59 protein-coding genes and 1 rRNA gene (1 of these 60 running past the window's edge) are annotated in these 57,671 nt (G+C 42.5%); 38 read left to right on the top strand and 22 right to left on the bottom strand.

The features are described 5' to 3' along the window. The 4 genes from FTU58_RS06670 to FTU58_RS06655 all read left to right on the top strand — a co-directional run. Nucleotides 1-611: the 3' portion of a DUF445 domain-containing protein gene (locus tag FTU58_RS06670; protein WP_180062240.1), read on the top strand. Its footprint begins 718 nt before the window's first position; 611 of the gene's 1,329 nt are visible here — the last part of the coding sequence; its start codon lies beyond the left edge, outside the window; it ends in the stop codon at nucleotides 609-611. Between the two features lie 330 nt (nucleotides 612-941). Further along, nucleotides 942-2,087: a hypothetical protein gene (locus FTU58_RS06665; RefSeq protein ID WP_180052242.1), complete on the top strand. Its 1,146-nt coding sequence runs from the start codon at nucleotides 942-944 to the stop codon at nucleotides 2,085-2,087. Nucleotides 2,088-2,283: 196 nt separating this feature from the next. Next, nucleotides 2,284-3,438 (top strand): methionine aminotransferase, encoded by a 1,155-nt coding sequence (locus FTU58_RS06660; RefSeq protein WP_180062239.1) that lies wholly within the window; start codon nucleotides 2,284-2,286, stop codon nucleotides 3,436-3,438. A 114-nt stretch (nucleotides 3,439-3,552) separates the two neighbouring features. Then, on the top strand, nucleotides 3,553-4,920 hold the full coding sequence (locus FTU58_RS06655; RefSeq protein WP_096901501.1) for an MATE family efflux transporter: 1,368 nt from the start codon (nucleotides 3,553-3,555) through the stop codon (nucleotides 4,918-4,920). Nucleotides 4,921-4,946: 26 nt separating this feature from the next. Here the strand turns inward: FTU58_RS06655 and FTU58_RS06650 are convergent, their stop codons facing one another. Then, nucleotides 4,947-5,786 (bottom strand): SDR family oxidoreductase, encoded by an 840-nt coding sequence (locus tag FTU58_RS06650; RefSeq protein ID WP_096901500.1) that lies wholly within the window; start codon nucleotides 5,784-5,786, stop codon nucleotides 4,947-4,949. A 213-nt stretch (nucleotides 5,787-5,999) separates the two neighbouring features. Here FTU58_RS06650 and FTU58_RS06645 point away from each other — a divergent pair, with 213 nt between their 5' ends. The 3 genes from FTU58_RS06645 (at nucleotide 6,000) to phoR (ending at nucleotide 9,269) form a co-directional block, all read left to right on the top strand. Further along, a complete protein-coding gene (locus tag FTU58_RS06645; RefSeq protein ID WP_180062238.1) occupies nucleotides 6,000-6,719 on the top strand; it encodes a TetR/AcrR family transcriptional regulator in 720 nt (239 codons plus the stop codon). Between the two features lie 471 nt (nucleotides 6,720-7,190). Further along, nucleotides 7,191-7,901 carry a phosphate regulon transcriptional regulator PhoB gene (phoB, locus tag FTU58_RS06640; protein ID WP_004974162.1) on the top strand — a complete coding sequence of 237 codons (711 nt, stop codon included), beginning with the start codon at nucleotides 7,191-7,193 and terminating at the stop codon, nucleotides 7,899-7,901. Between the two features lie 9 nt (nucleotides 7,902-7,910). Next, nucleotides 7,911-9,269 (top strand): phosphate regulon sensor histidine kinase PhoR, encoded by a 1,359-nt coding sequence (phoR, locus tag FTU58_RS06635; RefSeq protein ID WP_180062237.1) that lies wholly within the window; start codon nucleotides 7,911-7,913, stop codon nucleotides 9,267-9,269. 96 nt (nucleotides 9,270-9,365) lie between these two features. Here phoR and asd read toward each other — a convergent pair whose 3' ends face one another. The 3 genes from asd to pncB all read right to left on the bottom strand — a co-directional run bounded on the left by asd (nucleotide 9,366) and on the right by pncB (nucleotide 12,444). Then, a complete protein-coding gene (gene asd / locus FTU58_RS06630; protein ID WP_180062236.1) occupies nucleotides 9,366-10,226 on the bottom strand; it encodes an archaetidylserine decarboxylase in 861 nt (286 codons plus the stop codon). Continuing rightward, on the bottom strand, nucleotides 10,223-11,065 hold the full coding sequence (locus FTU58_RS06625; protein WP_180062235.1) for a sulfurtransferase: 843 nt from the start codon (nucleotides 11,063-11,065) through the stop codon (nucleotides 10,223-10,225). The genes asd and FTU58_RS06625 overlap by 4 nt, the downstream gene beginning before the upstream one ends. A 173-nt stretch (nucleotides 11,066-11,238) precedes the next feature. Further along, on the bottom strand, nucleotides 11,239-12,444 hold the full coding sequence (gene pncB, locus FTU58_RS06620; protein ID WP_026438345.1) for a nicotinate phosphoribosyltransferase: 1,206 nt from the start codon (nucleotides 12,442-12,444) through the stop codon (nucleotides 11,239-11,241). Between the two features lie 234 nt (nucleotides 12,445-12,678). On the opposite strand from pncB, the gene dtd reads away from it, so the two are divergent. Then, the gene (dtd, locus tag FTU58_RS06615) at nucleotides 12,679-13,119 is read left to right on the top strand and encodes a D-aminoacyl-tRNA deacylase (RefSeq protein ID WP_004974142.1); all 441 of its coding nucleotides are present in this window, start codon (nucleotides 12,679-12,681) and stop codon (nucleotides 13,117-13,119) included. Between the two features lie 62 nt (nucleotides 13,120-13,181). On the opposite strand, the gene FTU58_RS06610 is transcribed toward dtd, so the two are convergent. The 3 genes from FTU58_RS06610 to serB form a co-directional block, all read right to left on the bottom strand. Continuing rightward, nucleotides 13,182-13,661: a hypothetical protein gene (locus tag FTU58_RS06610; RefSeq protein ID WP_004974140.1), complete on the bottom strand. Its 480-nt coding sequence runs from the start codon at nucleotides 13,659-13,661 to the stop codon at nucleotides 13,182-13,184. Nucleotides 13,662-13,870: 209 nt separating this feature from the next. After that, the gene (gene aciT, locus FTU58_RS06605; RefSeq protein ID WP_004974137.1) at nucleotides 13,871-14,206 is read right to left on the bottom strand and encodes a ciprofloxacin tolerance protein AciT; all 336 of its coding nucleotides are present in this window, start codon (nucleotides 14,204-14,206) and stop codon (nucleotides 13,871-13,873) included. A gap of 401 nt (nucleotides 14,207-14,607) precedes the next feature. After that, nucleotides 14,608-15,828, bottom strand: coding sequence for a phosphoserine phosphatase SerB (gene serB, locus FTU58_RS06600; protein WP_004974136.1), 1,221 nt, complete (start codon nucleotides 15,826-15,828; stop codon nucleotides 14,608-14,610). 78 nt (nucleotides 15,829-15,906) lie between these two features. Here serB and FTU58_RS06595 point away from each other — a divergent pair, with 78 nt between their 5' ends. Next, nucleotides 15,907-17,166, top strand: a complete 1,260-nt coding sequence (locus FTU58_RS06595; RefSeq protein WP_180062234.1) for a hypothetical protein — start codon at nucleotides 15,907-15,909, stop codon at nucleotides 17,164-17,166. Nucleotides 17,167-17,272: 106 nt separating this feature from the next. On the opposite strand, the gene ppk1 is transcribed toward FTU58_RS06595, so the two are convergent. The 4 genes from ppk1 to mhpT form a co-directional block, all read right to left on the bottom strand. Beyond that, nucleotides 17,273-19,336 (bottom strand): polyphosphate kinase 1, encoded by a 2,064-nt coding sequence (ppk1, locus tag FTU58_RS06590; protein WP_131261229.1) that lies wholly within the window; start codon nucleotides 19,334-19,336, stop codon nucleotides 17,273-17,275. 232 nt (nucleotides 19,337-19,568) lie between these two features. Then, a complete protein-coding gene (gene pncA, locus FTU58_RS06585; RefSeq protein ID WP_104852749.1) occupies nucleotides 19,569-20,195 on the bottom strand; it encodes a bifunctional nicotinamidase/pyrazinamidase in 627 nt (208 codons plus the stop codon). 47 nt (nucleotides 20,196-20,242) lie between these two features. Beyond that, the gene (locus FTU58_RS06580; protein ID WP_131261230.1) at nucleotides 20,243-20,644 is read right to left on the bottom strand and encodes a hypothetical protein; all 402 of its coding nucleotides are present in this window, start codon (nucleotides 20,642-20,644) and stop codon (nucleotides 20,243-20,245) included. Between the two features lie 196 nt (nucleotides 20,645-20,840). Next, entirely contained in the window at nucleotides 20,841-22,067 is a 1,227-nt protein-coding gene (gene mhpT / locus FTU58_RS06575; protein ID WP_131261231.1) for a 3-(3-hydroxy-phenyl)propionate transporter MhpT, read from the bottom strand. 971 nt (nucleotides 22,068-23,038) lie between these two features. On the opposite strand from mhpT, the gene dapA reads away from it, so the two are divergent. The 4 genes from dapA (at nucleotide 23,039) to FTU58_RS06555 (ending at nucleotide 25,880) form a co-directional block, all read left to right on the top strand. Next, entirely contained in the window at nucleotides 23,039-23,938 is a 900-nt protein-coding gene (gene dapA, locus FTU58_RS06570) for a 4-hydroxy-tetrahydrodipicolinate synthase (protein ID WP_131261232.1), read from the top strand. A gap of 14 nt (nucleotides 23,939-23,952) precedes the next feature. Next, on the top strand, nucleotides 23,953-24,552 hold the full coding sequence (locus FTU58_RS06565; protein ID WP_026438344.1) for a hypothetical protein: 600 nt from the start codon (nucleotides 23,953-23,955) through the stop codon (nucleotides 24,550-24,552). A gap of 36 nt (nucleotides 24,553-24,588) precedes the next feature. Further along, the gene (purC, locus tag FTU58_RS06560; RefSeq protein WP_004974116.1) at nucleotides 24,589-25,308 is read left to right on the top strand and encodes a phosphoribosylaminoimidazolesuccinocarboxamide synthase; all 720 of its coding nucleotides are present in this window, start codon (nucleotides 24,589-24,591) and stop codon (nucleotides 25,306-25,308) included. A gap of 359 nt (nucleotides 25,309-25,667) precedes the next feature. Further along, complete coding sequence (locus FTU58_RS06555; protein WP_004974113.1) at nucleotides 25,668-25,880, top strand: cold-shock protein; 213 nt, start codon at nucleotides 25,668-25,670, stop codon at nucleotides 25,878-25,880. Nucleotides 25,881-25,994: 114 nt separating this feature from the next. Here the strand turns inward: FTU58_RS06555 and FTU58_RS06550 are convergent, their stop codons facing one another. Both FTU58_RS06550 and FTU58_RS06545 read right to left on the bottom strand, forming a co-directional pair. After that, nucleotides 25,995-27,263 carry a replication-associated recombination protein A gene (locus tag FTU58_RS06550; RefSeq protein ID WP_179991247.1) on the bottom strand — a complete coding sequence of 423 codons (1,269 nt, stop codon included), beginning with the start codon at nucleotides 27,261-27,263 and terminating at the stop codon, nucleotides 25,995-25,997. Between the two features lie 117 nt (nucleotides 27,264-27,380). Beyond that, complete coding sequence (locus tag FTU58_RS06545) at nucleotides 27,381-27,833, bottom strand: YcgN family cysteine cluster protein (protein WP_136144131.1); 453 nt, start codon at nucleotides 27,831-27,833, stop codon at nucleotides 27,381-27,383. Between the two features lie 191 nt (nucleotides 27,834-28,024). Between FTU58_RS06545 and FTU58_RS06540 the strand changes: the two genes are divergently transcribed. From FTU58_RS06540 to FTU58_RS06495, 10 genes are all read left to right on the top strand, one after another. Next, nucleotides 28,025-28,183, top strand: coding sequence for a DUF1328 domain-containing protein (locus tag FTU58_RS06540; protein ID WP_179994334.1), 159 nt, complete (start codon nucleotides 28,025-28,027; stop codon nucleotides 28,181-28,183). Between the two features lie 207 nt (nucleotides 28,184-28,390). Continuing rightward, nucleotides 28,391-29,131 (top strand): dienelactone hydrolase family protein, encoded by a 741-nt coding sequence (locus FTU58_RS06535; RefSeq protein WP_180062233.1) that lies wholly within the window; start codon nucleotides 28,391-28,393, stop codon nucleotides 29,129-29,131. A gap of 69 nt (nucleotides 29,132-29,200) precedes the next feature. After that, entirely contained in the window at nucleotides 29,201-29,563 is a 363-nt protein-coding gene (locus FTU58_RS06530; RefSeq protein ID WP_070155794.1) for an HIT family protein, read from the top strand. Nucleotides 29,564-29,699: 136 nt separating this feature from the next. Continuing rightward, entirely contained in the window at nucleotides 29,700-30,734 is a 1,035-nt protein-coding gene (mutY, locus tag FTU58_RS06525; protein WP_179997045.1) for an A/G-specific adenine glycosylase, read from the top strand. A gap of 60 nt (nucleotides 30,735-30,794) precedes the next feature. Next, nucleotides 30,795-31,334 carry a M23 family metallopeptidase gene (locus FTU58_RS06520; protein WP_131261236.1) on the top strand — a complete coding sequence of 180 codons (540 nt, stop codon included), beginning with the start codon at nucleotides 30,795-30,797 and terminating at the stop codon, nucleotides 31,332-31,334. Between the two features lie 18 nt (nucleotides 31,335-31,352). After that, complete coding sequence (locus tag FTU58_RS06515; RefSeq protein WP_104852758.1) at nucleotides 31,353-31,598, top strand: hypothetical protein; 246 nt, start codon at nucleotides 31,353-31,355, stop codon at nucleotides 31,596-31,598. Between the two features lie 52 nt (nucleotides 31,599-31,650). Next, entirely contained in the window at nucleotides 31,651-32,220 is a 570-nt protein-coding gene (locus FTU58_RS06510; RefSeq protein WP_179997044.1) for a DNA-3-methyladenine glycosylase I, read from the top strand. Nucleotides 32,221-32,294: 74 nt separating this feature from the next. Beyond that, a complete protein-coding gene (locus FTU58_RS06505) occupies nucleotides 32,295-33,317 on the top strand; it encodes an NAD(P)-dependent alcohol dehydrogenase (protein ID WP_004974093.1) in 1,023 nt (340 codons plus the stop codon). A 238-nt stretch (nucleotides 33,318-33,555) separates the two neighbouring features. Then, a complete protein-coding gene (locus FTU58_RS06500; RefSeq protein ID WP_136144427.1) occupies nucleotides 33,556-34,260 on the top strand; it encodes an FKBP-type peptidyl-prolyl cis-trans isomerase in 705 nt (234 codons plus the stop codon). Nucleotides 34,261-34,316: 56 nt separating this feature from the next. Further along, on the top strand, nucleotides 34,317-35,006 hold the full coding sequence (locus FTU58_RS06495) for an FKBP-type peptidyl-prolyl cis-trans isomerase (RefSeq protein ID WP_004974089.1): 690 nt from the start codon (nucleotides 34,317-34,319) through the stop codon (nucleotides 35,004-35,006). A gap of 77 nt (nucleotides 35,007-35,083) precedes the next feature. On the opposite strand, the gene murJ is transcribed toward FTU58_RS06495, so the two are convergent. Continuing rightward, nucleotides 35,084-36,634, bottom strand: a complete 1,551-nt coding sequence (gene murJ / locus FTU58_RS06490; RefSeq protein ID WP_171287394.1) for a murein biosynthesis integral membrane protein MurJ — start codon at nucleotides 36,632-36,634, stop codon at nucleotides 35,084-35,086. Nucleotides 36,635-36,684: 50 nt separating this feature from the next. Then, nucleotides 36,685-37,284, bottom strand: coding sequence for a 1,6-anhydro-N-acetylmuramyl-L-alanine amidase AmpD (gene ampD / locus FTU58_RS06485; RefSeq protein WP_004974083.1), 600 nt, complete (start codon nucleotides 37,282-37,284; stop codon nucleotides 36,685-36,687). Nucleotides 37,285-37,461: 177 nt separating this feature from the next. On the opposite strand from ampD, the gene nadC reads away from it, so the two are divergent. Continuing rightward, entirely contained in the window at nucleotides 37,462-38,307 is an 846-nt protein-coding gene (nadC, locus tag FTU58_RS06480) for a carboxylating nicotinate-nucleotide diphosphorylase (RefSeq protein ID WP_004974082.1), read from the top strand. Nucleotides 38,308-38,413: 106 nt separating this feature from the next. Here nadC and FTU58_RS06475 read toward each other — a convergent pair whose 3' ends face one another. Continuing rightward, nucleotides 38,414-38,653, bottom strand: coding sequence for a hypothetical protein (locus FTU58_RS06475; protein WP_180062232.1), 240 nt, complete (start codon nucleotides 38,651-38,653; stop codon nucleotides 38,414-38,416). A 176-nt stretch (nucleotides 38,654-38,829) separates the two neighbouring features. Further along, the gene (rph, locus tag FTU58_RS06470; RefSeq protein ID WP_004974074.1) at nucleotides 38,830-39,546 is read right to left on the bottom strand and encodes a ribonuclease PH; all 717 of its coding nucleotides are present in this window, start codon (nucleotides 39,544-39,546) and stop codon (nucleotides 38,830-38,832) included. A gap of 204 nt (nucleotides 39,547-39,750) precedes the next feature. On the opposite strand from rph, the gene FTU58_RS06465 reads away from it, so the two are divergent. After that, on the top strand, nucleotides 39,751-40,407 hold the full coding sequence (locus FTU58_RS06465; protein ID WP_004974072.1) for a TetR family transcriptional regulator: 657 nt from the start codon (nucleotides 39,751-39,753) through the stop codon (nucleotides 40,405-40,407). Nucleotides 40,408-40,521: 114 nt separating this feature from the next. On the opposite strand, the gene FTU58_RS06460 is transcribed toward FTU58_RS06465, so the two are convergent. Continuing rightward, entirely contained in the window at nucleotides 40,522-41,142 is a 621-nt protein-coding gene (locus FTU58_RS06460; protein ID WP_004974070.1) for a thiol:disulfide interchange protein DsbA/DsbL, read from the bottom strand. A gap of 181 nt (nucleotides 41,143-41,323) precedes the next feature. Between FTU58_RS06460 and ubiG the strand changes: the two genes are divergently transcribed. The 9 genes from ubiG (at nucleotide 41,324) to FTU58_RS06415 (ending at nucleotide 48,302) form a co-directional block, all read left to right on the top strand. After that, nucleotides 41,324-42,040, top strand: coding sequence for a bifunctional 2-polyprenyl-6-hydroxyphenol methylase/3-demethylubiquinol 3-O-methyltransferase UbiG (gene ubiG / locus FTU58_RS06455; RefSeq protein WP_180062231.1), 717 nt, complete (start codon nucleotides 41,324-41,326; stop codon nucleotides 42,038-42,040). Further along, nucleotides 42,037-42,738, top strand: coding sequence for an HAD family hydrolase (locus tag FTU58_RS06450; RefSeq protein ID WP_004974060.1), 702 nt, complete (start codon nucleotides 42,037-42,039; stop codon nucleotides 42,736-42,738). Before ubiG ends, FTU58_RS06450 begins: the two co-directional genes overlap by 4 nt. Before the next feature lie 69 nt (nucleotides 42,739-42,807). Then, nucleotides 42,808-43,554 (top strand): YciK family oxidoreductase, encoded by a 747-nt coding sequence (locus tag FTU58_RS06445; RefSeq protein ID WP_004974058.1) that lies wholly within the window; start codon nucleotides 42,808-42,810, stop codon nucleotides 43,552-43,554. Nucleotides 43,555-43,761: 207 nt separating this feature from the next. Then, a complete protein-coding gene (locus FTU58_RS06440; RefSeq protein ID WP_004974057.1) occupies nucleotides 43,762-44,181 on the top strand; it encodes a hypothetical protein in 420 nt (139 codons plus the stop codon). A 129-nt stretch (nucleotides 44,182-44,310) separates the two neighbouring features. After that, nucleotides 44,311-44,466: a hypothetical protein gene (locus tag FTU58_RS06435; RefSeq protein ID WP_179990216.1), complete on the top strand. Its 156-nt coding sequence runs from the start codon at nucleotides 44,311-44,313 to the stop codon at nucleotides 44,464-44,466. 246 nt (nucleotides 44,467-44,712) lie between these two features. After that, on the top strand, nucleotides 44,713-45,102 hold the full coding sequence (locus tag FTU58_RS06430) for an RcnB family protein (protein WP_004974052.1): 390 nt from the start codon (nucleotides 44,713-44,715) through the stop codon (nucleotides 45,100-45,102). 228 nt (nucleotides 45,103-45,330) lie between these two features. Next, a complete protein-coding gene (locus FTU58_RS06425) occupies nucleotides 45,331-45,714 on the top strand; it encodes an RcnB family protein (protein WP_180008555.1) in 384 nt (127 codons plus the stop codon). A gap of 145 nt (nucleotides 45,715-45,859) precedes the next feature. Then, complete coding sequence (argA, locus tag FTU58_RS06420) at nucleotides 45,860-47,206, top strand: amino-acid N-acetyltransferase (protein ID WP_004974049.1); 1,347 nt, start codon at nucleotides 45,860-45,862, stop codon at nucleotides 47,204-47,206. 418 nt (nucleotides 47,207-47,624) lie between these two features. Then, a complete protein-coding gene (locus FTU58_RS06415) occupies nucleotides 47,625-48,302 on the top strand; it encodes a TetR family transcriptional regulator C-terminal domain-containing protein (RefSeq protein ID WP_167846424.1) in 678 nt (225 codons plus the stop codon). Between the two features lie 79 nt (nucleotides 48,303-48,381). Here the strand turns inward: FTU58_RS06415 and FTU58_RS06410 are convergent, their stop codons facing one another. Continuing rightward, nucleotides 48,382-48,948, bottom strand: coding sequence for a 5'-methylthioadenosine/S-adenosylhomocysteine nucleosidase (locus tag FTU58_RS06410; protein WP_167846491.1), 567 nt, complete (start codon nucleotides 48,946-48,948; stop codon nucleotides 48,382-48,384). A 206-nt stretch (nucleotides 48,949-49,154) separates the two neighbouring features. Here FTU58_RS06410 and ribF point away from each other — a divergent pair, with 206 nt between their 5' ends. The 4 genes from ribF (at nucleotide 49,155) to FTU58_RS06390 (ending at nucleotide 54,077) form a co-directional block, all read left to right on the top strand. Further along, nucleotides 49,155-50,156: a riboflavin biosynthesis protein RibF gene (gene ribF, locus FTU58_RS06405; RefSeq protein ID WP_180062230.1), complete on the top strand. Its 1,002-nt coding sequence runs from the start codon at nucleotides 49,155-49,157 to the stop codon at nucleotides 50,154-50,156. 67 nt (nucleotides 50,157-50,223) lie between these two features. Continuing rightward, a complete protein-coding gene (ileS, locus tag FTU58_RS06400) occupies nucleotides 50,224-53,070 on the top strand; it encodes an isoleucine--tRNA ligase (protein WP_180062229.1) in 2,847 nt (948 codons plus the stop codon). Further along, nucleotides 53,063-53,602 carry a signal peptidase II gene (lspA, locus tag FTU58_RS06395; protein WP_004974039.1) on the top strand — a complete coding sequence of 180 codons (540 nt, stop codon included), beginning with the start codon at nucleotides 53,063-53,065 and terminating at the stop codon, nucleotides 53,600-53,602. The genes ileS and lspA overlap by 8 nt, the downstream gene beginning before the upstream one ends. After that, complete coding sequence (locus FTU58_RS06390) at nucleotides 53,595-54,077, top strand: peptidylprolyl isomerase (RefSeq protein ID WP_179990202.1); 483 nt, start codon at nucleotides 53,595-53,597, stop codon at nucleotides 54,075-54,077. Before lspA ends, FTU58_RS06390 begins: the two co-directional genes overlap by 8 nt. Before the next feature lie 424 nt (nucleotides 54,078-54,501). Here the strand turns inward: FTU58_RS06390 and FTU58_RS06385 are convergent, their stop codons facing one another. The 3 genes from FTU58_RS06385 to rrf all read right to left on the bottom strand — a co-directional run bounded on the left by FTU58_RS06385 (nucleotide 54,502) and on the right by rrf (nucleotide 57,670). Further along, nucleotides 54,502-55,671 carry a PQQ-dependent sugar dehydrogenase gene (locus FTU58_RS06385; protein ID WP_179991239.1) on the bottom strand — a complete coding sequence of 390 codons (1,170 nt, stop codon included), beginning with the start codon at nucleotides 55,669-55,671 and terminating at the stop codon, nucleotides 54,502-54,504. 191 nt (nucleotides 55,672-55,862) lie between these two features. Further along, entirely contained in the window at nucleotides 55,863-57,221 is a 1,359-nt protein-coding gene (locus FTU58_RS06380) for an MFS transporter (RefSeq protein ID WP_004974034.1), read from the bottom strand. A 334-nt stretch (nucleotides 57,222-57,555) separates the two neighbouring features. Then, a 5S ribosomal RNA gene (rrf, locus tag FTU58_RS06375) occupies nucleotides 57,556-57,670 on the bottom strand. Nucleotide 57,671 lies beyond the last annotated feature (1 nt).

Genomic DNA, 57,671 nt, shown 5'->3' with positions numbered 1-57,671 from the left:
TGTGGAAACTGGCCAAAGGTGCGAGCTGGATTGGAATTGATGTGCAGCAACGCACTATAGATTCTTTACTGCAACGGGTCGAATCCATGCTGGCAGACCCTGAACATCCTTGGCGACAAAAAATTGAAGAGGCTGGGCAGCAACTCATGTTACAACTGGCAGATAACAACAGCAGTGCCAGTCTGCGCCTAAATGACACTAAAAATGCCCTGTTAGACAGCCCACAAGTCTTGAGTTTTATCAGTGGTGCCGTGGTCATTCTCTGCAATGCGATTAAGGAAGATTTACAAAAACCTGATTCAGGAATTGCGCAAAACCTGCGTGTTGCAATTCAGCAAGTCGGTGAAAATATTATTGCCAATACCGCAGTACGTCAGTTACTGAATGAAAAAATGAGTACGATTGCGGTGAATTTGTCTGATCAATATAGTGAAAAAGTGATTCGTTTTATTAGTGAGCGTATTCATGAATGGGACTCACGCGAAATGATTGGCAAAATTGAAAACGAAGTGGGTGGTGATTTACACATGATTCGAGTCAATGGTGTGGTCGTAGGTGCATTTATTGGTCTAGGATTGGGGGTTATTCGGGCATTGGTGGAGTTGATTTGAGGCGAGTCTTTTATTTCACCCCATTACTTTGGCTTGAGCAAACGATCTGGTTGCTGAGTTAATGGCAGCTAAACTTTGTTATTTTCTATTTTTCGGGTTGTAAATTTAGGCAAAATTTATTATCTTAAAAATAAGGTCGCCTACCATACTTACGCATGAGTAGAAAAGGGATTTAAACTATAAATTTATAGTCATCAAATTATGTCTGAAATTTAATTTTCTTAAGTATCAACTCGTTTGGTTCTTAGCATTTAAACATGCGTTGCTAAAAGTCTTAAGACACCAAAAAATTCTTTGAATAAGAGTTTAGAGTTGAAGATAGAGAAAATTATGTCTATTCAAGAATTCGCATTTCAATTATCTAAAAAAGTTCAAGAACAACATTCTGTTAAGATTGGTCGTTCACATATTTATGAATTAATAGCATTAGATCAAGGCTATAAAACTTACAACGCATTTATTGCTCAAAACCTTTTACTCGGATCTGAATACGATGATTCTGAAGATTATTATCAACATGAATTAATTGATGCTCTAACTTTAGAAATATTGAACAATCCCCCTAAAACAGATTATTCAAATTATAACGAAGATGAACTGCATTGGGACGATTATGAAGGCCGTTCATTACTCGAGCATATTACAGCAATTATCATAAAACTTAAGAATCTCTTGAAAATCGATATTTCAGAAGAACTTTATTTATCAATTTCTAAAACTATCTATCGAGAACTTTTATGGCTAAATTTAGAAGCCATTAACTTTAGAAGCTTAAGAGAAGGGTTAAGCTATATCAATTTTGAAAATGGGCCTGTAACTGATCTAGAATTTGAAGACGAGTATATTGAGTTTTCACAAATAGAAGAACATTTCGAAAAAATACTTTCTTATGCAAAAGAACGAAACAATGTAGATGCCCATGCTTTAATCGGATCTTATTACCGATATTTAGCTAATCAGATTGCACCTTATGGTCGTTCTGGCTCAAATTTTGGAAGCCAATGGGACAACAATAAACAAAAATATATCCATTCTGACGAAACTAAGAAAAATAAAGCTCAGTATGAAGAATATATAAAACAAGCTGAATATTTTGAATCTTATAATCAAAACTCACCACTAAATCTAGATGAAATTAATTGGGATGCCGATACAGAAACAGTCTATAAACAAGTTCTATACTTGTGTAATCGTGGTGATATTGATGCAATTGAATATTTTCTTTACGAAAAAATGTTCAAAACTGATGAAGAAGCATGGCTATACATCTATATAGCACAACATTGTGATGTTGATTTTACTCAAGATGACTTCAGAGCTTACAATGCCTACACTGGAGAAGATTATGACGACTATGGGCCTATAGCAATTTCAGGTCGTGAAGCAATTCAGTATGCTATAAATTTGCCTGAGTTAAATAAAGAAAAAGACGATTTAGCTCGAAAGCTTGCCCAAGAGTTATTTGAAGAAATTTAATTTAGTATCTCAATTTATAATATCTAAAATGGGAGTTATTGCACTCCCATTTTTAGTTCTTGCAGATAGTATCTCTGGGTATTTAACAAACTGGTCTATGAATCTTTAAATCCCTAAAATACCTATCCCCCATTTGCATTCCCCCCTGAAAACGCTACGATGTAAAACAAGCTGCTGCCACAACCAGAACCCCACTATGCTCGATATTCACGCGAAACTGCCTGCTCAAGGTCTGAGTATTTTTAGTACCATGTCTAACTTGGCACAACAACTGAATGCCTTAAATTTATCGCAGGGTTTTCCCGACTTTCCCCCACCTGCAGCATTACTGGATGCTTTAAGCCAAGCCACACACGCAGGCTTCAATCAATATCCTTTGGGCGATGGTTACTTGCCACTACGCGAACAACTGGCACAGCAATTTTTACAGCGTGATCAGCTAATGCTTGACCCGATCAGTGAAATTACCATCACCCCAGGGGCAACACTGGCTATTTTTAGCATCATGCAAACCGTGCTGCAGGCAGGCGATGAAGTCATTATTTTTGATCCAAGTTATGACAGTTATGCACCCTGTGTAAAATTGTTGGGTGCAAAAACCGTTCATATTCCGCTGCAGGCTCCACATTTTCAGGTGGACTGGAATATGGTCAAAGATGCGATTCATGCCAAAACCCGCATGATCATCATCAACACACCACATAACCCCACAGGCACAGTATGGTCAGCGCAAGATTGGCAGCATTTAATTGATGTTATTCAGGAACATAATATTGTGGTGCTGTCCGATGAAGTCTATGAACATTTGGTCTTTGATGCGCATCAACACCGCTCTGCACTGTCTTTTCCTGAGCTTAGGGAACGCAGTTTTGTCGTGGGTTCCTTTGGTAAAACTTTTCATGTCACAGGCTGGAAAACAGGCTACTGTGCGGCTGCACCTGCCTTAATGCAGCTCTTTCGCCAAGCCTATCAATTTATTAATTTCTGCGGAGTTAGCGCTGTGCAAGTGGCTTTGGCAAATTATATGCAGCAGCACCCTGAACATATTGCAGAACTGGCAAAGTTTTATCAGGACAAACGTGATTTGTTTAATCAAGGCATTGCCAATTCACGCTTTCAATTCAGCCCTGCACAAGGCACTTATTTTCAAAATTTAGATTACAGCAATATCCGTCCCGGCTTAAATGCTGTCGATATGTGCCATTTTCTAGCCGAGCAGCACGGCATTGTCGGTATTCCTGTGTCTGCATTTTATCAAACCCCACCCGATGATTTACGTTTAATCCGTTTCTGCTTTGCTAAAAAAACCGAAACCCTGTTGCGTGCAGGTGAAATTTTATCGGCAATTTAAGCGATGAAGCTCCACTGAAATGTCACTGAGTTACTGAAAAGCTAAGGCTTTTTATGACCAAATCATGCTAGGGTGAAATTTCAAACAACCGCATATTGAAGCGCAGGATTTGGCATGGCAAGACCTCAGGCACTGGTCGATCACCCTCAGCTTTGGAAAACCTTTTTGGTATTTCTATTGCCACTGATTGCCACCAATATTTTGCAAAATCTTTCGGGCACCATTAACACGATTTTTGTCGGGCAAATGCTCGGTGTGGAAGCCATTGCTGCGGTGTCGGTATTTTTTCCCATTATTTTTTGCCTGATGGCCTTTGTGATTGGGCTTTCGGCAGGATCGACCGTGTTGGTCGGGCAAGCGTGGGGCGCACAAAATGTCGAAAAAGTGCGTTGTATTGTCGGTTCGACTTTATTTATGACCCTAATTGGCGGCAGTTTCATTGCCTGTTTGGGGGTGATTTTTGCCGAACAAATTTTAATATTATTAGGCACAGACCCTAAAGTGATGCATCTATCCCTGCCGTATGTGCAATGGATGTTGGCAGGCAGCCCACTGCTGTTTGTTTATATTATTTATACCTCTATTTTACGTGGAGTGGGCGATAGCCTTACGCCACTCATTGCCCTGAGTTTGACTAGTTTAATGGGATTGGTGATTACCCCCATCCTGATTGCAGGTTATTTTGGCTTTCCTCGCTTGGGCATTATTGCCCCTGCAATTGCCACCATTCTGGGCTATCTGGCTGTTTTAATTTTTTTGGTGATTTACCTGAATAAAAAGAATCATCCCTTAAAAATGGATGTGCATCTACTACGTCAAATTCGGCATCAACCCAATTTAAGCAAGGTGATTTTACGCTTAGGGATTCCCACAGGCTTACAAATGGTCACTACCTCTATGGCAGGTTTGGTGATTGTCGGTTTGGTCAATCGGCATGGTGCTGAGGCCACTGCCGCCTATGGCGCAGTTAATCAGGTGTTGAACTATATTCAATTTCCTGCGCTATCTATTGCAATTGCCGCTTCAATTTTTGCTGCACAAGCCATTGGTGCAGGCAAAGCCGAATTACTGGCTAAAGTGACCCGTACAGCCTTAGGCATGAATTTGCTGATTACAGGTATTTTAGTCACCTTGGGTTATTTATTTTCTAAATATCTGATGGCGTTGTTTATTACCGATCCTGCGGTGGTGGTACTGGGTCAGCAGCTCTTATTTATTGTGTTATGGGCCATTTTATTTTTTGGTGCCAGTGCAATTTTTGCCTCCATTATGCGCGCCAGTGGCACGGTCAATGTTCCAATGATCATCAATATTTTAGCGATTGTTTTAATTGAAGTACCGTGTGCTTATTTCTTCAGTCAGTGGTGGGGTTTGCAAGGAATTTGGTATGCCTATGCCTTGGCATTTGTGAGTCTGTGCATCGGTCAAGGTGCGTATTATCAATTTGTCTGGAAGAAAAAAACCATTCAGGTTTTGGTCTGAATGGTCTGTTATATTTGTAAGTTAGATTAACCGCGTTTCTTGCCCAACTTAGTCGCCCATGCGGTAACTTTCTGATAACCCGTTGGAACAATACGCTGGATTAAATCCAAAGTTTTGGCATCATTACCAATCAATAAACGGCGCTTGTCTTTTTGTACCGCTTCTAAAATTTGGCGCGCCGCTTCTTCAGGCGGGCAACGCAATAATTTATTAAAAGCACGTGCCGATTTTTCAGGATTCATGCCCAAAGTGCGCATGCTGTCGTTCATTTTAGCATTGTTGGCAATATTGGTACGAATCCCGCCTGGATGCACGCTCAACGCACTCACACCACAATTTTCCAAATCCAATTCCTGACGCAAAGACTCGGTAAAACCGCGCACCGCAAATTTGGTTGCGTTATAAGCCGACTGCGTTGGCTGTGCAGTTAAACCAAATAAACTGGAAATGTTAATGATATGACCATCTCCCGTTTGTTTGATTAAAGGCAAAAATTCTTTGGTGCCATAGACCACACCCCAGAAATTAATACCAACAATCCACTCCAACTCTTCGTAACTTGCACCTTCTACGGTAGAACCCAACGCCACGCCTGCATTATTAAAAATCATATTGACCGAGCCGTGGTCTCGCACAGTTTCAGCTGCCCATTCGCGCATTTGTTCTAATTTAGAAACATCCACCTTTTTAATGGTCACGCGCACATTACTGTCTTTGAGCAAATCCACTGTTTGCGCCAAACCTTGTTCATTCACATCACTGAGCGATAAATGACAGCCTTGCTTCGCCAATAGAACAGCCAATTGCTGCCCAATACCCGAGCCTGCGCCTGTAATTGCGGCAACTTTATTTTTAAAATTTTTCATGTGATTTCCTTGAGTATGTGGCGTGCACAGTTCAGACCTGCTTGTTGTTTTGTAGGGCTGTGCGATGCGCTGTGGTTTAAATATAATTTTGACAATAAGTATTGTCAATATAAGCCAGTACGAATATCGCAAATGAATCTGAAAACATAGGTTTAACAGATAATTATTGCTAGTATAAAGCCTAATTACGGTTCTTATTTGGCTTAACTGAACATGACAGAACAACTGCCCGTGACTGCAGAAACAGAAAAAACCACCCAGAAACAACAAAAAGAACGTCAGTTTAAAGGCTTGTCTTTAACTGAGCGCAAACAGGCGCGTCGTGAAAAACTGATTGAGGCAGGTATTCAAGCCTATGGCACGCATGGTTTTTTTGCCGTGACCGTAAAAGATATTTGTACCGAAGCCAAACTAACCGAGCGCTATTTCTACGAATCCTTTAAAAAAAGCGAAGAACTGTTTCAGACCATTTTTTTAAAATTGATTGATGAATTACAGCAAAATGTCATGCAAGCCATTATGCAAGCCTCGGCTGATCCTAAAAAAATGATTGATGCAGGACTGACTGCTTTACTGACCACGCTAAAAAATAACCCGCAAATGGCACGTATTATTTATATTGATGCCATGCTGGTGCAAGAACTACATAACCAAGCCACCATTCACGAAACTATGTCGCGTTTTGACCGCATGATTCAGGCCTTTGTCATACTGATGATGCCGCATTTAGACCGCCCCAACCGAGAAATTTCACTGGTAGCGACAGGCTTAAATGGTTATGTCACCCAAATTGCGATTCGCTGGGTGATGAGCGATTTCAAACAATCCATGGAAGATGTCTTGTCTTCTTGCCGTATTGTATTTTTATCGTTATTACAGACCTTTTCGGAAAAAGAGCAAGCTTTTGTGAAAGATTCTTCGACATTGTCATAAAATCGAAAAATATTCATAATATTTTTCAAATTCAGAGGGGTCTGCTGACATTTCATAAATGGCTTGCGCTGTAGGCTAAAACTGAGCAGATCAGGCAGGGAATAGTGGGTCTATTGCCAAGTTTCATAACGCAATCTGAGAAAGTTTTAGCTACAGTCCTTCGGAACGAGCATATTTTTTTGCCGCTATTGCGTTATGAGTCAGTCACTTAGAATAACTAAATTTCCTGCCTCATGCCTTATATCAGCTAAAAATATGCGTCATCGCAAACATAGACGAAGTGTCAGCAGACCCTATTTACTTTGACTGAACCTGTTCAGTTTTTTCATCAAATCGACACTATTTTGTCACAAATTATTGCAAAAATAGCCCATTCAACCCTTTCTGCAATGATACTGTCATAATTAATCTTTGTAATAAGCCTGTCATAAATAAAACGGTCCACCGTTAACATCTATAGGATATTGCGTTGTGAAAGATGACTACATTTTAATCGTCGATGACGAACTTCCAATTCGGGAGATGATCCATACCTCTTTAGATATGGCAGGCTTTCAGTGCTTACAAGCAGAAGATGCAAAACAAGCTCATCAGATGATTGTCGATCAACGTCCAGCGCTTATCTTGCTTGATTGGATGATGCCAGGCGGTGTCAGCGGTGTAGACTTGTGCCGTCGCCTAAAACGCGATGACAACCTTGCTGAAATTCCTGTGATTATGCTCACTGCACGTGGCGAAGAAGATCACAAAGTTCAAGGTTTAGATGCTGGCGCGGACGACTACATGACTAAGCCGTTCTCGACCCGTGAACTGGTGTCACGTATTAAAGCGGTCTTACGTCGTGCCAATGCCTTAAGCGGTGAAAAAACTATTGATGCCAACGGTTTAATTTTGGACCCAGTCAGCCAGCGTGTCAGTTTTGGTGACAATATTTTAGAAATGGGCCCAACCGAATATCGTCTATTGGCGTTCTTTATGACGCACCCAGAGCGCGCTTACACCCGAGCGCAATTGCTTGACCAAGTCTGGGGCGGCAATGTATATATTGAAGACCGAACTATTGATGTGCATATTCGTCGTTTACGTAAAGTTTTAGAACCGTATGGCGTAGACCGTTTTGTACAAACGGTACGTGGTACAGGCTATCGCTTCTCGACACGTGCGGATGTTGCTTTAGGCTAAAATTATTTTATGTACGAACCTTACCCAGTCCCTGAACTCGCCCGTGACCTCAAACAAGTTCGTTACAGCAGTTTATGGACTTTTGCCAAACAAGATTTTCGTTTATTGGCCTTTTTCCTAATTATTGCAAGCTTGATTGGTTTTGGGATTGGGTATTTTTGGATTTGTATTAGCCTCGCCTTTTTGCTGTCTTTTCTTCAGCAAATGCGCTCCCTCTATTTAGTTAATGATTGGATTTCCAATCGTCCTTATGATGTGCCGCCAAATCTGCATGGTATTTGGGGTGCATTACTGTTCAATGTTTATCGCTCACAACGTCAGGAACGTATCGTTCAGGCCAAAATGGTCGGGTTGATTGATCGCGCCCAGTCTTCATTGGTGGCGTTGGATGAAGCCGTGATGCTGATTGATGAAAATCATCAAATTGAATGGTGGAACCCTGCTGCTGAAAAGCTATTGGGTATTCAGCCTTTAGACCGTGGACGCAACATCCTCACTATTTTGCGCCAACCTAGTTTTATTGAATATTTTAATCATATTGATCAAGCACCTGACGGTTTAAAAATGAAATCTAGCGTGCATGAAGGGCAATATGTGCAAGTCAAAATGACTCAGTTTGGTGGCGATAGCCGTTTGTTATTTGCTTACGACATGACGCGTATGCATAACCTAGAACAAATGCGTAAAGACTTTGTCGATAATATTTCACACGAATTACGCACTCCGCTAACGGTGCTGAGTGGTTATATCGAAACCTTTACCGATCAGGAAGATATTAACCCGCGTTGGAAACGTGCTTTTGAGCAAATGCAGTCACAAACCCGACGCATGAACGCTTTGGTAAATGACCTGCTGCTGCTGTCGCGTCTGGAAAATGAAAAAACCATTGCCAAAAATCAAATTATTGAAATGCCAAGTTTAATGAATCAATTATTTGACGATGCACATGCCTATAACGTCGATTATGGACATACGCTCAACTTAAATATTGACAGTCATTATGATCTGATTGGTTCAGATGTAGAATTGGCCAGTGCCTTTAGCAACCTGATCACCAATGCGATTAAATATACCCCGAAAGGTGGGACGATTACCATTGGCTGGCATGATGATGGCAATCAAGGTTATTTTACTGTGGAAGATACAGGCATCGGGATTGATCCGAAACACTTACCACGCTTAACCGAACGCTTTTATCGTGTAGACAGCGCACGTAGCCGACAAACAGGCGGTACTGGTTTAGGTTTAGCAATTGTGAAGCACGTTTTGATGCAGCATAATGCACACTTAGAAGTCGAATCTAAAGAAAATCAAGGCTCTATATTTAAAGTCGTGTTCCCAAAAGAGCGTTTGTATTACGAAACTTAAGCGCTGGTTGAGCTAAAATAGACAATAAATTACAGATTTAAAAAACAAAAAAACGCCAAATTACTTTGGCGTTTTTTATTTCTTTATTCACATATTTTATTCAGCAGAAACGATATGTCCCAGGGCTTTCCCCATTTCCACTACAGAATTGGCTTTGAATTCAGCATCCCACTGCATTTTATTTTCTTCAAACAAAACAATCGCGGTTGAACCCAAATAAAAACGTCCTAATTCTGCACCTTTTTCAAGGAATAATTGGTGCTGATTCAGCTCCAAACGCCCTGATGGTTTCACTTTGCCTGTCGCCACGGTTTCAATGCCCGCCACAATCATGGCACCCACCAAAACAACCGCCATACGACCCAATTCGGTATCAAACAAACACACCATGCGCTCATTGCGGGCAAATAAACCCGGAATATTTTCGGCTGTGGTTTGGTTCACCGAAAATAGCTCACCTGGCACATAAAGAGTTTCAGTCAGTGTGCCTGCAAACGGCATATGCACGCGGTGATAATCTCTCGGAGATAAATATACCGTGGCAAACTGACCATTTTTAAATGGTTCTGCCAGTTGCGGGTCGGCAATTAAATTTTCAACAGTAAATTGCTGGCCTTTGGCTTGAAAAATAGCGCCATCTTCAATTTTACCCAATTGCGAAATTGCACCATCTGCAGGCGATACAATGCTGCTCGGATTGCTGTCAATTTCACGTACGCCCTGCTTTAAAGAACGGGTGAAAAATTCATTAAAAGATTTATATTTCAAGGCATTGCTTTGCTCTGCCAATGACATATCAATGCCATACTGGGCTTTAAATGCCGTAATAACCGCATTTTTCAGTACAGGATGCTCGCTAGCTGCAAGTTTACCTACAACACGTGATAATTGATGTTGTGGCACAACGCGCTGTGCCTGAATGAAAATTTGTTTTTTTAAACGTGATGTGAGGCTCAAGACGGCAACTCTCCAGTAATAACAGGACTGTCAGGGCGGTTGCCCCATTCACTCCACGCACCATCGTAGGCCTGAATTTGCCAACCCAGTAATCTTCCTAAAATATAGGCCAGACCTGAACGGTGATGTGACTGACAATACACCACTACAGGTTCGTTGAGATTAAATCCGAGTTGTTCCAGACGCTGTCGTGTGCGTTCTAAGGGATGCAATTTTAAATGATTTTCACGATTAAGGGCAGTACTCCATTCAAAATGCAATGCCCCTGGTATGTGACCACCGCGTCGTGCAGCCAAACGCAGCCCTGTATATTCGTCTACAGTACGGCAATCCCACAGTTGTACCGACTGGTTTTGGTACTTTTCTAATAGCTCATCATATTGAATACGATACTGATTTTGCGCTACAACAGGAGCAAGTGTACTGACAGGTTTCAGTGATTCAACTTCAGAAGTAGTCGGTAAACCTGCGGCCAACCAAGCATGAATACCGCCATTCAGCAAACTGGTATTTTCAAAGCCCAAACAGTGCAAGTTCCAGATCAAACGCCCTGCCCATGCACCGCCTTCATCATCATAAGCCACCACATGATGCTCAGGCGAGATATTCAAATACTGAATCAGCTCCTGCAAGGCTTCAGGTTCTGGCAATAGACCTGAAGTATCTTCATCCTGACGTAACAACATGCTCGGTTTGACCTGTAAGGCATGCGGCAGATGCAATTGCTCATACACCGAATTACGGCTTAAATCGACAATGCGTAATTTGTCATGTCCTAAAACGGGGACTAAATCTTCTGCTTCAATCAGCAGTCCAAAATCGAATGGTGAAGCGTTCATTTTTATGCTGTTCAGTCTGGTTGGCAATCCACTTTAACTTAGTATAGGTCATTTTTGGGCACATGCTGTTTTTTTCATAACTTTCTCAGAATTTTAACAATCACATGCTTTAATCTAGAAAAAAACCGAAGATTTTCTTCGGTCTTTTTTCAGTTTTTTAGGCTTGTTGGTCTTTAAACTGGTGCCTGAATATCAAAAACTTGGCGCAAATATGCCAAGAAGGTGTCATTATCGGTCATGGTTTTACCCGGACTATCGGACAATTTCGCCACCGACTGACCATTACATTCCACCAATTTCAACACAATATTTAGCGCAGTTTGCCCCATATCATTGGTTAAGTTGGTACCAATCCCAAAACTAACCTGAAAACGGTCTTTAAAATACTGATGCAAGGCCCATGCTTTTTCGACATTTAAGCCATCACTGAAGGTCAGCATTTTAGTTTTACTGTCAATTTTTAGCTTTTTATAATGTGCATAAGCTTTATCGCCCCACACATACGGGTCGCCACTGTCATGTCGCAAGCCATCAAATAACTTGGCAAAATACAAATCAAAGTCACGCAGGAAAGCATCCATCCCGACCACATCAGTCAAGGCAATGCCTAAATCACCCCGATATTCTTGCACCCAAGTTTCTAGTGCGGCTTTTTGGAAGTCACGTAAACGTACATCTAGCGCCTGAAATGCCTGTAAAAACTCATGTGCCATTGTCCCAATTGGGGTAATGCCTAATTCTTTAGCCAACAGTACATTACTAGTACCACGAAACACTTCAGGTACAGCTTGATGAAAAGCCGCAATCACGTGCTTTTGCCATGCAAAACTATAACGGCGGCGCGTACCAAAATCTGAAACCAAAAATGGTGGATCTTCAGGCAGTTGCTGCTGTTGGTAACTTTGAATCAGGGCAATTTTTTGCTGTAAACGGCGCTCACCTTCTGCCCAAACCTCATCATTACGGATGCGCTGAAAATACAGTTCATTGACAATTGCCAGGACAAAAATCTCGAACATCATGGCCTGTACCATCGGGCCTTCTACCCGAATATCCAAACGACCTTGCGCATCAATACTGGCGTGAATAAAACGACGCTTGAGCTGAAATAATTCTAAATAATCGACAAAGTCACTTTTAATAAAGCGTAAATTACGCAAATACTGCAATTCATCTTCTTTAAATTTCAACTGACACAAATGATCAAGCTGCGCATTCAACTCAGCTAAAATATCGCTCAGTGGATACGCGGTATCTTCAAGATTACGGCAGCGGAATTGATACACACTGTGCGTTTGCGGAAATTTATGCAGCACCACCTGTAACATGGTGAATTTATATAAATCAGTATCGAGCAGAGATTGAATAATGGGGGTCATAGGGATCATCATTTCGCGGTACTTCTTGCATTAAAGCATACTTTATTCAGCAAAAAAGGGCTTTTATCGACAATCTTGTTACAACTTTGCTGAAGTGTAGCCTTCCCAAGATATTTTACCTCTCTGCGGGCAGCTACCGTTCTGATGCTTTCGTGATTGATGTTAATGCACGCCAAAGTGCCTAAGTTTGCTACAATCTGCAGCCATCCCCCACACTGAGAAAATTAGTCCCCCATGCGCGCATTATTACAACGAGTTCTTGAAGCCAAAGTCGTGGTCGATGGTGAAATCACTGGCGAGATTCAACAGGGTATTTTGGTATTTTTGGGCTTAGGCAAAGACGATAATTTTGAGAAAGGCAAAAAGCTGATTGATAAAATTTTAAAATATCGTTTTTTTGATGATGAACAAGGCAAAATGGGTTGGAATGTCAGTCAGGCCAATGGCAGTGTGTTATTGGTTTCACAATTTACCCTCATGGCACAGACTCAAAAAGGTTTACGTCCTGATTTTGGCCCTGCGATGCCCCCAAACGATGCCAAAGCGCTGTATGAACAATTGGTGGACTATGCCAAAAGTCAGTTTGACAGGGTGGAAACAGGTATTTTCTCTGCCGATATGAAAGTGCATTTGGTAAATGACGGGCCTGTGACTTTTTGTTTGGAAGTCGAGTAAATCACATATAAAAAAACCTCTGTCAAAAATTGATCAGAGGTTTTTGTTTGGGTCTGAGCAGCTTATTTACCCGTTTTTTGTTTAATAAACTGGCGTGCCATTTTAATTTTTTCTTTTACAGGTTTTGGTAGTTTAGGTGGAATCAATTTCGCTGCTTGGTTAAACCACACCAATAAGCCAAAATCACCTTCCATTTTAATGCTGCCATTTTGCATGCCTGTCATAAATGCAGTTGGATCACCTTTCATTAAGGTTTTTACGCCTTGCTCGCTGTCTGCAAACTGCAAAATAAAATCGGCTTTTTCTGCATCGCCCGCCACAGTGTCAATATGTCCATTGTTGACAATAATTTGACGCGCCATACCCAAGTCTGTGCCAATTTGAATACGGAACTGGCGTTCATGCACCAACTCAATAAATTTTGGACTGGTACGTGCCAGTTGTTTCATACGCAATGCCAAACCTGCCACGAGAAGGTCAAGTGGATCGGTGCTGACATCAACCAAAGGAAGTTTGACCACAGGAATTGCAGAAAGTTTCATGACAGTGAAGCCTATTGTAATTGTTGGATAATGAACAGACTCATCCTATCACAACTCCCGCTTTTTGCTGCAAGGCTTTGTATAACAATCTTTAGGAGGGTGTTAAAATTTTGTCGCTGTTTGGATGGCGCAAACTGCCGTACAGATAAAGCAAAAAAGATGCAAACCAGTTGCATCTTTTTAAAGTTTTTGAATTTAGTCTGTACGATTTAGCGGCTTGAGCACTGCTGCTGATCGTCTTCATAGACTGGGGTATGTTCGATATAGCGACGTTTTGCCAAAGCACGCTCTGCCCGACGGTCTTCTCGTAATAATAATAAAGTCACCAAAGTCATCGCCAAGAAAATTGCCGACAAGTAACTGTAGGTAATTGGCAGTTCAAATACGCTTTGCACACTGTAGCGCACCACTTCCAATAAACCCCAAAACACCATACCTGCCAACATAAAGTTTAACCAGCGACGATAAGGCGAAAAGAAAACAGCAATCAACGCAGCTGCGACGAGGCTTAAGCCTACAATGGTCGCTAAATTCGCTGTTAGCATAAAAACCTCCGTCTAAAGATGCAGCCTCTTTTTGAATTGGTCTGCGACTTCAAATACCGTTTAAATAAATAATGGATGTCGATTTAAATTCTATGTCTGCATTATGCTGCGTTTTCTAGATAAAAAAAGACTTGTATTTTTATAAAGCGACACACCTTGTCGCAATATTATATTGTCATTACATTTTTTAAATTTTGTAGTTTTCGGGAAGCTAAGCTAGCTCTTTATTCGCGTGTCATTACAAAAAAACACCTTATTTTTTTGCCTTAAAAAATATTTTTTTCATTCAATGCTGTTGCGGTTTTTATCGACAGTTTTTGTTTACCGTTCATCGTTATCTGCTGATTATACAAACAAAAAACGCAGCATGACTGCTGCGTTTTTTTCATTGAATTGTCATATTAGGCACGGTTCAAGTCTTTGTCATGCACGCCCAATAAGTACAGCACACCATCTAAGCCCACGCTTGAAATGGCTTGATTGGCGTTTTGACGTACCAACGGTTTAGCACGGAACGCCACACCTAAACCTGCAATAGAAAGCATTGGTAAGTCGTTCGCACCATCACCCACCGCAATGGCTTGTTCCAAAGAAATCCCCATTTTGTCTGCCAGTTCACGTAGCAATAATGCCTTACGCGCACCATCCACAATGTGACCTTTTACTTCGCCTGTAACCATGCCATTTTCCACATCTAGAATGTTGGCATGCACTTCATCAATCCCCAATTTTTCCTGCAGATATTCTGCGAAATATTGGAAACCGCCCGACAAAATAGCGGTGCGATAACCCAAAGATTTCAGGGTTGAAATCAGGCGTTCAGCACCTTCGGTCACGGTCAGACGTTCGGCAATTTTAGGCAACACAGCAGCATCTAAACCTTTGAGCAATGCTACGCGCGCGCGGAAACTTTGCTGAAAATCCAGTTCACCCTGCATGGCACGTTCGGTAATGTCCGCCACCTGATCGCCCACACCTGCCTCAATCGCCAACTCATCAATCACTTCTTGTTCAATGAGCGTTGAGTCCATGTCAAAACACACCAAACGGCGGTTACGACGGTAGGCATTGTCTTCTTGTACCGCGACATCCACACTCAGTTCATTCGACAGGCTTAAACACGCAGCACGCATGGCAACTGCATCTAGCATTTGTCCACTTAATCCAAACTGAATGCAAGCACGTTTAGGTTCATCTTCGGCTACATTAAGCTGTGGGCGACCCGACAAACGGGTTACAGTTTCAATGTTAAAACCTTGGCTAGATACAATATGCGTGACCGCCTGTAAATGTGAGGCATTCAGCTCTGGTGCCAGTGCAGTCACGATATAACGGGTACGACCGCCTTCTTTGACCCATTGCTCATATTCAGTTGCAGAGATTGGTTTAAAACGCACAGTTAAGCCAATATCATGTGCTAAAATCAGAATCTCCTTCATGGCTAAAGCAGTTGCAGTCTGGTCTTCTGATGCAACAACAATACCTAAAGTCAGTTGATTATGAATAACAGCTTGGCCAACATCTAAGATTTGTAAGGAATGAGCGGACAATACCTGCATTAATCGAGTAAACTGATTAGGTTGGTCAGGTCCTAAAAATGATATAAGAATGATTTCTCGCATGAATTGACTCGGGTCTGAGCTACAACTATTGTGAGAATCATAATCTAAATTGAATATAAATGCCTTGGAAGTTTTACCTTGAATGCGCCTAGACAAGGGCTATTTGCTAGCCTATTGATTGTAAGTTTTGCTTTTCACACCTTTTTATTGGTGCTTGCAACAACACACCAATTAAATGAAAACCGCGCCAATCAGGGGCAGTTAATGACCAGCCAACTGGTCACAGACAGCCTTTCTGAGCTGGAACCTGCCAATACAGTATCACTGGCATTATTGGTGAATCGTTATGCCACCAATCCAAGCATTGCTTCTATTCGTATTTTAGATGCGCAAAATCAGGTCTTGACGACAGGTGGACAGTCACGTACCCGTGAAGGTGAAGTCTTTGTCCGCGATGCAATCATCAATGAAAAGAAAGTCGGCAGCATTGAAATTACCTTAATTCAGCCAAGTATTGGTGAAATTCTGCGTACCCAATGGTTAGCGACACTTTTATCATTATTGGTTCATGGCTTGTTATGGTTGGCTTATCGCGCGATTGCCCGTCCAAGTCGTAGTGAATATTTAGCACGCATTAATAATGAATCTCGCCTTAAACACGAATTACAATTATTGACGCAAGCCCTTGAACAAGAAAAACATCAAACGGCTTTGGCACTTGCGCAGGCACAGCAACAGCCTAAACCTGTGATGTCGCCTAAAGCAAACAAAGCCATTGAGCAAAGCCAAGAGCAAAACAACATTGCGCTGAATATTCAGTTTTATGACCCGAAACAATTATTAGACACGGTCACGCAAAGTGTGTCTGTGCCTTATTTTAGCTTATGTCAGATTTTCCTGAACAAAAGCATTGAACTGTGCGTACAACACTACAAGTTAAACCGTTCCGACATTCAAACAGTACAACCATTCCATGAAGATGGCGCAACACTCAGTATTGCAGCCAATACACCAAATGCAGCAGCCTGTATGGCCATGATTGGCACGGTGTTCCAGTTATTGTCTGAAGTGCTGTATAAGCGTTATCGTGAAGAAAAGCGTTTTGTGTTGCAAACTCGCAGTGGTTTATCAACCGCAGTCGAAGCCATGCAGTTATCTGCAGTGCAGGCAGCAGAGCGTTTGGTGCATCAATTATCTGCTCGTGAAAATGCAGTGCATTTACCGAATGAATTACTAGATGAACTGTCTACGCATTATGAATTGGTGAGTATGCCAAATCCGACCAATGTGCTGATGCGCCATGCCTTTATGGTTAATGGCATGGACAGCCAATCGGCTGAGTTGGCGCAAAGCCTGCGAACTGAAATTCTAAAAGGCAAACATTCAAGAGCTTCTTAAAATAATCCATGAGATGCCTTAAAAGCATAAAAACCTGAGTATGCACACATACTCAGGTTTTTTATACTCACAGATGCTAGATCACATCCATTTACTGCAGCCCAATTTACACATTCAACTGCTTCTGCTCGACCAAATACATTTGCGCATTGTGTACAGCAGCCTGCCCCACCACAGCAGCTTTCTGCCATTCGCCATTGGCTTGTAGCTCCCACGCATTTTGATTGTCATGCAAATAACTCAGCAAGCCATCTTCTACAATACGCTGTTTAATTTTCTCATCCAAAATAGGGAAGCAAGTTTCCACCCGTGAAAATAAGTTGCGCCCCATCCAGTCTGCGCTGGCGCAGTACAATTTTTTTGCACCACCATGCTCAAAATAATACACGCGGGTATGTTCCAAAAAGCGTCCCACAATCGAACGGACATGAATACGCTCAGACATACCTTTCACTTTTGGAATCAAACAACAAATCGAGCGGATAATTAAATCGACCTGTACCCCTGCCTGCGAAGCACGGTACAAAGCCGTAATTAACTCAGGCTCAGTCAATGCATTGACTTTAATGATAATTCGGGCAGCTTTGCCTGCTTGTGCAAACCCGATTTCTTGTTCAATCAGTTTGAGCAATTCACTGTGCAAGGTAAATGGTGCATGCAGCAAGTTTTTTAATTTTGCCGATCTGCCCATGCCTGTGAGTTCCTGAAACACCCGATGCACATCTTCACAAATATCAGGATGTGTGGTCATCAAACCATAGTCGGTGTACATACGTGCATTGCCCGCATGATAGTTGCCTGTACCCAAATGCACATAGCGCACCAACTGATCTTGCTCACGACGCACAATCAAAATCATTTTGGCATGGGTTTTATAGCCGACAATGCCATACACCACCACTGCGCCTGCCTCTTGCAAGACGTTGGCGACCATAATGTTGGATTCTTCATCAAAACGTGCGCGTAGCTCGATCACGGCAGTGACTTCTTTGCCATTACGTGCGGCTTCTGCAAGTACCTGCACAATTTCAGAATCTGGGCCACTACGATACAGCGTTTGCTTAATCGCCAACACATTTGGGTCTTTCGCCGCTTCTTTGAGTAAATTAATCACCGGCTGAAAAGAGTCAAATGGGTGATGTAGCAACACATCCTGCTTTTTCAGAATCTCAAACATCGGTTTTTGCTTCCGAAATATTTTTGGAATCACAGGTGCAAAAGGTGGATATTTCAATTCAGGTCGGTCAAAACTACTGGTCAGACGCGACAGGTTAATCGGCCCGCTAATCCGATATAATTGCTGCTCATCTAAATCAAACTCTCTGAGCAAATAATCAATAATATCTTGCGGGCAATCATCTTCAATTTCTAAACGTACCGCACGCCCAAAACGACGTGACGATAATTCATCTTTTAAGGCAACTGCCAAATCATCGACATCTTCGGCCAAAATCAGGTCGGCATTGCGGGTCACTCGAAACGCATAGCAACCTGTGGCTTTCATGCCTGGGAACAGATCATTGATATGCTGCTGAATAATCGCAGTCAAGAAAATATGTTCAGTCGCACTACCTGCCACTTCTTTTGGCAAATTGATTAAACGTGGCAAAGAGCGTGGCGCAGGCACAATCGCCATTTCAATTTCACGTCCAAAAGCATCTTTGCCTTGTAAACTGACAATAAAGTTCAGACTTTTATTGACCAAACGCGGAAATGGATGCGATGGGTCTAGGCTAATTGGCGTTAAAACAGGCTGTACCTGACGGGCAAAATAATCGGCAATCCACGCTTTATGTTTATCCACAATGTCATGGTATTGAATAAAGTGAATCCCTAAACTTTGCAGCTGCGGCAAAATGGCATAATTTAAAGTGTCGTATTGCTGCTTCACCGCCTGATGCACTTTATCAGACAGTTCTACCAAGACCTGTTCAGTCGGAATGGCATCTGGGGTACGGGTAATGGCATTCAAATCGAGTTGCTTCATTAAACCTGCAACGCGAATTTCAAAAAACTCATCTAAATTACGTGAAAAAATAATTAAAAAATTGAGTCGCTCTAAAATAGGTAACTCTGGGTCTAAAGCTTGCGCCAAGACCCGACGGTTAAACTCAATTAAAGAGAGTTCACGATTAAAATAAGTATCAGATGAATGCTGAAAGTGTTCCATATCTTCTCTATGCTGTTTTTAAGACAGTCTGCTTATTTCGCCTCTGTGCAAGGCATGGTAGGTAGATATTATGACAATCATGTTACACCCACAATCAATCGCAGAACATTTCGTCAAAATTGGGTATATGTAAAAAATTGATTTTTATTTATTTTATTTTACATTTAATCTATTTTTATAGCAAAAAGGAAGATTTCGCCCTTCCCTTTCGCGGCCAGTTCGTTATCTAGTTTTAGCCAAGTAAGTGCTGACTTTGTACTCGCTGTACTCCTTGTGCCAACATCTGTTGCCATGCTTGTTCTAAAGAGCCATTTAAATCAATCGCTTTGGTGGCATCTTCAATCACATAGGTGCTAAAACCCAACTCACAGGCATCTATTGCCGTCCACGCCACACAAAAGTCGGTGGCAATGCCCACAATATAAACCGTATCAATTTCACGGGCTTTTAAATAGGCCGCCAAGCCTGTGGTGGTTTTGCGGTCTGCTTCCATAAAGGCAGAATAACTGTCTATTTGCTCGTGAAAACCTTTGCGTATAATCAATTGTGCTGTAGGCAAATCTAAATCTGGGTGTAATTCAGCATCAGCTGTGCCTTGCACACAATGCACAGGCCACAACACTTGCTCGCCATAACTGAGCTGAATCTGCTCATAGTCCTGTTTGCCTGCATGGTTGGCAGCAAAGGACACATGCGTTGCAGGATGCCAGTCTTGGGTGATCACAATGTTCTGAAACACACGTCCCAACGCATTAATGCAGGGAATAATTTGATCGGCATTTGCAACCGCCAAATTACCTCCTGGACAAAAACCATTTTGCACATCAACCACAATCAAGGCATTATTCAGCTGCTGCATGCTGTTTCCTTTCCCATCTTAAACGCTACCCTCAGCATAGCTGAAATTTAAGTCTGAGTTGTATCGCTTTGATAAAAATAAAAAGAATCGTTTTCGGCACAATGTTGATAGTTCGGTAGCTGTAACAATAATTGCCGTACAAAACGTGGATAGATTTTGGCTTTGCGTGCAGTCGCGGCATGAAAATAAAAATAAGGCAGTGGATGCCGAGTTAAATAATTGACCAAATGCTGTCGGGTTAAACGCATCACCTGAAAAGCATCAATACCTGCGTTGACATCTTCATAAGTAGCTTGATCGGCAAATGCCAGCCACGCGTTTTGTTTTGGAGAAGTCCGTGTTGCTCGAAAATGGCGTTTCAGTTCTAAAATAAATTCATATTCAATCAGATACAGCGAAAACTGCTGTTGATCCAACTGAAATTCTGCAATCAATTTTTTCTGCTTCAAATGATACTCTTATATTTACTGTTTTTTAGGACTTATTATACCCTGCTTGCGTCATTGCCACCCAGTAGAACAGGCAGCTTTGCGACAGTACTTGTCACACTTCATTCGAGCATTTTCTCTCAAAAATCAGCGATCAACATACAAAAAAATAGCCTGCAGGTGCAGGCTATTTGGTCTTTCAACTGTTCTCATCCTTTTAAACAGTTTGAATACGACGTACCAATAACAACATGAAAATGGCTGAAATAATAATACATGGAATGGCTGCTGAAATAACCCCAGCCGCACCAAAGCCTGCTGCCAACAACTGACCTGCAATAGCAGGGCCAAGCATTGCGCCTACACGACCAACAGCAGAGGCAACACCGACCCCAGTACCACGTACTTCGGTTGGGTAGACAATACTACCAAAAGCATATAACACGCCCTGACAGCCAATCACAAAAGCACCGACCAAAGCTGAAGCCATATACATTTGCATGAGTGAACCCGCTGCATTTAGAGCAAATAAACCTGCCAAAATACCACCATACATCAATAAAATCACGTAGGCTTTTTTCCAACGGTCGGTCAGCATACCCAAAATTACAGTACCGACTGTCGCACTCACCATGAAATAGAACTGTGCAGTACTGCCTTCTTTACGCGAGAAACCTAATTCCATAAATAAAGATGGTAACCAGCTCAACATGATGTAAACCACCATCAAGGTAAAGAAGTAACTCACCCAAATAAATAAGGTACGCAATAAGTTTTGTGAATTAAACAAATCTTTAAAAGATGCTTTTGGCGCAGCATTTTGTGCTGTGACATCTTTACCTGCCGCTTGTGCTTTTAAGAATTCACGTGATTCTGGCAATAACCACATCATCAATGGAATGACAATAAATGGCAGCAAACCACCCAAATAGAAAATGTTTTTCCAGTTTGAGCCAAAATCTGTACTGGCAATTAAAGATAAAATGGCTGCACCCACAGGCATACCACAATACATCAAGCCCACAGCACGACCACGGTTTTGTGGCGAAACAGCTTCAGATGCCAAAGTAATTAAAATTGGCATGGCTGCCCCTAAACCCGCACCTGCCAAGAAGCGCACCGCCAATAGGCTTTCAAAGCTATTCACCCACACCGTACATAAGGTAAATAAAGCAAAGACTGCTGTAGACCAGATTAATACTTTTTTACGACCAATACGGTCTGCAAAACGTCCGCCAACCAAAGCACCTGGCAATAAACCTAAAATACCCGCACTAAAAAATACCCCAAGCTGCGAGCTGTCTAAACCAAAATGCTCACGGATACCTGCCGCAGCAATACCTGCTGCCTGAATATCCAGACCTTCAATCACTGCAATTAAAAAGCAGATCGCGACGGTAATAACCGCATGCCGCTGATCGCTATGTTGTGTTGATCTATCCATTGGGTCCCTCTACTAGAATTAGATAGCCATGTGAAAGCCTGCATCTTGCGCAGTTTTAAACTGCAGCAATAGCTATCAATAAGTGTTAGACCAAAGTGAATTTTTTCAGATCAGCGCAAACGTGTTGCGCAGCATGTAGAAAAAAACATAGCGAAAAAAACAATAAATCTGGCAAATTACACGCTATTTTCCCGCTTAAAGCAGTAAATTCAGCGCAAGATTTCTCACCATTTAAGAAGTCAGCGACAACATAGGTAGACTTAAAAGCTATTATTCTTAAGAATCAAAAATCAAAATATCCCGATTAAAACAGTCAGATATAAGAGCTATAAGGTCTGAATTGAGCGTTTTTTTATATAAATATCTAGGGTCTGTTGACAATTCATCTATGTTTGCGACGTGAGAGATATATCTCGCAAGATTTTTTAGCTGATATAAGGCATGAGACAGGAAATTTAGTCATTCTAAATGACTGGCACATAACGCAATAGCAGCAAAAAATATGCTCGCCCTGAAAGGCTGTGGCTAAAACTTTCTCAGATTGCGTTATGAAACTTAGCAATAGTCTCGCTATTCCCTGCGTTTCATGCCTGATCTGCTCAGTTTTAGCCTACAGCGCAAGCCATTTATGAAATGTCAACAGACCCTATATTCAGCGTTGTATTTCAAACTTGAGGCTAAAAAAGTGCTGATGAGGGTTGCGCCATACCAATGAAAATTTGGGTACAAAGGAGATGGTTATTATTTTTTTATTTTGAACAACAAGCTGCTGATCCTAAAATACTAAATTAAACAAAGTTTATGATTGCTTTGACGAAAGCATATTGTTCTGACACACTGAATCAGTCATAATTTGGCTAAGCATTATTTAATCAATTTGATTGAATTTTGACCCAAATCAAAATACTGCAACCATCCACATCTACCTTTTCTACACCTCTGTGGATGGAAAAATAGGATCTTTTTAAAAAATGACTCAGCAAGCACAGACCATTCAAGGCTCAATTGTCGCAATTGTCACCCCAATGTTAGAAGATGGCAGCGTAGATTGGAAAGGTCTCGAGAAGCTCGTTGAGTGGCACATAGAACAAGGTACCAACAGTATTGTTGCTGTAGGTACAACTGGTGAAGCATCGACCTTAAGTATGGAAGAGCACACCAAAGTGATCGCAGAAATTATTCGCGTCGCAAATAAGCGTATTCCTGTCATTGCTGGTACTGGTGCAAACTCAACGCATGAAGCCATCGAACTGACCAAAGAAGCACAACAATTGGGCGCAGATGCGGCCTTATTGGTAACGCCTTATTATAATAAGCCAACTCAGGAAGGTTTATACCAGCACTATAAAGCAATTGCAGAAGCAGTTGATTTACCTATCATTTTATATAATGTACCGGGTCGTACTGGTGTAGATATGTCAAATGAAACGGTCATCCGTCTTGCAGACATCCCAAATATTGTGGGCGTAAAAGATGCAACGGGCGATGTTCCACGTGGTCAGCAATTATTGGCTGGCTTAACAGGCAAAAACATGGTGGTGTATTCAGGCGATGACGCTACGGCATATCAATTGATGCTGCACGGTGCAAAAGGCAATATTTCTGTAACTGCCAATGTTGCACCAAAAGCCATGAGCCAAGTTTGCGCGGCTGCAATCGCAGGTGATGCTGCAGGTGCAGAGCAACAAAACAGTGCGATTGCAAATTTACACAATATTCTATTTTGTGAATCGAACCCAATTCCTGTGAAATGGGCACTTCATGAAATGGGATTAATTGGTACAGGAATTCGCCTGCCATTAACTCCGCTTGCAGAACAATATCGTGCACCGTTACGCGAAGCCCTTCAGGCTGCGGGTGTCATTCAATAAAAGAGCTTAGTATGATGCAATTACGTTTTGGTTTTATCGCCGCACTTTCAGTATTGAGTTTGGCTGGTTGTAGTTCTCTTGCCATCAATAATGGTTCATTGGACTATAAAGACGCCGCTACTTTAGCACCACTTCAATATCCAGAAGGTTCTGTGGTTCGACCTGCAACACCGTTGTATCCTGCACCAAGCGTTGACCCTTTAGCAACGGCAAATGCACCTAAGCTTGAAAATGCACGTGGCAACCGTTTTGCGATGCCACGTCCTGAAGCCATGCAAGCCAGCAGCAACACAGTTCAAGACAGTACGCAAATTGGACGTCCTCAACCCGTAGTTGACGGAAACCAAAATCCGTTGCTCAAAATTGATGGAAATTCTGCTACAATTTGGCAATACACACTTGCCACCCTCAGCAGTCTGAATTACAGCATTGTTGGTCAAAGTAAGAACCGTTACGAGGCAACCATTAAGGTCGATCAACAGATTTATGTCTTAAGATTGACCTCTGTCGGTTCGAGCAACAACCTAGCTGTATTCAATGCCGATAACAGCTTTGCAGATCAAGAAAAAGCTGCAGATCTGTTGGCCCAGATTTACCAAAATTGGCCAGCCTAGCCGTACTAGGCATTTTTTTTTGAAAAAGGTTCCCTCATGTTAAAACAAACCTTGCTCTATACTGGTAAAGCAAAATCTGTTTATACCACAGACAGTGCAGACCACCTGATTTTAGTCTTTCGTGATGATGCCTCTGCGTTCAATGGCGAAAAAATCGAACAACTAGATCGTAAAGGTAAGGTGAACAACCGTTTTAACGCCTTTATCATGGAAAAATTGGCTGAAGCGGGTATCGAAACTCACTTTGAAAAACTACTTACACCAAACGAAGTATTGGTGAAAAAGTTAGACATGATTCCTGTAGAGTGCGTTATTCGTAACTACGCTGCAGGTTCACTCTGCCGTCGTTTAGGTGTAGAAGAAGGTAAAGAACTGACCCCACCTACATTTGAATTGTTCTTTAAAGATGACGCTCTTGGCGACCCAATGGTAAACGAATCTCAAGCGATTGCTTTAGGTTGGGCCAATGCTGAACAATTGGCAAAAATGAAAGAATTAACTTACCAAGTCAACGATGTATTAAAAGCATTGTTTGATGCAGGTAACATGATTTTGGTCGACTTCAAACTTGAGTTTGGTGTATTCCACGACCGTATTGTGTTGGGTGATGAGTTCTCTCCAGACGGTTGCCGTTTATGGGACAAAGACACCAAGAAGAAACTCGACAAAGACCGTTTCCGTCAAGGTTTAGGCGGTGTGGTTGAAGCTTATGAAGAAGTTGCTGCACGTTTAGGCATCGACTTAGACAATATCTAATTCAAGCTTTTCAATTTTAAAAGCTGAATTCCCAAAACCGAGCAACATTGCTCGGTTTTTTGTATTTTGCTGTAGACCAAACAGGGTTTACAAACCAAATCTTTGAAAAAATCGCCCCATCCACAATGCCCAGTCTGTCTGCCTATTTTTAAATTTATCTGAATTTAAATTGTGTATTCTGCAATTCCGTGTATGCTTGTTGTCATACTAGAAAAATATGAAGTTCGTTTTAATCGTCTAAGTCCGTAGTTTTATTTTGTAATCCTTCGTTTGTTCAGATTTTAAGTCGCATCTTTTTCCCAGTTATTCCAAATCTTTTTTAGATTGCAACATATTAAAATTCAGCAGGATATTTCCCTATGTCAAATCCGACAATGAAAGGCACGGTAAAGTGGTTTAACGAAACTAAAGGTTTTGGTTTTATTCAACCAGAATCTGGTCCAGATGTGTTTGCGCATTTCAGCGAAATCGCACACTCAGGCTTCAAGACTTTACACGAAGGTCAGCAAGTTGAATTCAGCATTGCGCAAGGTCAAAAAGGCCCGAATGCTGTAAACATCAAACCGCTTTAAACCTTTGAATGCAGCACTCAAGGCTGCAAACAAATCTAAAAAAGCTCAAGTTGATTCTTGAGCTTTTTTTATGCCAATACTTTTACAAATATCTTTTCAGCTATACCAAATCGCTTAGGATTGAGTCTGCTGCCAACGACGTTGTTGTAAACGCTCACCTTCCACTTCACGTTTATTACGTGCCGACTCATACAACTTTGTGCCTTTCAGTTCAGGCGGCAAATAGTCCTGTAGCACAAAATGCTCTGGGTAATTGTGCGGATACAAATAATCTACGCCATAGCGTTGTTCTTTCATCAGTTTGGTCGGTGCATTACGCAAATGCAGTGGCACAGGTAAGTTGGCGGTTTTTTCAGCCAAATCCATGGCTTTATTAATTGCCAAATAAGTACTGTTACTTTTGGCACTGGTTGCCAAATATACTGCACATTGTCCTAAAATAATCCGCGCTTCGGGCATACCCAGCACTTGTACCGAGCGGAAACACTCGCCTGCCAATAACAAGGCATTCGGATTTGAATTGCCAATATCTTCCGAAGCAGCAATCAACATGCGACGCGCAATAAAGCTCGGGTCTTCACCGCCTTTGAGCATGCGCGCCATCCAATACAATGCAGCATCGGGGTCACTGCCACGAATTGACTTAATAAAAGCCGATACCAAATCATAATGTTGCTCGCCTGACTTGTCATAACGGGCAATGTTTTGTTGCGCAACCTTGACCACAATCGCGTTGGTGATGATATTTTCCACCTCGGGTTCAAAGGTGCTTGCCACCAAGTCCAGTAGGTTTAAAGCCTTGCGTGCATCACCTGCAGCAAACTGAATCAGAGCATCAAATTCTTCAATCTGAATATAACGGTCTTTTAAGAATTGATCTTGCTGAATGGCTTGAGTAAGCAAAGTCTGAATCGAATCGGCATCTAAAGCCTTTAAGGTATAGACCTGACAACGTGAAAGCAGCGCACTATTGACTTCAAAAGATGGATTTTCAGTGGTCGCACCAATTAAGGTGATTTTGCCCTTTTCCACCGCATTTAATAAGGCATCTTGCTGCGACTTATTAAAGCGATGAATTTCATCAATAAACACCACTGGTGTGAGCAAATCGCCGCCTTCGGCAATAATTTCACGCAGCTCTTTGACCCCAGTATTCAAGGCAGAAAGGCTGATAAAAGGACGATCTACCGCCTGCGCCAACAGCAAAGCGATGGTGGTTTTCCCCACCCCTGGTGGCCCCCAGAAAATAATTGAAGGCAAATGCCCCTGATCAATCATTTGGCGTAACGGCGCTTGCTCACCTAAAAGATGATCTTGACCAATAATTTGCGATAAATCGCGTGGACGCAAACGCTCAGGCAGTGGAATATGACTCTCTGACATCTTGTTATTTCTATACTTGACTTCAACCTAGTCTACTATGATCTCAAGCTTTGGAGTATTTCTAATCGTACCGATTTATCGCTAAAACACGATTCAAAGTTTATTCTGCAGTATGAATTAACGCACCCAACGCACCACATAATCTTCTATATCTTCTTCTGCAACATCCAGTTCTGAAATACAACGCCCTGCCGCAGATTTTTTGGCTTTAATCACACTTTGGCGTGAGCCCGTATTTAAGTAATGCCAAGATGGCAAATTTTTGCCCTGTTTTAAACGACGATAGGCACAACTTGGCGGCAACCAGTGAATTTTTTCTAGTTTTTCGGGGGTAAGTTGAATGCAATCGGGCACAAAGTCAAAGCGATTGGCATAATCTGAACAACGTGCTGTGTTACAGTCCAGTAACTTGCACGCCACTTTGGTATAGGCCACTTCTTGCGTGTCTTCATCTTCTAGTTTGACCAAACAGCATAAACCGCAACCATCGCACAAGGCTTCCCATTCCGCAGTATTTAAGGCATTCAGCGGATAGTTTTTCCAAAATTCAGGTCGTAATTGATCAGACATAGCGCACAGAAAATAACAAAACTGCGTCATTATAACAGCCTTGTTTCAACTTGTTGCTTTTGTTTAGTCTTTAAATGAATCAAACACTTAACTCAAACAACTGAACATTTAATACACAAAAACAAAACAGTGTGCTGCGTTCAGCTCCCTATACTAAATTCAGAAGCTATAAAAACACATGGAGAACAATTATGTTTCGTTGGGCTATAATCTTCGCAGTGATTGCGTTAATCGCGAGTTTACTTGGTTTTGGTGGTGTCGCAGGTTTATCCAAAGACTTTGCCATTATTTTATTGGTGATTGCTGTGATTTTGGCAGTTGTTGGTTTCCTCTCTCGCGGAAAAATCTAGTGACCTCGTCTATAAATTCCTAAAAATCAGATAAAAAAGAAGGATTTTTCCTTCTTTTTTTATGTCCGCTTTTTACGCAACAAATGCCAATTTGGCTATTTTAAAAATATTTTCTCACATTTATAGGCAGTATTTACCCTGTTTTTAAAAATGCGTGCCATATTATTATGCTTTAATCATGGCATTGAAAACGATAAGGAATAAGGCATGGCTTTAGCAATCAAAACTCGCGAAATTGAATATACGGCTGCAGATGGCAGCAAACTGATCGGTTATTTTGCTGCACCAGAAACAGCACAAGCTGTCGCGGGGGTGATTGTCGCACCTGAATGGTGGGGACGTAACGAATACACCGAACAACGCGCGCGTGAATTGGCTGAACATGGTTTTGCAGCCTTAGCGATTGATATGTATGGCGATAAAAAAGTCACCACCACCGCAGTCCAAGCCAATGAATGGATGATGCAAACTTTTGCAGATGCTGACACAATTGTGACTCGTGCGTCTGCAGCTTTGGACACTTTAGCTGCCCAACCTGAAGTAAATCGCGATAAACTCGCTGCAATTGGTTTCTGTTATGGCGGCAAAGTCGTTCTGGATTTGGCTCGTTCTGGCGCAGCATTAAAAGCAGTGGTGACCTTCCACGCCAACCTCAGCCCGAAAGCCCCTGCACAACAAGGTCAGGTACAAGCCGAGATTTTGGTGTTGCATGGTGAACTGGACAGCATGGTGACTTTAGACGACGTCGCAAGTTTCCGTGAAGAAATGCACGCGGCTCAAGTAGAGCATGAAGTGATTATTTTTGAAGATGCCAAACACGGCTTTAGTAACCCTCAAGCCGATGAACGTGCCAAAGCCAATGGGGTCGATTTAGGCTATAACGCATCGGCAGAGCAACAAGGTTTAGCTGCCATGTATGAAGTGTTGGATCGTCGTTTAGCAGATTAATCTGCTGTTCACATTACGCAGCATATACTCAACGCAAGCCAAGAAAATTTTAAAGAAGAGGATATAACAATGACTGAGCAATGCCCTTATTGCAATTTTGATGATTATGATGTTTTGGCAAAAAATGAATTTGGGGTAATTTTGCCTGAACCCAATGCCCTGTCTAAAGGACATTGCGTGATCATTCCGCTACGTCACGTCGGCTCTTTTTTTGACATTACAGACAAAGAACGTAAAAGTTTATTGTCTTTATTAGAATTGGCGCGCAATGAGTTGCAATTGCGTCATCAACCTGCAGGTTTCCATGTGGGTTTTAATGATGGCGATGTGTTTGATGCTAAATCTGAGCATTTACACATCCACATTATTCCACGCTATGAAGGTCAGACCTTAAAATTGGATAACCGTTGGGGTATGAGCGGTCAAATTTAAACCACGACTCGTTTTATCCCAAACCAAGTGAAACCAAACCTAAAGAAGAAGATGCACGCTCATCTTCTTTTTTTATGCACGTAATTCCCACGCCAGTTTGGCTATACTAAGCCGCTACTTTACAAACTGGGTTCGCATGACTGCTTTTTCATTTTCCGATGCTCTCCTCACGTGGTTCGATCAACACGGACGCCATGACCTGCCGTGGCAAGTCGCCGATGATCCCTATGCGGTGTGGGTGTCTGAAATCATGCTGCAACAAACTCAGGTCAAAACCGTATTGCAATATTTTGAGCGTTTTTTGCAGCGCTTTCCGACAGTGCAAGATTTAGGACGTGCAACTTGGGATGAAGTTGCACCGTATTGGGCAGGTTTAGGCTATTACGCCCGCGCCCGCAACTTGCATAAAGCCGCAGCCATTGTGGCACAGCAAGGACATTTTCCAAGTACGCTCGAACAGTGGATGGCTTTGCCGGGCATTGGTCGCTCTACGGGTGGTGCCATGATGTCGCTGGGTTTACGCCAATACGGCGTCATTATGGATGGCAACGTCAAACGGGTTTTAGCACGTTTTTTTGCTATTGAAGATGATTTATCCAAACCTGTACATGAACGTGCCATGTGGCAACTGGCAGAACAGCTCTGCCCCGAAGTGCGTAATCACGACTATACGCAGGCTATTATGGATTTGGGCGCCACCATTTGTACCCCCAAAAAACCACTGTGCTTATATTGCCCAATGCAACAACACTGCAAAGCACATCAACAAGGTTTAGAGCAGGAATTGCCCTTTAAAAAACCGAAAAAAGCCGTACCCGTTAAATCTGCACAGGTCTTAGTACTGCAATGCGCAGATCAGTGGTTATGGCAACAACGTCCCAATACAGGACTTTGGGGTGGACTATGGTGTTTGCCTGTTATTGAAGATGCACAGGCTTTTGAGCAACTGTGTCAAAGCTTGAGCCTTAAACAGGTACAGCAACGCGCACAGATTTCACATAGCTTTACCCATTTCACTTGGCAGCTTGAAGCACTGTGTTTTCAGGTCGATGCTGATCTACAAGAACACTTGGCAATAGAACTGAATGCAGATTGGTATAGTCCGCAAAAAGCCAGCGATTTGGGCATTCCGACGGCCATGAAAAAATTGATCTCGGCAATCAATCTGTGACATAGTCAAGCATCGTGATGAATGAAATCTTTGCTTTCACTGCCATTACAAGGATGTCTTATGTTTCGATGGATTGCTGTTTTAAGCCTGTCACTCTTTACCTTATTGATTGCGGCCTGTAGTTCTGCACCGAAACGTCCCAGTACCCCACTCCCGCCTGCCTTGGTGCAAAAACTCAATCAAATGAGTTTAAAAACTCGCTTGCCCATTCCTGTGCAGGGCATTAAAGCGCATCAGTTGAATGACACTTGGGGTGCATCTCGTAGTAGCGGACGTTTGCATGAAGGCATTGATATTCTTGCCGCCAAAGGCAGCAAAGTGTATAGCGCTACAGAAGGTTTAATTGCAGACTTACGCGATAATCGCTTAGGTGGTAAAGTAATTTGGATATTAGGGCCTGCAGGCACTTGGCATTACTATGCACACTTGGATGGACATAAACGCGGTTTAAACGTGGGCGATTATGTCAAGGCAGGAACGCATATTGGCTATGTCGGCAATACAGGCAACGCCCGACACACTGCCGCACATTTGCATTACGGACTTTATTTAAATGGTAAAGGACGCGGTGCGGTCAATCCTTATCCTTATTTACGTTAATTTTGTTAGGAACATTTCATGTCTGAAGCCTTGATAAATCGATTGGTGGAATTTGCAGAATCTGGCAATCAACAAAAAATTGTATTGGCAGGACAAGTCCATCAAGGCTGGGTCATGGAAATTACTGAAGATGCCCTGCTCATCAGCACAGGTTATTCAGATAAAGTTGGTAAAGACAACTGGATTTCCTTTCACGATCTGCAACAGGCAGAACTATATTATTGGGATAACCAACATGACCAATGGGCAGCATTTCAGCTTTAAGTCCGTCCCATTCACATCTATTCAGCTATCTATTCAACAAGGAGCATGACCCATGACGATACAACGCTGTGGCTGGTGTTCCGATGATCCGCTCTATATTGCCTATCATGATTTAGAGTGGGGACAAGCTGTATTTGCCGAAGTGCATTTATTTGAAATGCTGTGTTTAGAGGGACAGCAAGCAGGCTTGTCTTGGATTACTGTATTAAAAAAACGTGAGGCGTATCGTCAACATTTTTTCCAATACAGCATTGCTGAAATTGCCGCATTTAGTGATGATGATCTTACGCTCAAATTACAAGATGCTGGATTAATTCGCCATCGAGGCAAATTACAAGCAATTCGTGACAACGCACGTGCATGGCAAAAACTAAAAGATGCCGATATAGACGTCGTGACATGGCTTTGGGATTTTGTCGCACAGCGACCTATTAGGAATGATGTACCTGACTATCGTCTTGCACCTGCACAAACCAACGCCAGTGTTACCATGTCGAAAGCCTTAAAGAAAAATGGTTTTAAATTTGTAGGCCCGACCACCTGCTATGCCTTTATGCAGGCTGTGGGCATGGTCGATGACCATGAAAATCACTGTCACTTTAAAACAACATCCAAGCTTTAGTATTCAAAACTGCTCACCCCATAACAGCAAGATCACCAATCAATACAGTCAGTCGATGACAAGGACGGTGCAATATGAGTAATACCATTCGAGCCTATGCCGCAATGCAGGCAGGTGAAGCCCTGCAAGCCTATCAATTTGATGCGGGTGAATTGCAGGCGCATCAGGTAGAAGTCAAAGTCGAATATTGTGGCTTATGCCATTCCGATCTTTCAGTCATTCAAAATGACTGGCATTCCTCGGTATATCCTGTGGTGGCAGGACATGAAATTATTGGCACGATTACCCAATTAGGCAGTGAGGCCAAAGGCTTAACCGTGGGGCAACGTGTAGGCATTGGCTGGACTGCAGACAGTTGCCAACACTGCGATGCCTGTATTGCAGGCGAACAAGTGCTGTGCAGCAATGGCACTACCGCAACCATTGTGGGACATGCAGGTGGTTTTGCCGATAAAGTCCGTGCAGGTTGGCAATGGGTAATTCCATTACCCGATGAGGTCGATCCTGTCAGTGCAGGGCCTTTGCTCTGTGGTGGAATTACCGTATTTGATCCGATCTTGAAACATCAAATTCAGGCAGTACATCATGTTGCGGTGATTGGTATTGGTGGCTTGGGGCATATCGCCATCAAATTATTAAAAGCATGGGGCTGTGAAATTACGGCGTTCAGTTCCAATCCAGACAAAACCGCAGAATTACTGGCTATGGGTGCAGACCATGTAGTGAACAGCCGTGATGCTGCTGCCCTTAAAACCCAGCGTGGCAAGTTTGACCTGATTTTAAGTACGGTAAACGTAAGCTTGGACTGGAATGCTTATTTAAGTACGCTTGCACCACATGGCACTATTCACATGCTAGGTGTAGCGCTAGAACCCATGCAAATTAAGGCGGGCAGCTTAATTGGCGGTGCAAAATCGGTTACTGGTTCATCGACAGGTTCGCCTGCAGCGCTGCGTCAATTACTACAATTTGCCGCACGCAAACAGATTGCCCCACAGGTGGAAGTTTTTCCGATGTCACAAATCAATCAGGCAATTGAACATTTGCATCAGGGCAAGGCACGCTATCGGGTGGTGTTAAAGGCCGACTTTGACTGATTTTTAAGTTAAATCTTGCCCAATTTAACGGTCTTGCTCATCTCAGATGGGCAAGATTTATGTATAAAAAATGTTTTAGATATTCAGTCTGTTATAGAATAAACTGCGTAAGCAGCATATATTAAAAAGTTGAATCGACACAGGCTGCAAAGCCACGTGCCAAACTAGAAAAGTCTGTGAAAAAGTCTGCTAAGATGAATGCTGCTTTTTTAACTATAAAATGAATTTGAGAAAACCTATGAGTAAAGCCTTACCCATCGCTATTGCTGTAATTTTAGGCGGTGCTGCACTTGTTCCTGTTTATTATGCCTCTCAAAACCCAGCAGTGGCGACCTCTAAAGCGTCGGCAAATGCTTCTGCGGTTGAAAAAATCAGCTACGCTTTGGGTTATGAAGTGGCACATCAAACCCCACCAGAGCTAGACATCAACAGCTTTGTAACAGGTGTGCGTGAAGGTCATGCGCGTAAACAACCTGCCTACACCGAAGAAGAATTACAAAAAGCCTATGAGCAATTCCAGCAAGAGTTGCAACAAAAACAAGCCACTCAAGCGCAAGCTGCACAAACAGCCAGTGATTCATTCTTAACTGAAAATGGCAAAAAAGCAGGCGTACAAACCACAGCTTCTGGCTTGCAATATCAAGTGATTAAAGAAGGCACAGGCAAACAGCCAACGGCAAGCTCTGTGGTCAAAGTGCACTACACGGGTAAACTGGTCGATGGCAAAGTATTTGACAGCTCGGTACAACGTGGTGAGCCAATTGAATTCCCACTGAATCAAGTCATTCCGGGCTGGACTGAAGGTTTACAGCTCATGAAGGAAGGCGGTAAAGCTACGCTGTATATTCCATCGAAACTGGGCTACGGCGAACAAGGTGTACCAGGCATGATTCCTGCCAACAGCACCTTAATTTTTGATGTTGAACTGATTGAAGTGAAATAACAACATCACCCTTTCAGGAGAGCTTGGCTCTCTTGTATGGTCTTAGGACGAAAAGAATGAAAAAACACCTTGCCCTTGTGTGTATCGCACTGCTCAGCAGTGGCAGTTTTGCCAAAACCGTGACCAATAAAAGTCCTGTTGCAGATCAGGTCGGTTATAGCTTTGGTTATTTAATGGGGCGCAGCAATGCGGAAACCTTAAAAGATATTGATCTCGAAGCCTTCATTGCTGGCTTAAAAATGGCAACACAAGACCAAGCCGCCAGTTTAAGCGATGAAGAAATGGCACGAGTGCTGACTCAATTCAAAAAGCAAGCCGAAGCCAAACAACTGATTGAGCTTAAAAAAGTAGCCGATAGCAATGCTAAAATTGGGCAAGCCTTTTTAAACAATAATGCCAAAAAGGCAGGGGTCAAAGTCACCAAGTCTGGCTTGCAATATCAAGTCTTACAGGCAGGTACGGGCAAATCACCCAAAGCCACCTCTACCGTTAAAGTCCATTATGAAGGTCGTTTAATTGATGGTACGGTATTTGACAGTTCTATCGCCCGCGATCAAGCTGCAGAATTTCAGGTCAGCCAAGTCATTCAAGGTTGGACTGAAGGCTTACAACTCATGAAAGTTGGTGCCAAATATCGCTTCTTTATTCCTGCTGCTCTAGCCTACGGTCAAATTGGCTCAGGCGATGCAATTGAGCCAAACAGCACGCTTATTTTTGATGTGGAACTTTTAGAAATTGTAAAATAATCCAAAGCCGCATCATCTTTAAACAAAAAAATACCGCAATTTAAATTGCGGTATTTTTTCAGATCAACTTCGCTTCATTAAGGTTTTAAATGACGTGGTCTAAAACCCGTTGCCAACAATCCAACCCCATAGGCCACTACGCCCACCACACACAGCGCAGTGACTTCTGCCACACGCATCCATTGTGATACATCACCGTTATACCAAGTTAAGGCATACCACAACGCAGCAATCATCACGGCATTTGCCACTGCAAACTGCACCATGAGTTTTTTCCAGTGCGCACCAAAACGGAAAATCTTGCGTTGATGCAAATAGAAATACAACATGCCTGCATTCACCAAAGCCGAACCTGATGATGCCAGTGCCAATGCCATGTGTTCAGCTTGCCAGTCAATCAGTTTAAAGAAGCCAATAAACACCACGTTTAAAATCGCATTGGCAGCCACAGCCATTAAACCCACACGTACTGGTGTTTTGGTGTCTTGCTGTGCATAAAAACCCGGTGCAAAGACTTTAATCAGCATGAATGAAATCACCCCTGCACTCATACATTGCAAGGCCAAAGCGGTCATTTGCGTATCTTTAAAACTAAACTGACCACGCTCAAACAAGGCTTGGATAATAGGCGTTGATAACATAAACAGTGCAATACTGGCAGGGACACCTACCAAAATAATCACCCGTGCAGCCCAGTCCATCATGCCGCGGAATTTATCCATATTTTGTTCTGCATGACGCGCAGACAGTGACGGTAAAATGACCGTCCCAATCGCTACACCAATTAAGCCCAAAGGTAGCTCTGTCATACGTTCCGCACTATACAACCACGACACCGAACCATCCTGCATAAAAGATGCCCAAATGGTGTTGAGTAGCAGGTTAATTTGCGTGACCGATACCCCAAATAAAGCAGGCAGCATCAGCTTCATAATCCGATCCACCCCTTCATGCTTGAAATCAACTTTAGGGGGAATCAGCAGCTTTTTACGCCATAGTTCTGGAATTTGAATCGCAAGTTGTAAAGCACCCGCGATAATCACCGCCCAACCCAGTGCCATAATCGGCTCTGCCATGTACGGTGTGAGCCATAATGCACCTGCAATCATCGCCACATTCAGCAATACAGGCGCAAAGGCAGGCGTGGTAAATGAGCCATAGCTGTTCAAAATACTGCTGGCAAATGCCGTCAGCGACATAAACAACAAATAAGGAATGGTCAGGCGGAACATATCGGTGGCTAGCGCAAACTTTTCAGGGTCGCTATGGAAACCCGGTGCGTAGATATACATCACCGCAGGCGCAGCCACCATGGCGGTAAAGGTTAGCCCTGTCATTACCGTCATTAAACAGCCAAAAACCCGACTAATTAAAATTTGTACTTCGGCATGAGTGCGGCTGGTTTTATATTCGGTCAATACAGGAATAAATGCCTGCGAAAACGCCCCTTCGGCAAACAGTCGCCTGAAAAAGTTGGGGATACGAAACGCCACCACAAAGGTATCGAAATCTTTACCTGCACCAAACACATTCAGCAATACCACATCACGGACTAATCCTAGCACCCGTGACAGCATGGTCATTGCACTGACAATAAAGGTCGATCGCCAAAGCGCCATCGTTACCACCCAATTAAAAATTTAGTCGCTATTGTAATCAAAGCATCAACAAAGTTTTGTTATTGATTGATCAATTTTTCCTGTGATGTCGAAGCTTTAAGTTGAGATAACTGTTCACGAAAATACTGCCAGTCAAAATACGGCCCTGGATCAGTTTTACGTCCCGGTGCAATATCGGAATGTCCTGCAATATGCTGTTGAATACTCGGATAGGCCTGCTGCAAACTGTGTACCACCTGCACCAAACTCTGATATTGCGCTGTTTCAAAAGGCAAGTCATCACTGCCCTCTAATTCAATCCCAATTGAATAGTCATTACATTCAGGCTGTGCCAAATAACTAGAACGCCCCGCATGCCACGCCCGATCTGCAAAATTAACAAATTGCAGCACCTCGCCTGTTCTTAAAATCAACAAATGTGCCGAAACCTGCAGGCCCTGAATGGTCTGAAAGTAAGGATGCTGCGACCAATCCATTTGGTTCTGAAAAAATTGCTCAATATAACCACCACCAAATTGTGACGGCGGCAAACTAATATTGTGAATGACCAGCAATTGAATCTCTTGGTCTGTCGGACGGGCGTTGAAATTCGGAGATGGGACTTGTCTTGCCCCTTGTAATTGACCCTCAACCACCTGAAACGACGGCACATGCTGCATAAGGCAATCCCCAAACCATTAGAATAGAAAAATAGAACAGAAATTTCAGTTTAATGCCAACGCGTGACAATGAACATCTTAAATTACACCCGAACGTGGCTAAAAAACACATCCTGACGCAGAACAGTGTTAATATAACGCGCAATTTTCATGGGCAAGATCGACACGGAAAATCTTATGAGCATCTCTCCAGCTTTGCTTGAACAATCCATCCAAATCAATATTCAGCAAGCCTTGCAAGAAGATATTGGCGATGGTGATATTACCGCATTATTGACCCCTGAAGATGAGCAGGCCACTGCCACCATTATTAGCCGTGAAGACATGATTTTGGCAGGTCAACCGTGGGTAAATGCCCTGATTCAAGCATACGATGCCAATGTGCAAGTCACGTGGTTAAAAAATGATGGCGACCACGTTGCTGCCAATGAAGCCTTTTTGAAATTGGCAGGTTCTGCACGCAGCCTGTTAACGGTAGAACGCCCTGCGCTGAATTTTGTGCAAACCCTGTCTGCTGTTGCGACTAAAACCGCAGCCTATGTGCAACAACTTGAAGGCTTAAATACCAAACTGCTAGATACCCGTAAAACCTTACCGGGTTTACGCATTGCACAAAAATATGCTGTCACGGTCGGTGGTGGACAAAACCATCGTTTAGGCTTATTTGATGCCTTTTTGATTAAAGAAAATCACATTATGGCAGCAGGCGGCATTACTCAGGCAATTGCCAAAGCACATGCCATTGCTCCGGGCAAACCTGTAGAAGTTGAAGTGGAAACTTGGGATGAACTAAATCAAGCCCTTGAAGCCAAAGCTGATATTGTGATGTTGGATAACTTTAGCCAGCAACAAATGATTGATGCGGTCAAGCATGTGGCAGGTCGTTGTAAACTTGAAGCGTCGGGCAACATCACCATTGAAAATTTACGTGAAGTGGCTAGTACAGGCGTAGATTATATTTCGATGGGTGTTTTAACCAAAGATGTCAAAGCTGTGGATTTATCAATGCGTTTTAATGCGTAAACGATTACTTTTAAAATTAAGGGTGCAATCTGCACCCTTAATTTTTTCCAAAAATTGATTTTAAGGAGGCAAATGAGCCTCCTTTTTTTATGCCTCAATTTTGAATTTAATCATCGTCCTTGTTGTCGTTGTCGTTGTCGTTGTCGTTGTCGTTGTCGTTGTCGTTGTCGTTGTCGTTGTCGTTGTCGTTGTCGTTGTCGTTGTCGTTGTCGTTGTCGTTGTCGTTGTCGTTGTCAGAAGCTTGACCGAGTACACTACGATTGTCTTCATTTTCACGCTCAGTACGTGAATCACATGCAGTTAAAAACAACATCATGGCAGACATTAAAATAATCAATAGTTTCATGCTTTCCTCCTCTTTTCATTCAGGCTCTTTGCATACAGTTTTCCATCTTAAAAGAACGCATCCTGCAATATTGTAGCTTTTTGCTTCACGCTTCCTATCGCAATCTAAATCTCATCCATAAAAAACGCATCCGAAGATGCGCTCTTAAACAGCAGAAAAACATCAAAAAGCTTAGCTTACCAACCTAAAGCTTGCTGCTGTTTTTTTACCAATTCCTGAATACCTTTTTCTGCCATTTCCAACATGGCATTACATTGCACACGATTAAACGGCTTATCTTCAGCAGTACCCTGAATTTCAATAAATTCACCTGCTTGTGTCATCACCACGTTTAAATCAGTTTGGCAATTTGAATCTTCTTCATAGCACAAATCCAATAACACTTGGTCTTGGTACATGCCCACAGAAATTGCAGCCACCAAACCCTTTAATGGGTCATGCTTAATTTTTTTCTTTTCCAGCAACACATTCATAGCATCAATCAATGCCACTGCTGCACCTGTAATGGCTGCAGTACGGGTACCGCCATCGGCCTGAATCACATCGCAGTCAATGGTAATGGTGTTTTCACCCAGTTTCTTCAAATCGACCATGGCACGCAAGCTACGACCAATTAAGCGCTGAATTTCCTGTGTACGTCCGCTTTGTTTACCACGCGCCGCTTCACGGTCACTACGGGTATGAGTTGAACGTGGCAACATGCCATATTCTGCAGTTACCCAACCTTGTCCCTGCCCTTTTAAAAAGCGCGGTACAGAGTTATCAATACTTGCGGTACACAAAACTTTGGTATGACCAAACTCTACCAACACTGAACCTTCAGCATAGCGAGTATAGTTACGGGTAATTTTTACCTCACGTAATTGATCTAAAGCTCGTTGGTCAATACGCATAATGTGTCCTTATTTTTGGCTCAAATAAATTGCCCGCAAGTATAACAGATGCCACAGCGCAGGTCGCTTTTCCAAAGCTTGACGTGTGCTGTTTCGGTAAATTTTGCCTGTATTTTTACAAAGTGGCTTCATTCATCTTTTAGTATTATCGTGAAACACAGGTTTTTGTTAGACTGCGCGGCACTGGCAGAATCAGGAAATACAATGTCGATTCGGGAAGAACGAAAACAACAAAGTCGTCAGGCAATTATGGATGCAGTGCTGCAACTCAGCAGCGCAGGACGTGCATTTAGCAGCATTAGCTTAAGAGAAATTTCACGACAGATTGGACTGGTGCCCACCGCATTTTATCGGCATTTTCAAGATATGGATGAGTTGGGGCTAGATTTGGTCGATCAAGTTGCCTTGCACATTAAAGGTATTTTGTATCAGTTGGGACAAGCTTATTTATACCAACCCGATGCACAGACCGAAAAGGCATTGACCCTATTTTTTAAATCTGTCGATCAACATCCACAACAATGGATTTTTTTAATTGCCGAACGCTGGGGCGGTTCGACCATTTTACGGCAAGCCATCGCCCGTGAAATTGATTTTTTAATTGAAGATTTAGCTAATGATTTACAACGGGTCGAAAGCGTACAACATTTTCAGCATGCTGAAGATTTTCACATTCTGGCCAATATTTTAATTAATTTATCGTTAAATTGGGCAATGAGCTGGATTGGTTTAGAACGCCAATTTGAAGCCGAAAAATTACCTGAACAACAGCAGCGTTTTATTCAACAAACCATTACTCAAGTACATTTATTATTTCGTGGCATTTGCCACTGGCAACGTCCGCAGCCTGTCGCAGATTAAACATACAACACACTTTTAACCTGCATTAAAAAAACCGCAATGACGTTGCAATCATTGCGGTTTTTAGCGATGCGCTGCTGATTCAGCCTTGCATCATCTTGTTATTGCATCTGCTTATTTCTTAGCTTTACGCTCTTGATCAACCAAGTAGTTCACTACTTGAATCACTTTGCCGTTATCGCCTTGAACGATATATTTACCATTCACCACCACCGCAGGTACACCTGTCAATTGGTACTGACGCGCCAATTGTTTAGCTTGTGAAATTTTAGAGGTGATCGCAAATGAGTTAAACATGCTGTTAAATTTCGCTTCAGGTACACCATATTTCACAAAGAATTTAGCTTGTGATTGTTGGTCAAAAATTTGCTGACCTTTGTCATGAATGGCATGGAAAAGTGGCAAGTGAGTTTTCTTGCGCACACCCAAAGCTTCAGACACATAATAACCACGTGCATTCATTTCCCAAACAGGATTCATGGCTGCAGGAGTACGCACAAAATTCACATCTTTAGGTAACTGGCGTAACCATGTTTGCATATATGGTTCTAAAGTAAAGCAGTGACCACAGCCATACCAAAAGAACTCACGCACTTCAATTTTACCCGGTACATCAACCTTACCCGGGTTGGCGACAACGCTATAATCTTTACCTGCTACAAAATTTGCCGCCATAGTGCTACCAGAAATAGCAAAGATGGCAGTTGCCAAACTACCTAAAAGGAATTTTTTCATTGCGTTTATAATCCTCTAAATCATTCTGTTTAGTGTATGGCAACACTATAAATCAATTATGCTGATTTCGTTTTCCTTCTGTGAACTTTTTTACAGCTTTTATCGCTTTTTTTAGAATTAACGCTACACTAGGGTTTATATCTATTTTTCCAATTATCACGACCCAATTGAGGTGGCACCCATGTCGCATTTGAATGTTGATCCACAAGAAATTGCCAAATTTGAAGCATTTGCAGCCATATGGTGGGATCAGCATTCCGAGTTCCGTCCCCTGCACATGATTAATCCACTGCGCTTAAACTGGATTGGTGAGCACGCAGGCGGCTTGGCAGGCAAGAAAGTGCTAGACGTCGGCTGTGGTGGTGGTATTTTGGCAGAAAGCATGGCTCGTCGCGGTGCCAATGTGCTTGGAATTGATATGGGCGAAGCACCTTTAAACGTGGCACGCCTGCATGCAGAACAAGAAGGCGTACACAATATTGAATATCGCCAAATTCCTGTTGAGCAATTGGTAGATGAGCAAGCTGGTCAATACGATGTGGTGACTTGCATGGAAATGTTAGAGCACGTACCTGATCCGGCCTCGATTATTCAAGCCTGCCAAAAACTGGTCAAGCCGGGCGGTCATGTATTTTTCTCGACCATTAACCGCAACCCTAAATCATACCTATTTGCCATTATTGGGGCAGAATACGTGCTGCGCATGTTAGCCAAAGGCACACACGATTATCATAAATTTATTAAACCGTCTGAATTGGCACACGACATTCGCCAAGCGGGTTTAAAACTTAAAGATATGACGGGTTTACACTACAACCCACTGACTAAACGCTATTGGTTGGCACCTAATGTTGATGTGAACTACATGGTCTACACGGTCAATGAGGCAACAGAATGAAGGCGGTTTTATTTGACCTCGATGGCACCTTAATTGATACCGCTGCAGATTTTATTCGCATCATTCAAGATATGTGCCGCGATAAAGGCTGTGAGATTGTGGCAGCAGACGCCATTCGCACACAGGTATCTGAAGGTGCGCGGGCGATGGTCAAATTGGTCTATCCAGAACTTGAGGTAGATGACCCTGTATTTTTGGCCCATCGACAACGCTTTTTAGACCTGTACGGTGCAGATATTGCAGTCGAAACTGATCTGTTTGAAGGCATGTATCCACTGCTTGATGCGTTGGAACAGCGTCAAATTCCGTGGGGTATTGTCACCAATAAACCGCGCTGGCTCAGCGAAGCACTGCTCAAAGCACTGAATTTAACTGAACGCTGTGCAGTTTTGGTCTGCCCTGAAGATGTTAGCCGTACCAAGCCAGACCCAGAACCTATGTATTTGGCGGCCAAACAGATTGAAATTGCCCCAGAACATTGTATTTATGTGGGCGATCATCCACGTGATATCGATGCAGGTCGTAACGCCAATATGTATACCATTTTGGCAGCATACGGTTATTTACCCTTGCAACACAAAGATGACTTAACAGCATGGCAAGCAGATTGTATAGTGGATTCAGTGACTGAATTACATACGGTTTTAGACAAATTGGTGCTGCAAGCTGCAACGCAAAACAGCAGTGCCAATGCTTGAATCAGTCCTGTAAAGCGATGACATGAAACTCAACCCATAAGCAATAAGAAATGAACAGGAGGGATGCCCATGAAATACTCAGAATATCAACCTCGCCCCGATCTTCTCAAAGATCGTATTATCCTGATCACAGGTGCGGGTGATGGTATTGGACGAGCGGCTGCCCTCAGTTATGCGCTACACGGAGCAACCGTAGTGCTGCATGGTCGTACCTTAAATAAACTTGAAGTGATTTATGATGAAATCGAAAGTTTAGGCGCACCACAACCTGCTATTTTGCCGCTGCAGCTTTCAAGTGCTTCACCACGAGATTATGAATTACTGGTCGATACCCTAGACAAACAATTCGGACGTTTGGATGGTATTTTGCATAATGCAGGCATTTTAGGCGAACGGACTGAGTTGGCAAATTACCCTGCCGATGTTTGGGATGACGTCATGGCAGTGAATTTACGTGCGCCATTTGTACTCACTCAGGAATTATTACCACTTTTGGCAAAATCGGAACATGCTTCAGTCGTGTTTGCCAGTTCAGGTGTAGGTCGTGAAGCACGTGAACGCTGGGGTGCTTATTCGGTGTCTAAAATTGCAATTGAAGCGGTGAGCCAGTTATTTGCCAAAGAACAGGTACATCCAAATATTCGCTACAACTGCATTAACCCGGGTGCAACCCGCACTGCCATGCGTGCCAAAGCCTATCCTGATGAAGATCCAAAAACTTTACCTACACCCGATGCCATCATGCCTGCCTATTTATATTTAATGGGCGATGACAGCTTGCACATGAATGGTCAAAGTATTGATGCACAGGATTAGTTCTGTCGTTTGATCCGAAGAAAGGAAGCGCTTGCTTCCTTTTTTATGGACTTAACCTAGCATATTGCCAATTTTTGCACATTGATTTGCGGTAAAATGGCATCGCACAAGCATTTTCAGGTTTCTATCCTGCCTATTTTTGGCAATGCAAAGCCTGATTACCATGCTTCCACATCTCAATTCAACCTCAACGATGCAGAGAGCAACATGACTGAATTAAACAACATCACCGTGACACCACTTGAAGATGGTATGGTGTCTTTACTGATTGATGGTCAGCCTATTTCTGAAAAATATGGCATGAAGTTTGAAGCCAGCATCGTAGATGACATTCAGGCACTCGACAACGGTCAGAAAATCAAACTGTTTGATCAGTTTGTATTTTCACATACCGACCTTAATTTTGAACATGCTTACCACTATGTCACAGGCATTGAAAAACTGGACGATGCCTACAAAGTGGTTAAAAACTTTGTTTATCGTATTAAAATTGAAGGGCAACCTGAAATTGAACACGTGATTAGCAAGCAAGGCGCACCAATGAGTACTGAAGATGTACGCGAATTTATCAATGCACATATTCAAAAATCATTGACCGACTACACCGATTTAAACTACGCCTATTAAGCAAAACTCATGGCAACGGTGGCAATAATCGTTTTATTGGATTGTTTTTATAAAATTATACGGTTTTCCAAATCAATATACATCACCTATGCTTGATGTATCTCCACAACAAGCATTAGGTAAATTGTGATGACTGATATTCAACGTAAAACTGCCGTGATTCAAAGTATTAAAAGCTTGCAATTAGGTCAGCATTTAATTGTGGCTTTGGATGATCGTGAAACAGCCGAATGTGTTGCCATCGCTGTGCAATCTTTACAAGGCTTAACTGAACATTGGAACTAAAGCAGACCATAGCAGTACGCTGCTATGGTGATGTCTCATCCTTTCCTTAGCACAAGAAAAATCATCCCACCCCTATTTTCTGAGCGATAGCTACTAAATTTCGTATTTTGTCGCATAATAGAATCAATACCATGCCGCATCCTGCAGAGCGTATTTAAAAAATTCATGTGCTTTCTTCACAGTTTCTCTGCATTTAATGGTTAAAGTATGAACTGTGATATCAAGATGAGAGAATGAGGGGTTTACATGAAAAAGATTTTGACAGTTCTGGCAATGTCTTTCAGTGCTTTACTAAGCAGCAATTTTGCAACTGCCGCTCCTCAATTTGATCGAGACTCAGCTGACCATCCTCGTCACCAAGCACAAAATAAACGTGAATTTCGTGCCGATGCTGAAGAGCGTATGCAAGACAAACGCCGCATGCGTGAAGAACGTGGTGTAAAACGTCTACAGCAACATAAATGGCAAACGGGTTATGTCATGCCGCAGCATTATCGTGGCAATGGTTATAAAGTCGATTATCAGGAACATAACTTGCCCCGCCCTGAACGCAAACAACAATGGTATAAAATCAACCAAGACTACATTTTGGTCGATGTCGAAAATCACCAGATTTTGCGTATCGCAGGTTTATAGACCTACTGCTGTACATACACAAGCTCTAAATCCATAGCCCAAAGTCCACTTTGGGCTTTTTTATAGGATGATGCTCACACTCATCTTATTGTTGTGAAATATCCCGCTCGAGCTCTCCTTGTTTTCTCCATAAAATTCACAATTCACCTCAATTTCCACCATCGTTTATCTTGAGTATTTGATTAATTTGAACACATCAACCCATATTTAAAACTGAAGGTAAATCCCATGAAAAAATTACTCAGCACCTTAGCACTGTCTTTAAGCGCAATTATCGCAACATCGGCCATGGCAGCACCCGACCATCGTTATGATGATCGTCGTCATCAAGCGAGTGCAGCATATAAACATCAAGACAAGCGCTGGGACAATCCACGTCATCATGCACAGTGGGAACAAAAGCGTTATGATCAAAAACGCGTGAATCCAAGTCGTGACTGGCGTGTAGGTCAAAACCTCCCACGCGGATATGATGCGAACCGCTACAAAGTCAGTGATCGTGAAGCACGTCGTTTACCCAACACAGGTCGTTATCAGCAGTGGTATAAAGTCAACGGTGACTATGTGCTGATTAATGAGCGCACCCAGCGTATTATTCGTATTATTGGCTAAAACCGTTCAGCCTGAGCTGAAAAATAGCATTTCTCCACAACACCTGAAGCACCATTCAGGTGTTTTTTTATATTTAGTCTTCCGCTGCAGAATTTTTTGATTAGAATCAAAGACAGCACCATCGATCATTACAGCAGGCCAACGAATGACTCCAACTGAAAACCCGCACAGCACAACCTTACAATATGTGCATTGGTTTAGACATTCTGCGCCTTATATCAATGCCCACCGCAATAAAACCTTTGTGATTATGTTCGATGGTGAAGCGGTTTTGCATGAAAACTTTCAGCACATTATTCATGATATTGCCCTACTACACTCGCTTGGTATTCGTTTGATTTTGGTACATGGTGCGCGTCCACAAATTAATCAAAACTTAAAATTCAGCCAAATTGATACACCGTTTCATTTGCAACGTCGTGTCACCACTCGTGAATCTTTATCGTGTGTCATGAATGCTGTCGGTTCAATTCGCCTGCAAATTGAAGCCTTATTGTCGATGGGGCTAGCTAACTCCCCTATGTACGGCGCACGGATTGATGTGGTGTCGGGTAACTTTATCACCGCCAAACCGTATGGCATTCGTGATGGGGTCGATTATCAACTGACTGGCGAAGTCCGCACTGTAGATGTCGATGCCATTCAACGCCATTTAGAAAATCATAATATTGTGTTGCTCGGTCCAACAGGTTATTCCACCACAGGTGAAGTGTTTAACTTGTTGGCTGAAGAAGTGGCAACTAAAACTGCCATTCAATTAAAAGCTGACAAACTGATTTTCTTAGGCGCGCAGCACGGTTTGCAGAATGCCGAAGGTCAATTGCAACGTGAAGTTCATCCGCAACATTTAAATCCATATATTGAAGATGCTCAGCGACATCATCCTGAATTGGCTTTACACTTAAATGCAGCCCAAGATGCCTCATTAAACGGCGTACATCGGGTACATCTCATTTCCTATGCCTACGATGGTGCTTTACTCGAAGAACTGTTTACCCGTGATGGTTCAGGGACGATGGTGAGTGATGCACATTATGAAGAAGTGCGTACGGCCAATATTCAGGATGTAGGCGGTTTGATTCGTTTATTACGTCCTTTAGAAGAAGAAGGCGTGTTGGTATATCGTTCACGTGAGCGTCTGGAAAATGAAATTGGACAATTTGCAGTGATTGAACGTGACGGCATGATTCTCGCCTGTGCCGCCTTGTACCCCATTCCGACCACAGGTCATGAACTCAAGTCGGCCGAAATTGCCTGTGTCGCGGTGCATCCTGCTTATCGTAAATCCAACCGTGGTCGCCAAATTCTGGATTATTTAGAAGATAAAGCCAAAACCATGGGTATTCAGCAATTATTTATTTTAACCACTCGCACCGCACACTGGTTTTTAGAACAGGGCTTTGCACCTGCCAGTGTCGATGATTTACCCGATGCACGTCAGGCTTTATATAACTATCAACGCAACTCAATTGTGTGTAAAAAACGGCTCTAAGCGAAACTTTTGGTACGCTGAATGACACAGCACAATCAAAACCCAGAAATGTTTCACGTGGAACATGCTGCCGATTAAATCAGGTCATCACACCTATACCTGTCAGCACGACAGTGTAGGGATGATCAAAATTGGCAGCATCCACACCACTGTTTAGTTTTTTTAAATAAAATTGATGCAAGGCAGGAAGAAACTTTACTTTTATCATTTATATAGAAAATTCAAAGAACTTATTCATTCAGTCAGGAAATACAAAAACGAGATACTCCCCCTCTCTAATCATGCTTTTCACGGATTTAATAGCTAAACTACAGAATAAACTAAAAATATTTTAAAAATACATCTTTAAAAGATGCACAAGCCTGATGATTTGCCGTACAATTAATAATTCCCTTTTTTCATTGTTTTAAAATTACGAATGGAACAAAAAAAGAGTACACAAAAACGCCATCAGCTTCTCAATGCTGCACTCGACGTATTTTCTTTATACGGATTTAGCGGCGCGAGTTTGGACGAAATCGCACAAATTGCAGAGATGCATAAGTCGAATATTTTCTATTATTATGAAAATAAAGAAGCCTTATATGTTGAGGTACTGACTACAGTACTACAAAAATGGCTGGCACCTTTGCAAATGCTCGAAGCTGAACTCGAGCCTGATGAAGCAATTACCAATTATCTGCTGCAGAAAATTGAGGTTTCACGTACTCAACCGAAAGCATCACGTCTATTTGCATTAGAAGTGATTCAAGGTGCGCCACATATTCAGGAAATTTTAAAAGGCCCTCTGAAAAAACTGGTCAAACGCAAAGCCAAAGTCATTACCATGTGGCAAGAGCAAGGCAAACTGTCTAAACAGATTGATCCTGAATTGCTGATTTTGAATATTTGGGCGATTACCCAAAACTATGCCGACTTTGCAACGCAAATGGAAATGGTGACAGGTAAAACCCTGCGCAACCGTAGCATGTTGCAACGTGTCTTGCAACATACGGTTCACATGATGCTCTACGGTATTATGCCGCGTCAGGACGAAGTGGATGCACCTCAAGCCGCTGTGGTCACAGCCACACATGAACAAGAATCAGAAGACTAATTGCACAGCACTAACTAAGATACGCACTTTTACTCACGACCCTAGTTATGACTAGGGTCGTGGCGTTTTGGTAACGATATTATTTAAGACCCTGATACAAAGACAATAGTTTTTGTGCACCCAACAACAAGTTTTCTTCCCAATCTAAATGCGCTGTATCATTGGCACCATCGGTAATATATTTCACCGACAGCATCCGCACCCCTAATTTTTTACAGACTTTGGCAATCGCATAGCCTTCCATATCGACCAGCTGACACGGCACTTTCGGTGTTCCCGTTTCAAAACTATCGCCTGTACCGCAAATTCCGTTAGGTAAATGCTCAAAATAGCGTTCCAGCTCAATTTCTGCAGGATGCTCCTGATCCATAGGCGTCACCCCCACCTGAAAACCCAACGGTGAAACATCCATATCTCGCTGTACAAACTGACTCACTTCCACCAAAGCATGCGCATCAAAATGGGAGCTGCCCGCAGTGCCTAAATTGAGCAAGGTTTTACAGCCTGTTTTCTGAATCACTTCAAAGGCTTTAAATGCGGCATTCACTTTACCAATGCCACTGTAATGCACCTGAATCCCAGCTTGCTCAAACAAGCCTTTAGACTCACTGGGCAATGCCATAATTAAAGCAAAATCAGAATTCATAGCCATCTACTCGTGCAGTTCATTAAAACCGCCCCATTAGAAAAGAAATTTGAATGCGGTGCAAACCCGATTGCGATTTGCAGATTAAATTGTCGGATTTTGCCTGATTTTTCGATAATTTTTCAGGTTAAAAACACAACAACAAGACGAAAGCGCGAGAATATGGCAATATATAGCCCTTACAAATTTTCAACTTTCATCCGATCATGCAGCTGCTCCGCCTGAATGCTTTATCTTCAACCACTGACCTCGCCCAAACTGCCGTGACCATTGGCAATTTTGATGGCGTGCATGTCGGTCATCAGGTGATGATTCAACAACTCAAAGCAGTGGCTGCCGCACAACAACTAAAAACGGTGGTGATGCTATTTGAACCACAACCACTGGAATTTTTTAAAGGTTATGATGCCCCGCCACGTATCAGTTCTTTGCGGGAAAAAGTCGAATATCTGACTGAATTGGGCATCGACTATATTGCCGTGGCCAAGTTTGACAATCACTTCCGTAGTTTAAATGCTGAAGCCTTTGCCCACCTTTTAAAAAATAGCTTAAATGCCACACATTTAGTTTTGGGTGATGATTTTCATTTTGGCAAAAACCGTCAAGGCAACAGTGACTTTTTACGTAACTTTGGTTTTCAAGTTACCAATTTAAGCACTGTAAATTTATCGGGTGAACGGGTCAGCTCCACACGTATTCGCCAAACCCTACAAGCAGGTGACTTGGCTCTCGCTGCACAACTGCTCGGACGTCCTTATAGTATTACCGGACGCGTACAATATGGCGATCAAATTGGTCGTACCCTAGATTTCCCCACCATTAACGTACGTTTAAACCGTCATCGTCCTTGTTTAAACGGTATTTATGGCGTTGAAGTGGTCTGCGAAACCACCTCCTTAACCGACACAGTCAGCAATGCACATCCTAGCAAAACAGGTGTTGCAGGCTACAGCCCAAACAGTTTATTTGGTGCAGGGCATGTCGGAACTCGTCCTGCCATCAAGCAAGAACATCCCGAATGGCGATTAGAAGTACATTTCCCCAATGTTTCTGCTAATCTGTATGGCTTGTTAATGCGGGTCACGTTTTTAAACTATTTACATGGCGAAAAAAACTACCCTTCGCTTGAAGCACTCAAAGCGGGAATTGATGATGATGTTGAAAAACTTCTTGAATTTCGACAAGATCATCCAAATTTCCCTTTTTAATTTTACCCTGAATATTTAATGTAAAACGCGTCAGTCCATGGGCTGATTCAACTGGAAGACAACTTGCATGAGCGATAAGCAAACTCCTGAAAATGCAGTGGATTATAAAGCCACGCTAAACCTCCCAGGTACTGAATTTGCAATGAAAGCAAATCTGGCAGTACGTGAAGCGAAATGGTTAGAAGAGTGGTATGCCGACAACATTTATCAGCAGATTCGTGCATCGCGTATTGGCAAGAAAAAATATGTGCTTCACGATGGCCCTCCATACGCCAATGGTCAAATTCACTTAGGTCATGCGGTCAATAAAGTCCTAAAAGACATCATTATTAAAAGCCGTGTCATGGATGGCTATGACGCACCTTATGTTCCAGGTTGGGACTGCCACGGTCTACCAATTGAGCTCAAAGTAGAAGAAAAAGTCGGTAAAGTTGGCGTTAAAGTTGATGCCTCAACTTTCCGTAAAGCCTGCCGTGAATATGCTTACACACAAGTTGAATTACAGAAAAAAGACTTCGTGCGTATGGGCGTATTTGGTGATTGGGATAACCCTTACCTCACCATGAATTTCAAGCAAGAAGCCGACATCGTACGTTCACTCGGTGCGATTGCTAAAGCAGGCCATATCGAACCTGGTCTAAAACCTGTGAATTGGTGTCTAGATTGTGGTTCTGCACTGGCAGAAGCCGAAGTTGAATATGAAGATAAAAAATCCGATGCGATTGATGTCGGTTTTGCTGTTGTTGATTTAGCCGATTTATCTGCACGTTTGGGCGTTCAAATTACCGATGCAACAGATATCGTGATTTGGACCACAACACCGTGGACATTGCCTGCTAACCAAGCTGTTGCCTTGCATGCCGAAATTGAATATCAATTGGTAAAAGCACGTAGCGACGAAAAAGCAGCACAAAACTTTATTTTGGCCAAAGAATTAGTACAGTCTGCAACTGAACGCTATGGCTTTAGCAGCTATGAAGTGTTGGCAGACTTTACTGGTGACAAACTTGAAAACCTGATCTTGCAACATCCACTGATTCAAGAGCGTCAAGTACCTGTCATTTTAGGTGAACACGTCACCGCTGCCAGCGGTACCGGTGCAGTACATACCGCACCTGGTCACGGTGTGGACGACTATAAAGTCGGTTTACAATACAACCTAAAAGTCGATAATCCGGTTGGTGGCAATGGTGTTTATTTACCAACCGCACCAATTTTTGCAGGCGAGCACATTTACAAAGCCAACCCACAAATTATTGCGGCTTTGGCAGAAAGCAATAAGCTGTGGGCACATCACCCAATCAAACACAGCTACCCACACTGCTGGCGTCATAAAACTCCAATTATTTTCCGTGCGACACCACAATGGTTTATCAGCATGGATAACCAAGGTTTACGTCAAGGTGCATTGAATGCGATCGAAAATGAGATCAGCTTCGTGCCAGATTGGGGTAAAAACCGTATTCAAGCCATGATTGAAGGCCGTCCAGACTGGTGTATTTCACGTCAACGTACTTGGGGTGTGCCAATTCCATTCTTCGTACACAAAGACACCAACGAATTACACCCTCGTACACCTGAATTGATTGAAGACGTTGCAAAACTGATCGAGCAAGAAGGGATTGATGGCTGGTACAACCGTGAAGCCAAAGACTTCATTGGTGATGATGCCGAGCACTACAATGCAGTACGCGATACATTAGACGTATGGTTCGACTCAGGCACGACCCACTACGCCGTACTACGTGAGCGTGAAGAGTTGCAAGACCCAGCCGATTTATATCTTGAAGGTTCAGACCAACACCGTGGTTGGTTCCAATCTTCATTACTCACCTCGATTGCAATCAATGAACGCGCACCATATAAAGGCTTGTTAACACACGGCTTTGTGGTGGATGAAAAAGGTCGCAAAATGTCGAAATCGTTGGGTAACATTATTACCCCACAAGACATTATTAAAGACATGGGTGCAGATGGCCTACGCTTCTGGATTGCATCGGCGGATTATCGCTATGAAATGACCGCAGGTAAGGAAATCTTTAGCCGTGCCTCTGACGGTTATCGTCGTATCCGTAACACCTTGCGTTTCTTGTTGGCCAACTTAAATGGCTTCAAACCCGCTACAGATGCACTGCCTGTAGATCAGTTGATTGCACTGGATCAATACATCCTGCAACGTGCCGCAGAAGTACAGAAAACCATTCAGCAAGCCTATGAAGATATGAACTTCCATATCGTGACCAGTGCACTGACCAACTTCTGTATTAATGACTTGGGTGGTTTCTACCTCGATATCATCAAAGACCGTCAGTACACCACCAAAGCAGACTCGCAAGCACGTCATTCTGCACAAACCGCTTTGTATCACTTGGTTCAGGCTTTCGTTCGCTGGATGGCACCAATCTTAAGCTTTACGGCACAAGAAGCATGGCCGCTAATTCCTGAGCAATCAGAAAAATATGTCTTCACTGCAGAATGGTATGACATTCCAGTGGCTTCTGAAGCCAACATCTTGGCAGAAGCGGAATGGCAAACCCTAATTGCAGTTAAATCTGCCGTCAATAAATTCATTGAAGCTGCACGTACTGCCAAAACCGTTGGTTCCAACCTGTCTGCTAAAGTTGAGCTTTGGGCGAATGACGAACTCAAAGCCGTATTGGATAAACTAGGCGATGAGCTGCGTTTTGTTCTGATTACTTCACAAGTGATTGTGAATAGCTTTGATGCTGCACAAGGCGAAGCCTCTGATTTAGATGGCTTGAACGTGAAAGTTTCTGCAGCAGATGGCGAAAAATGCGTACGTTGCTGGCATGTACTCCCTGATGTGAATACACATTCTGCACATCCAGGTTTGTGCTCACGTTGTATTATCAACCTTCCAACAGGTCAAGGCGAAGAGAGAAAATATGCCTAATCCACAACACAAAAAGGGCTTATTCCAGTTCTATCCACATAATTTATGGTGGGTGGGCTTGTCCATTGTCGCGATTATTCTCGACCAATGGACCAAATGGATTGCAGTATCGCATCTGAATTACGCAGATCCAGTGCCTGTATTGCCCTTTTTGAATTGGACTTTACTGCATAACTATGGCGCTGCCTTTAGTTTCTTGTCCGATGCAGGTGGATGGCAACGTTATTTCTTTACCTCACTGGCAGGTTTAGTGTCTGTAATTTTTGTATTTTGGCTAATGCGTATGCCAAAAAATGTCATCGTACTGCCTTTGGCGATTGCCTTGATTTTAGGCGGTGCGATTGGGAATTTAATTGATCGGGTCAGTCTTGGCTACGTGGTCGATTTTATTCACGTGTACTACAACAACAGCCACTTCCCTGCCTTTAATATTGCAGACAGTGCCATCACACTTGGCACCATTCTGCTGTTAATTGATACGTTTTTCCTAGAAAAGCACCGAATTGAACGAGCGCAGGCGCAACATGACTGAAATTATTAATCCAAATGATGAAACTCGTATTGAAGATGGCTCAAAAGTCGAATTGCACTTTTCTGTCGCCATTGAAAATGGTGTAGAAATTGACAACACCCGTAGCCGCGCTGAACCTGTGAGTTTGGTTATGGGCGATGGCAGCCTATTACCCGGTTTTGAAAAATCATTATTTGGTTTACGTGCAGGTGACCGTCGTACCGTGAGTCTTCCACCTGAAGAAGCATTTGGTCCATGGAATCCTGAAAACGTACAAACTTTTGATACGGTTAAATTTGAGCAACGTCCAGTTGAAGGACACATGATTGAGTTTGAAGATAAAGCCAAACAAAGCCTCTATGGCGTGGTGAAATCTGTCAACGATGATGTGACTGAAGTAGACTTTAACCACCCTTTAGCGGGTAAAAATATTACCTTTGAAGTTGAAATCTTTAGAGTGACCCCAGCAGGACAACAAGGTATTAAGTTGATGTAATCAATTTGCATACTTACTGCATCTTTCTGCTGTTCAAATCTCCCAAGTACAAGAAAATGAATTTGGGAGATTTTTTATTGAATAAGATAATTATTAAATATAATCAAATACTTAAAATTAAATAAATCCAGTTTATTGATCTATATTTTACCGATATATCGTTGTACGTTTTAGCTTACATGCACTGCAGAAAATTGACGCTAGGCAAAGATCAGCTTTCATTTTATATTTAACACATACAGAAACAGGATGTTTCTAAAAGCAAGAATAACAATAATAAATAATATAACGGCAGGACGCTGAAAGGTATAACAGGAGTAATACCTAAACATAAATCTGAAAAAGCCCCGACATGATGTTGGGGCTTTTTTCTATTTGTTTTTTGTCCTACTTTGAAATAAGTTTAGACCTGAAGAAATTTATTTTATGGAGCCACCAATTTAAGCAATCTGGCAGATTGACCATCTTCAATCACCCAAATATTGCCATCCTGTGCTTGAAGTACGCCACGAATCCGCTGACCCATCTCGATACGCTGTAACTCCCGAACAGGCTGTGCTTGCGTATCCACCACAATAATTGCTTTTGAAGATAAACCACCAAGAATCGCTTTATGCTTCCAATGTGGGAATACATCTCCCGTATAAAACATCAAACTTGAGGGAGAGATGACTGGCGTCCAATCCAGAACAGGGGCTGTAAATTCAGGACGAGTTGCATGGTCTGGAATGGGCAACCCATTATAATGATCACCATTCGACACCAGTGGATAGCCATAGTTTTCGCCCTTGACAATCAGATTCAACTCATCGCCACCTTTAGGTCCCATTTCTGCAACCCAAAGCTGCCCTGCGGGATCGAATGCCATGCCTAAAGGGTTGCGATGCCCCAAACTCCAGACTTGCTTGGCAATCTCTCCATGTGTTTGAAATGGATTGTCTAAAGGGGTTGTGCCATCTGCATTTAGACACAAAATTTTGCCTAAATTAGATTTTAAATCCTGAGCAGGTTCAAACTTTTGTCGCTCACCAGAACTTATCCACAATTTGCCATCTGCACCAAACTTTATACGATGCGCATAGTGCCCCTGTCCCGATACTTTCGGTACTTGCTGCCAGATTCTTTGAATTTGGGTGAGTTTTGGCGTGGGTTTGGCATCTAATACAAGCTTGCCCCGAATCACGACTGCACCGTAACCACCCGCACCCGCTTCGGCATAACTTAAATAAATCTGCTGATTCTGTTTAAAGTCAGGATCTAAAATGACGTCACCCAAACCACCTTGTCCGCCATAGGCGACTTCAGGGATAGCTTGAACATCTAAGCTTTGACCTGTTTTTGGATCAAAAAGTTTTAATTTCCCCGCTTTTTCTGTAATTAATAGGCGTCCATCGGGTAATTCTGCCAATGCCCACGGCTCATTAAAATCTGCAATTGGCTGTATTTGATAGCGTTGTAAATTTTGTGCAGAAGTTGATTTTGACTCTAAAGCAGCCGTGTTCTGTTTCGGCTCAACTTGCGCATTACACCCTGTAGTTAAACCCAATACAACTAGACATATAAATCCATAGTATTGCCGATTTATCTTGAGCATCCTAATTGCTCCTCTATTCATTCAATCTTTGCTTGTGCTAATCAAGACATCATAATCAATGAAATGTACCTCGTGCACAGTAGAAATGTAGCGATACACACTTTCTTACTTAAATCTTCTACAAAGTGAATAGGCAAAAAATTAAGGAGCAATGCTCCTTAATTTCAAAGTCCCAAAACACTAACGATCAATTAACTATAAGATCGGCTGGCTTTTTTAACCACGCTTGGCTCACTCACCACCTGTGATGTACTTTGTAAACGAATCAGTGCTACTGCAATTGCACCAATCACTGCAGGAATCGCCACCGCCAAAAAGTTCATTTTATGTGGTAAATCCATGCCCAAAAGTACGCCAATAATAATAGGGCCTACAATCGCACCGACACGCCCCACTGCAGAAGCACAGCCGATACCTGTAGAACGAATCGTAAGTGGATAATACTGAGCAACAAAGCTATACAATAAAATACTGCTGCCAATAGCAGAAGCACCTGCTAAGCCCACCAATAAATAAATCACAGGCTGTGGTGAATTAAAGCCTAGACCCACTAGAGAGAATGCGCCCAATAAAAACATGCCAATAATCACAGGTTTTAAGTGGAAACGGTCTGCTAAAATCCCGCCACTGATGGTTCCGATCACAGCACCAATGTTCATCGCCATTAAGAACATTAAACTGTTACCCAGCGAATAACCTGCTGCCATCATCAGTTTTGGCAACCAACTGCCCAAAGCATAAACCATCAACAAACACATAAAGAAGCAGCACCAAAACAGCAAAGTACTCATGCCACGGTTATTTTTAAATAAGGCTGCAATTGAGGCATCTGCGGTTTGTACTTCATTTAATACAAATTGTGTTTGTGGGCTGATATTTTCTTGTGGGCTAATTTGCTGGACGATGTGACGCGCTTTTTCATGTTGCTGTTTTTTCACCAAAAAAGTTAAAGATTCTGGTAAGAAAAACCACAATAAAGGCAAAATAAGTAACGGTAATCCCGCAATATAGAACATCACTTCCCAGCCAAAGCTAGGCGTCAACCATGCACCAAGTAAGGCTGCCATAATGCCGCCCACGGCATAGCCGCTGAACATGGTGGTAACTAAGGTACTACGCATTTTTTGTGGTGCATATTCAGAGGTTAAAGCCACGAGGTTAGGCAATACCCCGCCAATCCCTAAACCTGCAATAAAACGTAAAATACCAAACTCTGTTGGGTTGGATGCAAAGCCGCCCCAAAAAGTAAAGCCACTAAATAACGTCACACAAATTAATATGACATTTTTACGGCCAATTTTGTCTGCCAACATGCCAAACAGCATGGCGCCAAACATCATGCCTGCCAGTGCCGTACTCGCAAGCATACCTGCCTGTACAGCCGTCATATTCCATTCTTGCATCAGTAGTGGTAAAGCCACACCGTTAATCGCCAAATCATAACCGTCAAAAATAACGACAAATACGCACCAAAGTACAATTTTTAAATGAAAAGGTTTAAACTTTGCTTGATCCACTACAGCATTCACATTCATTGTTGTTGCTGTCATTTTTCCCTCACCTCCAATTGTGAGCTTTTTATTTTATAAAAAATGAATGGTTATTCACTTTTGTATATAAAATGAATCAATATTCACTTTTTGTCTACAGCAAAAACTTAACTCTGGTTAATTTTCTTAAAAACCTAGACTAAAGTTGTAGATAAATTCGACCAAATAGACTTGCAGTAATTTATGATATTTTGATATATGCTATATTTTTCACATAATTTATTATTGTAAATATATTGTTTTAAACTTCTTTCTTCTACTTTTCTTCTTAATATTTTCCTTTCCGTATAAAAAAGCCCCCTTGACGTTTATGTCAAGGGGGCTTTGAATAATGAGCTGGCGATGACTTACTCTCACATGGGTAACCCCACACTACCATCAGCGCGAAGAGGTTTCACTTCTGAGTTCGGGAAGGGATCAGGTGGTTCACTCTTGCTATGGTCGCCAGCA

Origin of the sequence: Acinetobacter sp. YH12120 (genome assembly GCF_013418795.1) — a bacterium.
In the GTDB taxonomy this organism is placed as follows: domain Bacteria; phylum Pseudomonadota; class Gammaproteobacteria; order Pseudomonadales; family Moraxellaceae; genus Acinetobacter; species Acinetobacter towneri.
The sequence above is the reverse complement of the archived record's forward strand: the minus strand, read 5'-3'. Positions and strand labels throughout refer to the sequence as shown.

Coding starts and splice junctions, on each gene's coding strand:
- FTU58_RS06665 (WP_180052242.1), top strand. CDS start 942: ATGTCTATTCAAGAATTCGCATTTCAATTATCTAAAAAAGTTCAAGAA.
- FTU58_RS06660 (WP_180062239.1), top strand. CDS start 2,284: ATGCTCGATATTCACGCGAAACTGCCTGCTCAAGGTCTGAGTATTTTT.
- FTU58_RS06655 (WP_096901501.1), top strand. CDS start 3,553: ATGGCAAGACCTCAGGCACTGGTCGATCACCCTCAGCTTTGGAAAACC.
- FTU58_RS06650 (WP_096901500.1), bottom strand. CDS start 5,786: ATGAAAAATTTTAAAAATAAAGTTGCCGCAATTACAGGCGCAGGCTCG.
- FTU58_RS06645 (WP_180062238.1), top strand. CDS start 6,000: ATGACAGAACAACTGCCCGTGACTGCAGAAACAGAAAAAACCACCCAG.
- phoR (WP_180062237.1), top strand. CDS start 7,911: ATGTACGAACCTTACCCAGTCCCTGAACTCGCCCGTGACCTCAAACAA.
- FTU58_RS06625 (WP_180062235.1), bottom strand. CDS start 11,065: ATGAACGCTTCACCATTCGATTTTGGACTGCTGATTGAAGCAGAAGAT.
- pncB (WP_026438345.1), bottom strand. CDS start 12,444: ATGACCCCCATTATTCAATCTCTGCTCGATACTGATTTATATAAATTC.
- dtd (WP_004974142.1), top strand. CDS start 12,679: ATGCGCGCATTATTACAACGAGTTCTTGAAGCCAAAGTCGTGGTCGAT.
- FTU58_RS06610 (WP_004974140.1), bottom strand. CDS start 13,661: ATGAAACTTTCTGCAATTCCTGTGGTCAAACTTCCTTTGGTTGATGTC.
- aciT (WP_004974137.1), bottom strand. CDS start 14,206: ATGCTAACAGCGAATTTAGCGACCATTGTAGGCTTAAGCCTCGTCGCA.
- serB (WP_004974136.1), bottom strand. CDS start 15,828: ATGCGAGAAATCATTCTTATATCATTTTTAGGACCTGACCAACCTAAT.
- ppk1 (WP_131261229.1), bottom strand. CDS start 19,336: ATGGAACACTTTCAGCATTCATCTGATACTTATTTTAATCGTGAACTC.
- pncA (WP_104852749.1), bottom strand. CDS start 20,195: ATGCAGCAGCTGAATAATGCCTTGATTGTGGTTGATGTGCAAAATGGT.
- mhpT (WP_131261231.1), bottom strand. CDS start 22,067: ATGGATAGATCAACACAACATAGCGATCAGCGGCATGCGGTTATTACC.
- dapA (WP_131261232.1), top strand. CDS start 23,039: ATGACTCAGCAAGCACAGACCATTCAAGGCTCAATTGTCGCAATTGTC.
- FTU58_RS06565 (WP_026438344.1), top strand. CDS start 23,953: ATGCAATTACGTTTTGGTTTTATCGCCGCACTTTCAGTATTGAGTTTG.
- purC (WP_004974116.1), top strand. CDS start 24,589: ATGTTAAAACAAACCTTGCTCTATACTGGTAAAGCAAAATCTGTTTAT.
- FTU58_RS06555 (WP_004974113.1), top strand. CDS start 25,668: ATGTCAAATCCGACAATGAAAGGCACGGTAAAGTGGTTTAACGAAACT.
- FTU58_RS06550 (WP_179991247.1), bottom strand. CDS start 27,263: ATGTCAGAGAGTCATATTCCACTGCCTGAGCGTTTGCGTCCACGCGAT.
- FTU58_RS06545 (WP_136144131.1), bottom strand. CDS start 27,833: ATGTCTGATCAATTACGACCTGAATTTTGGAAAAACTATCCGCTGAAT.
- FTU58_RS06540 (WP_179994334.1), top strand. CDS start 28,025: ATGTTTCGTTGGGCTATAATCTTCGCAGTGATTGCGTTAATCGCGAGT.
- FTU58_RS06535 (WP_180062233.1), top strand. CDS start 28,391: ATGGCTTTAGCAATCAAAACTCGCGAAATTGAATATACGGCTGCAGAT.
- FTU58_RS06530 (WP_070155794.1), top strand. CDS start 29,201: ATGACTGAGCAATGCCCTTATTGCAATTTTGATGATTATGATGTTTTG.
- mutY (WP_179997045.1), top strand. CDS start 29,700: ATGACTGCTTTTTCATTTTCCGATGCTCTCCTCACGTGGTTCGATCAA.
- FTU58_RS06520 (WP_131261236.1), top strand. CDS start 30,795: ATGTTTCGATGGATTGCTGTTTTAAGCCTGTCACTCTTTACCTTATTG.
- FTU58_RS06515 (WP_104852758.1), top strand. CDS start 31,353: ATGTCTGAAGCCTTGATAAATCGATTGGTGGAATTTGCAGAATCTGGC.
- FTU58_RS06510 (WP_179997044.1), top strand. CDS start 31,651: ATGACGATACAACGCTGTGGCTGGTGTTCCGATGATCCGCTCTATATT.
- FTU58_RS06505 (WP_004974093.1), top strand. CDS start 32,295: ATGAGTAATACCATTCGAGCCTATGCCGCAATGCAGGCAGGTGAAGCC.
- FTU58_RS06500 (WP_136144427.1), top strand. CDS start 33,556: ATGAGTAAAGCCTTACCCATCGCTATTGCTGTAATTTTAGGCGGTGCT.
- FTU58_RS06495 (WP_004974089.1), top strand. CDS start 34,317: ATGAAAAAACACCTTGCCCTTGTGTGTATCGCACTGCTCAGCAGTGGC.
- ampD (WP_004974083.1), bottom strand. CDS start 37,284: ATGCAGCATGTGCCGTCGTTTCAGGTGGTTGAGGGTCAATTACAAGGG.
- nadC (WP_004974082.1), top strand. CDS start 37,462: ATGAGCATCTCTCCAGCTTTGCTTGAACAATCCATCCAAATCAATATT.
- FTU58_RS06475 (WP_180062232.1), bottom strand. CDS start 38,653: ATGAAACTATTGATTATTTTAATGTCTGCCATGATGTTGTTTTTAACT.
- rph (WP_004974074.1), bottom strand. CDS start 39,546: ATGCGTATTGACCAACGAGCTTTAGATCAATTACGTGAGGTAAAAATT.
- FTU58_RS06465 (WP_004974072.1), top strand. CDS start 39,751: ATGTCGATTCGGGAAGAACGAAAACAACAAAGTCGTCAGGCAATTATG.
- FTU58_RS06460 (WP_004974070.1), bottom strand. CDS start 41,142: ATGAAAAAATTCCTTTTAGGTAGTTTGGCAACTGCCATCTTTGCTATT.
- ubiG (WP_180062231.1), top strand. CDS start 41,324: ATGTCGCATTTGAATGTTGATCCACAAGAAATTGCCAAATTTGAAGCA.
- FTU58_RS06450 (WP_004974060.1), top strand. CDS start 42,037: ATGAAGGCGGTTTTATTTGACCTCGATGGCACCTTAATTGATACCGCT.
- FTU58_RS06445 (WP_004974058.1), top strand. CDS start 42,808: ATGAAATACTCAGAATATCAACCTCGCCCCGATCTTCTCAAAGATCGT.
- FTU58_RS06440 (WP_004974057.1), top strand. CDS start 43,762: ATGACTGAATTAAACAACATCACCGTGACACCACTTGAAGATGGTATG.
- FTU58_RS06435 (WP_179990216.1), top strand. CDS start 44,311: ATGACTGATATTCAACGTAAAACTGCCGTGATTCAAAGTATTAAAAGC.
- FTU58_RS06430 (WP_004974052.1), top strand. CDS start 44,713: ATGAAAAAGATTTTGACAGTTCTGGCAATGTCTTTCAGTGCTTTACTA.
- FTU58_RS06425 (WP_180008555.1), top strand. CDS start 45,331: ATGAAAAAATTACTCAGCACCTTAGCACTGTCTTTAAGCGCAATTATC.
- argA (WP_004974049.1), top strand. CDS start 45,860: ATGACTCCAACTGAAAACCCGCACAGCACAACCTTACAATATGTGCAT.
- FTU58_RS06415 (WP_167846424.1), top strand. CDS start 47,625: ATGGAACAAAAAAAGAGTACACAAAAACGCCATCAGCTTCTCAATGCT.
- FTU58_RS06410 (WP_167846491.1), bottom strand. CDS start 48,948: ATGAATTCTGATTTTGCTTTAATTATGGCATTGCCCAGTGAGTCTAAA.
- ribF (WP_180062230.1), top strand. CDS start 49,155: ATGCAGCTGCTCCGCCTGAATGCTTTATCTTCAACCACTGACCTCGCC.
- ileS (WP_180062229.1), top strand. CDS start 50,224: ATGAGCGATAAGCAAACTCCTGAAAATGCAGTGGATTATAAAGCCACG.
- lspA (WP_004974039.1), top strand. CDS start 53,063: ATGCCTAATCCACAACACAAAAAGGGCTTATTCCAGTTCTATCCACAT.
- FTU58_RS06390 (WP_179990202.1), top strand. CDS start 53,595: ATGACTGAAATTATTAATCCAAATGATGAAACTCGTATTGAAGATGGC.
- FTU58_RS06385 (WP_179991239.1), bottom strand. CDS start 55,671: ATGCTCAAGATAAATCGGCAATACTATGGATTTATATGTCTAGTTGTA.
- FTU58_RS06380 (WP_004974034.1), bottom strand. CDS start 57,221: ATGACAGCAACAACAATGAATGTGAATGCTGTAGTGGATCAAGCAAAG.